Here is a 57,327-nt window from a genome sequence, read left to right as displayed (position 1 = left end):
CGCAGCCGGGCGGCGCGTACGTCCTTGCGCGGCCACGGGTCGCCGGTGATGTGCTCGTTGCTGGCCTCGCCGGTGCCCAGCGCCGCCCAGAACCGGCCTGGGTACATCGCGCCGAGCGTGCCGATCGCCTGCGCGATGATCGCCGGGTGGTACCGCTGGCCGGGCGCGTTGACAACACCGAACGGCATGCCGGTGGCCTGCAACGCGGAGCCCAGCCAGGACCAGGCGAAGCCGGACTCGCCCTGCCGCGCGCTCCACGGCGAGAAGTGGTCGGAGCACATGGCCGCGTCGAAGCCTGCCCGCTCGGCGTGCATCACCGCCTCCAACAGGGCGCGTGGACCGATCTGCTCATGCGAGGCGTGAAAACCGAACGACGTCATGGGCACACTTCCTACCCACGACGGCACCGGCTGACGCGTGCCGCGCCCCGAACTACTCGGCGTGCGCCCCGGCGCCGGCCGAGGCGGCGCCCTCACCCACCCAGACCGTCTTGGTGTTGCAGAACTCCCGCATGCCCAGCGCCGACAGCTCGCGCCCGTAGCCCGAGTTCTTCACACCACCGAACGGCAACTCCGGGTAGGACGTCGTCATGCCGTTGATGAAGACGTTGCCCGCGTCGAGGTCCGTGGCGAAGCGCTCCTGCTCGGCCGGGTCCCGCGTCCAGGCGTTCGAGCCGAGCCCGAAGCTGGTGCCGTTGGCGACCTCGATCGCTTCCTCGTACGACGAGACCCGGAACAGGCCGGCGACCGGGCCGAAGACCTCCTCGGACCACATCCGCATCTGCGGGGTGAGGTCGGTGACCACTGTGGGCGGGTAGAACCAGCCGTCGCCGCTTGGCAGCTCGCCACCGCAGAGCACCGTCGCGCCGTTGTCCACGGCGTCCTGGACCTGGGCGTGCACCTCGTCACGGCCCCGCTCGCTGGCCAGCGGCCCCACGTCGGTGTCCGGGTCCATCGGGTCGCCGACCCGCAGCGCGGCCATGTTCGCGGCGAACTTCTCCGCGAAGGCGTCGAACACGTCGGTGTGCACGATGAACCGCTTCGCGGCGATGCAGGACTGGCCGTTGTTCTGGCAGCGGGCCGTGGTGGCCACCTCGGCGGCCCGGTCCACGTCGGCCGAGGGCATCACGACGAAGGGGTCGCTGCCGCCGAGTTCGAGGACGGTCTTCTTCAGCTCCCGTCCGGCGATCTGGGCGATGGACCGGCCGGCCGGTTCGCTGCCGGTGAGCGTGGCGGCGCGCACCCGGGGGTCGCTGAGGATCCTCTCGACGGCCTCCGAGCCGACCAGCACGGTGGTGAAGGCCCCCTCGGGGAAGCCGGCCCGCCGAAACACGTCCTCCAGCAGCAGCGCGGTCTGCGGCACGTTCGAGGCGTGCTTGAGCAGGCCGGTGTTGCCGGCCATCAGCGCCGGCGCGGCGAAGCGCATCACCTGCCAGAGCGGGAAGTTCCACGGCATCACCGCGAGCACCGCACCGATCGGCTGGTAGCGGATGAACGCTCGGGTCGCCTTCACGGCGTCGGCGTCGGCCGGCTCGTCGGCGAGGAACGCCGGGGCCTTGTCGGCGTAGAAGCGGGCGGCCGTGGCGCACTTCGTCACCTCGGCCTGCGCCGACACGTAGGTCTTGCCCATCTCCGTGGTCATGATCCGGGCGATCTCGTCGCGCTCGGCGTCGAGCAGGTCGGCGGCGGCGTTCATCCACTGGGCGCGCTGGTCGACGGTCGTCTCCCGCAACTGCTGGTACGCGAGGTCGGCGCGCTCGATGGCACCGTCGAGTTGCTCGGTGGACATCGCCTCATAGGTCTTGAGCACCTGGCCGGTGGCGGGGTTGGTGGTGGCGATGTGGGGCATCTCGTCCTCCTGTCACTCGAACAACGAGTGTCGTACGCCCGGCTCCTCGCGGCGGCGGGCGGCGCGGCGGCGCTGGATCACGACCAGGTCGACCACGGCGACCACAGCGAAGATCGCACAGACGACGCCCAGCCAGGCGATGCCGGCCCAGAATGCCAGCACCGCGAAGAGCACCATGATCACCAGCCCGAAGCTGGCGAGGGTGAGACGGAGGTTCAGCGCGCTGTTCGCGTGGCCGACCGTGCCACGGGCGCGCCGGGGCTGCGATCTCGTCATGCTCAGGGACCTACCCCCGATCGCCAGCGTTAACCGGCCTCGGACACCTCGGTCGGTCGCGAACGACCACCGACAGGTTCCGGCCGGTGGCCTGCACGGGCGGGCGGCACCGGAGCGCGCCGGTGTGCTCGATTACATCCGTTCGCGTCGTGGCCCCTGCCGACCGCAGGATGGACGCATGTCATTGACCCTCGCCGTGCCGGTGACCGTCGCCATCGCCCGCCGTGTCGACCCGGCACGGTCCAGCGAGATGGTGGCGTGGATGCGGGCCGGCACCGCGTTGGCCGAGGCGTTCCCCGGGTTCCTCGGCGCCGGCTGGGTGCAGAGCGGCCCCGGTTCGCCGGAGTGGCACATGCTCTACCGCTTCGCCGACGCCGAGACGCTGCACCGGTGGGAGGAGTCGCCGCAGCGGCACTGGTGGCTCAGCTCGGCGCAGGGCATCGTCGAGCACACCCGGGTCGAGCGGCGTACCGGGATCGAGGGCTGGTTCGACCCTCCGCTTGAGCACTCGGTGGACCCGGTCGAGCCGGTCGGCCCGGTCGGGCCGACCACGCCTCCGAGGTGGAAGCAGGCGGTGACGATCTGGCTGGCGTTCTTTCCGCTGAGCCTCAGCGCCACCCTGCTGACCAGCCGTTTCCTCGACGCGGTGCCGCTGGCGGCACGGGTGCTGCTGATGACCCTCTGCCTGACCCCGCTGATGACCTATCTCGTGCTGCCCCGGATCACCCGGGCGCTGCACTGGTGGCTGCACGGTCAGCCCGCGCCCTGGCGGGCCTTATAGCACCCCGCTGGCACCAGCGTCGGCGCTCTGCCGCATACCCGACAGCACCTCCCCGGCACACCACGTCCTACGCATAGAGTTACCGCGCTGTCGCTCTGTGCTGTGGGAGGGGACGTCATGCCTCGACGGGGGGTCACCGCCCTGGCCTGTCTCGCGGCGCTGGTGGCGCTGGCCTGCGAGGGCGGCACCTCCGCGACACCACGCCCCACCAGGAGCGCACCGCCGTCGAGCGGCCCGGGCGGCATCGCCGCACTCGGAGACTCGATCACCACGGGCTTCGCCTCCTGCCTCGTGCTCACCTCATGCGAGCGCAACTCCTGGTCGACGGGGGACGGCCTGCGGGTGGAGAGCCACTACCGGCGACTGCTGGAACAGAATTCGGCGATCCGCGACCGGACGTACAACCACGCCCGTCCCGGCGCCCGCGCGGACGCGCTGGAGGGTCAGGCCCAGGCAGCGGTACGCGACCGCGCCGACTACGTCACAGTGCTGATCGGCGCCAACGACGTCTGCCGGGGCGGGGTGGACGCGATGACCCCGGTGGCGCAGTTCCGGGCCGACGTCGACCGGGGCCTACGGGTGCTGCGGACCGGCCGACCGAAGGCCCGGGTGCTGGTGGTGAGCATCCCCGACCTGTACCGGCTCTGGGAGGTCGGGCACGACGACGCCCGGGCCGTACGGGCGTGGAGGCGGGGCATCTGCCCGTCCCTGCTGGCCGAGGCGACCTCGACCGCGCCCGCCGACCGGGCGCGCCGGGCCGCCGTCCGGAACCGGATCAACGCGTACAACGCCGAGTTGGTGGCGGCCTGCCGGGCGTACGGCTCCCGCTGCCGGCACGACGGTGGAGCGGTGCACAAGGTCCGATTCACTCTGGACCTGCTCAACCCGCTGGACTGGTTCCACCCCAACGCCACCGGCCAGGGCCGGCTCGCCGAGGTCACCTGGCGCTCGTCCGGCCTGGCCAACTGACCAGGCTGGCCGGCTGACCAGGCTGGCCGGCTGACCAGGCTGGCCCGCGGTCAGTGGCGGCGGGGCTCCGGGACGGCGACGCCGCGGGAGCGGTACAGGGCCCGGGATCGCTGCGCCAGGTCCTTCGTGGCGGACGAGTTGGCCCAGGTGCCGAGGACGATGGCCGCACCTGGGATGATCTTGGCGACCATCCGCTTGGCGGCCCGAACGCCGGCCATCTGGGCCAGCCGGACGCCGAGTTGCAGCATGACCCGGCCGAGCGGGCGCCGGCCGCCGGAGCCGAAGAGCGCGTCGGCGCGTTCCCGACCGGCGGCCACACCGAGGGCCAGCCGGGCGCTCTCGGCGACCTTGTGCACGCGCTGGAGCACCAGCAGGTCGGTGGCCCGGTCGCCGTGCAGCGGGTCGACGTCGTACGCGGCGGCAATGTGCAGCACCATCCGCGCCTGGGTCCAGGCCAGGACGCCCACGTCGATCACGGCCCCGGGCAGCCCCGCCGCTCCGGAGACGGCGCCGGACAGCCGGGCCAGGTTGACGAACTTGCGGGCCGCCTGGTCGGCAAGGACGTCGGCCGACACGCCGGGCTGTTCTGCTCGGGCCCGGACGGCCCACTGCGCGGCCTCCGGCCCGAGCCGGCGCACCGCCTCAAGGGCCAGGTGCTCCGGGGCGTACTGCGGATCGTCGCGCATCCGGTCCCAGAGACGGGCCGGCGGACCCTCGGGGGCGTCCACCGGCCCGGTCGGCAGGCCGACGGACGGCTGGGGGGCAGGGGCGGCAGGTTGGCCGCCGACGGATGGGGTGTCGGTCACCGGGTCTCCCGAGGGGTGGGAAAGGCGGACAGGGCGGCCGATGGAGCGGTCAGCGGCGGCGGTTGGAGAACCGAGCCGCCAGCCCCTTGAGCTTCTGCTGGTTGCCCGGCTTGGCCATCTCCCGACGGCCTCGCTCCACCAGCTGCTGCCCCTTCGGCGATCTCAGGAACATGGTGATTCGCTGCATCAGTGACATGGCGTCCTCCTGTCGATGGTCCCGCTGTCATGTGTACCCCTAACCCGCAACACATGTACCCAGGATGCGACAGCCTCAACCCTCACCGTCCACAGTGGGCGGTAGGTTACCGCCCCGTCGGCACGATGGCGTCGACGACCCGGGTGGCCCGCCACTCGTGCTGCTGGTAGTGCTCGGGGTACGCGGAGACCTGCACCGCCTGAGCGGCGTCGGTGAGCCGCATCCGCTGCCAGCCGGGCACCTGTTCCAGCGCGGCGAGGAACTGCCGGGTGGCGAACTCGGGGTCCATCAGCCGACCCACCGGGCCCCAACCGCTGCTCGAACGCTGCTGGAACAACCCGACCGAGTCGTGGTCCCAGCCGACGCCCTGGTGCGGGTAGTCCTGCGACTCGGGCAGCACGCCGCTGGCCACGTTGTAGAGGTTGCTCTCCTGCATGGCGGTGGCCACCGCGATCACCAGCCCACGCCGGGGCACCCCCATCTTGCGGCCGGCACGGACGATCGCCTCCGCGTTCTCCATCTGGTCCTCGTCCAGCCCGGCGACGGGTGCCGGGTCGGTCGGGCGAGCCGGGGCGGCCTTCCGGGCCGGCGCGCTGGTGTCCGGGTCGGCGGGGGTCGCCGCGGTGGACGGAACAGCGGCGGAGGTGCTCGGGGCAGCCACCCGGTCGAGGCCACGGGACGCACTCTGCTGCTCGGCGCGCTGCGCCAACTCGGAGTTGGAGATCGCCCCCTCCCGCGTCGCCGCGTCGGCGGACTCGTCGCGGACCTGTGCGACGGCGGCCAGGCCGAGGCAGCACAACACGCCCGTCGCCAGCGCCACCTGCGCCCGGCGTCGACCGGTCAGGTCCCGGGCGTACGCCCGGAGCCGACTCGCGGTGGTTGTCCGTTCGGTTGAGGTGCCATCCTCCGTATCGGCAGTGGGGGTACTCGGGGCATACGGGTCGTCGAGGGTGCCGTCGTCACGCATCAACCGAGGCTAGGCAGGGGAAAACCCTGATCACGCACGGTGATCACGTGGCGCTTCCCACACATTCGGCCCGTCCTGGTGGACGACCTGGGCGGCTCGACCTGCCCGGGGAACGTACCTCGCGTACCGGACCAACCAGGCGGCGCACGCAGTCTGGCTCGGCCCGTCACAGGCCGGGACATCCGACCGCGCCACCCGACATGATCGACAAACTCGGCCTTTGGGCCGAACCGGGCTCGTCCGATCGGTCGACCGGACTCGCCTGGCGGCGTAAACAGGTGATTAGTCCGATCGCTCCCACCCCCCGGGCGGCGGATCGCCCGAAGCAGGAATGCGCCAGGATGGCGGGTACGTTGCCCGAACGGGTGCCCTCCGTCGCGTCGGCACTCCGCAGGCACATTTCAGGGAGGTCCGCACCGGTGCTCGACCCACATGAGCTCTATCAGCTCACCGACGATCTGCCCGACCTCGGGCAACCGGTCCTCATCCAGGCCCTCACCGGGTTCGTGGACGCCGGCAACGCCAGCCGGCTGGCGCGCGAGCAGCTGCTCACCTCGCTGGAGGGTCGGCCGATCGCCACCTTCGACGTCGACCAGCTCTTCGACTACCGGTCCCGACGACCGGTGATGACCTTCGTCGAGGACCACTGGGAGAGCATCGACGCTCCCAAGCTGGAGCTGCACCTGCTGCACGATGACGACGAAACGCCGTTCCTGCTGCTCACCGGCCCCGAGCCGGACCTGCAGTGGGAGCGGTTCGTGGCCGCCGTCGCGGGCCTCGCCGCCCGGTTGGACGTCCGGCTCACCGTCGGGCTCAACTCGATCCCGATGGCGGTGCCGCACACCCGGCCGACCGGCGTGACCGCGCACGCCACCCGCCCCGAGCTGATCGCCGGCTACGAGCCCTGGCTGCAACGCGTCCAGGTGCCCGGCAGCGTCGGCCACCTGCTGGAGTTCCGGCTCGGCCAGCAGGGCCGGGACGCGCTTGGCTTCGCCGCCCACGTGCCGCACTACGTGGCGCAGACCGAGTACCCGGCCGCCGCCGAGGTGTTGCTCACCTCGGTGTCCCGCAGCACCGGTCTGCTGCTGCCCGGTGACGGGCTGCGCTCGGCCGCCGAGGTGGTCCGGGTGGAGATCGACCGGCAGGTCGCCCAGACCGACGACGCCGCCGCCCTGGTCCAGGCCCTGGAGGAGCAGTACGACGCGTTCGCCCGGGGTCGGGGCGAGAAGAACCTGCTCGCCCAGGACGCCGGACCGCTGCCCACTGCCGACGAACTCGGCGCTGAACTGGAGCGGTTCCTGGCCGAACAGACCCGTCCCGGCGACACCCCGGGTAGCTGACCGGGCGTCGCGGGGGCGAATGCGGCAGGCTGGGGGCATGCGCCTGGCGACCTGGAACGTCAACTCGGTGAAGGCCCGCCTGCCCCGACTGCTGGAGTGGCTGGCCGACACCGGCCCCGACGTCGTCTGCCTACAGGAAACCAAGTGCCCGGACGGCGCCTTCCCCGCACCCGAGGTGGGCGAGCTCGGCTACACCGTGGCCAGCCACAGCGACGGCCGGTGGAACGGGGTCGCCATCCTGTCCCGGGTCGGGCTCGACGACGTCCGGGTCGGGTTCGCCGGTGAGCCCGGCTTTCCCGACCCGGAGGCCCGGGCCATCTCCGCCACGTGCGACGGAGTACGGGTCTGGTCGGTGTACGTGCCCAACGGCCGGACGCCGGACGACCCGCACTACGCGTACAAGTTGGCCTGGTTCGCGGCACTGCGCGACGCGCTGGCCGCGGAGCTGGCCGGCGGGCTCCCGCTGGCGGTCTGCGGAGACTTCAACGTCGCCCCGACCGACGCCGACGTCTGGGACCCGGCGGTCTTCACCCACTCCACGCACGTCACCCCGGCCGAGCGGGCGGCCCTCGCCGCGCTGCGTGACCTCGGCCTCAGCGATGTCGTGCCCACCCCGATGAAGGGGCCACACCCCTTCACCTACTGGGACTACCGGGCCGGGATGTTCCACCAGAACAAGGGCATGAGAATCGACCTGGTGTACGCGTCCGCACCGTTCGCACGAGCGGTCCGCTCGGCGTACGTGGACCGGGAGGCCCGCAAGGGCAAGGGCCCGTCGGACCACGCGCCGATCGTGGTCGACGCGGACCTGGTCCCGGTGGTCGAGGCGTTCTGAGTGGCTAGGGTGGGCAGATGGCAGTCGTGAAGATCAACGCAATCGAGGTCCCACCCGGCGGCGGCGCGGAGTTGGAGAAGCGGTTCGCCGCCCGAGCCGGCGCGGTGGAGAACTCCCCCGGTTTCCTCGGCTTCGAGCTGCTCCGGCCGGTCGCCGGCGAGACCCGCTACTTCGTCTACACCCGGTGGGAGACCGAGGAGGCCTATCAGGCCTGGGCCGCCGGCCCGTCCCGCGCCGCCCACGCCGCCGCGCCCGGCGAGAAGCCACGTCCCCCGGTCGCGACCGGCGCCAGCCTCCTGGAGTTCGAGGTGGCCCTGCACGTCCCGCAGCCCTAGGCGGCACGCCCTCAGCGTCGGGGATCACCCGCCGGAGCCAGTGGCAGGAATCCGTTCGAGTCGGACTTTACCGCTGATAACGTCGAAGCGGCCCAAGCGGTAGCCGGCCATCGGTCGCCCTGTCCTGACGAGCCGTAGGCACGGGTGGTCCCACGAGGTTGCGGGGGAATTCCGGCCATGTTCGAGGGATTCGACGAGTTCGACGTCGACACGACCGGCGCGACGATCCACGGACGTCGCGGCGGGAGTGGGCCTCCGGTCCTGCTGCTGCACGGCATCCCCGAGACGCATCTCATGTGGCATCGGATCGCGCCACGGCTCGCCGAGAACTTCACCGTCGTCGTCACCGACCTGCGCGGCTGGGGCGACAGCGGCACCCCGCCGAGCACCGCGGATTACGAGCCGTACGGCATGCGAGCCATCGCCCGCGACCAGATCGAGGTGATGCGGAGTCTCGGTTACGAGCAGTTCCGGCTCGTCGGCCACGATCGCGGGGCCCGCTGCGCGTACCGTCTCGCGCTGGACGAGCCGGACGCCGTCACGCGGCTGGCGGTCATGGACGTCGTTCCCATCGGAGATGTCTACAACCGCGCCGACAAGGCGTTCAGCCTCTCCTACTGGGTCTGGTCCTTCCTGGCGGCACCGGCGCCAGTGCCCGAGCAGTTCATCGACGCGGCGCCCGACGTGCTCGTCGACTTCATGCTCGACACCTGGCCCGAGGTGAAGGACTCCTTCCCGGCCGAGGTGCGGGCGGCGTACGTCAGGCAGTTCAGCGATCCCGCCCGGGTCCACGCGATCTGCGAGGAGTTCCGCGCGGCCGCGACGCTGGACTACCAGCAGGACGAGGCGGACCGCGGAAACCGCAAGATCGCCTGCCCGGTGCTGTTTCTCTGGAGCCAACGCGGTCAGGTCGCGAAACTCTACGACGATCCGCTCGCGATCTGGCGGGAGTGGGCCGACGACGTACGAGGCGAGCCCGTCCCGGTCGGGCACTTCATCCCGGAGGAGGCCCCCGAGGAGACCACGCGCCAACTCCTGGACTTCCTGCGCTGAGCCTCGGGCACGCCAGTCGGGCGAACCGCGGTCCGCGGCGGACGGGCGGGCGTCGGCGCGCGACAGAAGGGCGTCGTCGGATCAGGCCTTGCGGGAGGACTGCAGAGTGGCGAAGGCGATGACGTTGTCGGCGTAGCCGGTGCGTCCGCCGATGAACTGCCCGCCGCAGGTGATCAGCCGCAGGCCGGGGGGCCCGTCGTGACCGTAGATCCGTTCGGCGGGCAGTTGGTCCTTCGGGAAGTGCTCGACGGTGTCGACCCGGAACACGACCACCGACTCGTCCGCCCGGGCCACCTCGATCAGGTCGCCGGGGTGCAATTTGCCCAGGTCGTAGAAGACCGACGGGCCGGTCTTGGTGTCCACGTGCCCGACGATCACCGCCGGGCCGGACTCGCCGGGTGTGGGCCCGCGGTCGTACCAGCCGGTCTCGTTGTGGCGTTCCAGAGGCGGTACGGCGATCGAGCCGTCCCGTGCCTGCCCGACGGGTGCCACCGGCGCGGCCACCTTGATCGCCGGGACCGTCAGGCGCACCGGGCGGCTGGCCGCCAACCCGACCGACTCACTGCGGGCCGGCTGGTCGCCGCCGGCCGGGGCGAAGTCGAACGGGCCGACCGAGCGGCCCAGCCCTGCCCCGGTTGCGAAGACCCCGGCCAGCACCAGCACCACGGCCAGCGGCACGGACCAGGGGCTACGACCGGGAGGACGGCTGCGCCGAGGCGTGACGGCGGTCGGCGGGCGAGCGGCCACCGCCGGGCGGTCGACAACCAGCGGGCGGTCGTCCCGCGGTAGGCGGTCGTCCTCCGGCCACGGGTCGTCCAGCGGTAGGCGATCGTCTTCCGGCCAGCGATCGTCCCGCGAGCGGCGAGCACCGGGCGACGGACGCGCACCCGGGGACGGACCGGCACCGGGAGACGGGCGCGGACCGGGAGACGGGCGCGGACCGGACGGCGAGCCGGAAGCGCCGGGCTGGCGGGGACCGGCCGGCGGCGACGGGGGGCGGAAGATCGCCATGGCAGGCTCAGCGCCGCGTAGCGCCGTGGACCGGGCGCGGCCGGCGCAGCGCCGTCACGGCGAGGATCAGGCCCGTGATGGTCAGCGCCGCGCCGCCGGGCAGCAGCAGCTTGCCGGTCATCCCGCCGGCGCCCCCGCCGAAGCCGGTGGCCGGGCCGCGACTGGGCTGGGACGGCACCTTCTTGACCACCTGGAGCATGGTCGAGGCAGTTTCGCCGTCGCGGCACTCCAACTTGACCCGGTAGTTGCCGGGGCGAGTGCGATCGCGCACCATCGGCGCGGCGGTCAGCACCCCGCGCTGCGGCTGCACGCCGACCGCGCCGAAGGCGTCGGAGACGACTGTCGCGCCCACCGAGTTGTCCCGACAACTGGCGCGGATGCCGACCAGGTAGCCGGGCTGCACAGTGCTGGGGCTCACCTCGACGAAGATGTCCACCGGCGATGGCTGGGACGTGCCACCCGGCGGGCCTTCGGGCTGCGGCGCGGGAGCGGCGAGCACCCGAGCAACGGGCCCAGGAGCGGCGAGCATCGAGGCGACCGGTGCCGGAGCGGCGAGCGCGGGAGCGGCGGCCAGCAGGGGCCCGACGAGCACGGCCAGCACCGACAGGGTCACGCCGCCACGGGTCACTGTCACGATGCCCCCTCTCGACGCCGCGCGGCCGTGTCGGGCAGCGGAGCACCCGACCTGCCGTACCAGTTGGATCCTCTCATTTCCGGTCGCACATCACACCCGATCCGTCGACAGCGTCGCGTACGCTCGGGTCGCTGTGACCGCCACCGACCATGACCCCGCCGTCCCGCCCACGAGCCGGACGATCCGCACGTTCCACCCCCGTCGGGGTCGGATGAGCGACCGGCAGACCGATGCGCTGGGCCGGCTCTGGCCCGCGTACGGCCTGGATGTGCCGGACGGACCGGTCGTGCCCGTCGACCTGGCCGACCTGTTCGGTCGCCGGGCGCCGGTGGTGCTGGAGATCGGCTCGGGCATGGGCGACAGCACCGCCGCGATGGCTGCCGCCGACCCGGATCGAGATTATCTGGCGGTCGAGGTGCACACGCCGGGAATCGCCAACCTGCTCGACCTGGTGGAGCGCGGTGGCCTACGCAACGTACGGGTGGCGGAGGGCGACGCGTTGTCCCTGGTCAAGGGCTTGCCCGAGGGCGTGCTGGACGCCGTGCACATCTTCTTTCCCGACCCGTGGCCGAAGACCCGCCACCACAAGCGGCGGATCATCCAGCCGGCGCACGTGGCGCTGCTGCGGTCCCGGCTGCGGCCCGGCGGCACGCTGCACTGCGCGACCGACTGGGCCGAGTACGCCGAGTCGATGCGGGAGACCCTGGAGGCGGACCCGGGGCTGGTGGACACGTACGGCGGCTTCGCGCCGCGTCCGGCACACCGGCCGGTGACGAAGTTCGAGCGGCGGGCGATCACGGCCGGCCGGCCGGTCGCCGACCTGATCTACCGCCGACGGTGACGCGCCGGCCCGGACCGGCGGCCCGGACCCGCCGCCCCGGACGGGGGTCCGGCGGACACCGGGTTGGCGTAGCGGGGCATGATCCAGGCACCATGGACAGGCTATGACGCTCACCGCCGCGCTTCCGAGAAGCGCCGACCCCGACACCCTCTTCGACGCATTCGCCGGTTGGGCGAAGGAGCGCGGCCTCGACCTCTACCCCCATCAGGAGGAGGCGGTCATCGAGATCGTCTCCGGCGCCAACCTGATCATGAACACGCCGACCGGCTCAGGTAAGAGTCTGGTGGCCATCGCCGCGCACTTCGCGGCGCTCGCCGACAGCCGGACGACCTTCTACACCGCGCCGATCAAGGCGCTGGTGTCGGAGAAGTTCTTCGCGCTCTGCGAGGTCTTCGGCGCCGAGAACGTCGGCATGCTCACCGGCGACGCCAGCGTCAACGCCGATGCCCCGATCATCTGCTGCACGGCGGAGATCCTGGCGAACCTGGCGCTGCGCGAGGGTGTGAAGGCCGACGTCGGCCAGGTGGTCATGGACGAGTTCCACTTCTACGCCGAGCCCGACCGGGGTTGGGCGTGGCAGGTGCCGATCATCGAGTTGCCGCAGGCCCAGTTCATCCTGATGTCCGCCACTCTGGGGGACACCACCCGGTTCGTCGACGACCTGACGCGGCGCACCGGGCGGCCGACCGCCGTCGTGCGCTCGGCGGAGCGGCCGGTCCCGCTCATCTTCTCGTACGCGATGACGCCGCTGCACGAGACTCTTGAGGAACTGCTGGAGACCAAGCAGGCCCCGGTGTACGTGGTGCACTTCACCCAGGCCGCCGCGCTGGAACGCGCCCAGGCGCTGACCAGCGTCAACGTCTGCACCCGCGCCGAGAAGGACATGATCGCCGAGGCGATCGGCGGTTTCCGGTTCACCGCCGGCTTCGGCAAGACGCTCTCCCGGCTGGTCCGGCACGGCATCGGCGTCCACCACGCCGGCATGCTGCCGAAGTACCGCCGACTGGTGGAGACCCTCGCCCAGGCCGGCCTGCTCAAGGTCATCTGCGGCACCGACACCCTCGGCGTCGGCATCAACGTGCCGATCCGCACCGTGCTGTTCACCGGCCTGTCGAAGTACGACGGGGTCCGTACCCGGCTGCTCAAGAACCGGGAGTTCCACCAGATCGCCGGGCGTGCCGGCCGGGCCGGCTACGACACCATCGGCCGGGTCGTGGTGCAGGCCCCCGAGCACGTCATCGACAACGAGAAGGCCCTCGCCAAGGCCGGCGACGACCCGAAGAAGCGGCGCAAGGTGGTCCGCAAGAAGCCGCCCGAGGGCTCGATCGGCTGGGGCCAGCCCACCTTCGACCGGCTGGTCGACGCCGAGCCGGAGCCGCTGACCTCCAGCTTCCAGGTCAGCCACTCGATGCTGCTCAACGTCATCGGCCGGCCCGGGGACGCGTTCACCGCGATGCGGCACCTGCTCACCGACAATCACGAGGAGCCCGCCGCCCAGCGCCGGCACATCCGCCGGGCCATCGCGATCTACCGGGCGCTGCGCGCCGGTGGGGTGGTCGAGGAGCTGCCCGAGCCGGACGAGACCGGCCGGCGGATCCGGCTAACCGTCGACCTCCAGCTCGACTTCGCCCTCAACCAGCCGCTCTCGCCTCTGGCCCTGGCCACGATCGAGCTGCTCGACGCCGAGTCCCCGTCGTACGCGCTCGACGTGCTGAGCGTGGTCGAGTCCATCCTCGACGACCCCCGGCAGATCCTGTCCGCGCAGCAGTTCAAGGCCCGCGGCGAGGCGGTCGCCGCGATGAAGGCAGAGGGCATCGAGTACGAGGCCCGCCTCGAACTGCTCGACGAGGTGACCCACCCGAAGCCCCTCGCGGAGCTGCTGGAAGCCGCGTACGAGATGTACCGGCAGGGGCACCCCTGGGTCGCCGACCACCAGCTCTCCCCCAAGGCCGTCGTCCGCGACATGTACGAGCGGGCCATGACCTTCACCGAGTACGTGCAGTTCTACGGGCTGACCCGCTCGGAAGGCCTGGTCCTGCGCTACCTGGCCGACGCGTACAAGACGTTGCGGCAGACCGTGCCCGAGGACGCCAAGACCGAGGAGCTGATCGACCTCATCGAGTGGTTGGGCGAGCTGGTACGCCAGGTCGACTCCAGCCTCATCGACGAGTGGGAGCGGCTGCGCAACCCGTCGGACGTGGCCGAGGTGGCCCTGGCGCACGCCGCGCTGACCGACCGGCCTCCGGCGGTGACGCGCAACGCGCGGGCGTTCCGGGTGCTGGTGCGCAACGCGCTGTTCCGCCGCGTCGAGCTGGCCGCGCTGCGCCGCTGGGACCTGCTCGCCGAGTTGGACGCCGAGGACGGCTGGGACTATGACGCGTGGGCCGACGCGCTCGCGCCGTACTTCGAGGAGTACGACTCGATCGGCGTCGGGCCGGACGCCCGAGGGCCGGCACTGCTCATGATCGAGCAGGGCCGGGAGCGGTGGACCGTCCGGCAGAGCTTCGACGACCCCAACGGCGACCACGACTGGGGCATCAGCGCAGAGATCGACCTGGTGGCCTCCGACGAGGTCGGCGCCGCGGTCGTCCGGATCACGGACGTCGGCCAGCTCTGACGCCCGCCATCACCCGGCCTGGGCGGCAGCCTTGATCCGGCGCACCGCCTCGACGGCACCCTCGTTCCAGGGGGTGCCGTGGCCGGGGAGGATCCACGTCGCCCGCAGGTCCTCGATGCGGGCCAGCGAGGCGAGCGCCAGGGCCGGGTCGTCGGTGAACGGCGCCGGCTGCGGGCCCGACCGGCCGGTCAGCACGTGTCGGGTGGTGAGCGCGTCGCCGACGAACACGGCGTCGGCGATCGGCACGTGCACGGCGATGCTGCCCGGCGAGTGGCCGGGCATCCCGATGACGCGCGGAGCGCCGGGCAGGTCGAGCACCTGACCGTCCCGCACGGTGATCACCTCGCTGAGGTACGTCGTGCGCAGCCCACCCTTGCGGCCCGCGTACATCAGGAAGCTGGCCACGGCACCCACCTTGAAGGTCCCGAAGGGCGCCTTGGACTTGACCTCGCCGCGGGCTCGGGCGGCGTCCGCCTCGTGCACGTAGACCGGTACGCCGTGGTCGCGCCGGAGCCGCTCGGCGAAGCCGATGTGGTCGGTGTCGCCGTGGGTGAGGATCAGACCTCGGACGTCGGCGAGCGAGCGACCCATGGCGGACAACTCCGCCAGCAGCTCCGGCCAGTGACCGGAGAGGCCGGCGTCCACGACGGTCACGCCCTCGTCGGTCTCGACGAGGTACGCGGCGACGATGTCGTTGCCGATGCGGTGCAGGTGCGGCCCGAGCTTCATGACTTCCTCCGAGGTGATGTCGTTCCCTGATAGCTACGATACATAGCCATGATGCCTAAGGGCCATAGCTATGATGGGTGACGAACGTCGCCCACCCCCGGAAGGACACCGCATGCCGACTCCCGACCGGACGTCCCTCGCCGACATCGTCGCGGCCGCCCGCCAGATCCTGGAGTCCGAAGGGCTTCCGGGCCTGACCATGCAGGCGGTCGCCCAGCGGGTCGGCGTCCGCGCCCCCTCGCTGTACAAACGGGTCCGCAACCGTGACGACCTCATCCGGCTCGTCACCGAAGCAGCAGTGCACGACCTCGGCGAGCAGCTCAGCGCCGTAGCCGGCAGCGGCGATCCCGGCCGAGACCTCGCCGAGCTGGCCCACGCCTTCCGCGCGTTCGCCCACGCCCAACCCGCGGGCTACCACCTGATCTTCGCCACCGGCCCCGCAGACACCAGGCCCAGCCTCGACATCCTCACCCGGGCGAGCGCCCCCGCCCTGCGCCTCGCCGCGGAACTCGCCGGGCCCGAGCACGCCCTGTCGGCCGCGCGCATGTTCACCGCCTGGGCGAACGGCTTCATCAGCATGGAACTGGCGGGTGCCTTCAACCTTGGTGGCGACCTCGACGAGGCCTTCGCGTTCGGGATCGACCGCCTGACCGCCGCCCTGACGACCCTGGACACACCCCGCGCCGAGTGAGGGACGGCCGGCAGCGCAGGTCCTCCGGAAACCGCACATCTCCGGACCCCGGATTCGCTGGGCGATGTCAGACCCGTCGATTAGAATGTATGTACTAATCGAGTTCCTGACCTGGGAGGACGCTCGTGACAGTGCCCGCCTCCACGCCCCTCACCCCCTACGCCACACTGCTCGGTTTCACCCGCTACGTCGACCGCACCGGCCCCACCAAGGCGACCTTCGTGGGCGGGCTGCGCAAGCAGCGCGCCAGCAGGTCCGGCTTCAACCCGCACGGCCAGTTCGTCAAGGCGCTCAAGGCCGACATCGCCTTCCACACCGGGGGCACGCACCTGACCGGCGTGGTCGACGTGGTCAAGCCACGCTGGCGCCCGCTCTACCAGGCGCTCGTCCCCGGCGCCACGGCCTGGCTGCACTCCCTCGGCGATCCGGCAGCCGTCGACCTCGCCCAGACCCGTGATGCCCTGGCGATGCTGGGTGACCTACCGGTCAAGATCAACCCCCACTTCGGCGTACGCCACGCCGACGGCCGCGCCGAAGCGGTCCGGCTGCACTTCGACGAGGCCCCACCGAGTGAGGAATCGGTGCTCGCCACCCTGCACCTGATGGCCCGACACATGGACGCGGTTCTCCCCCACGCAGAGCCGATCCTGGTCGACATCCGTCGCGGCCAGGCCCACCGCATGCCCAGCGACGCCAAGCCCGACCAGATCGAGCGCTGGCTGTCCGGCGAAGCCGCCGCCTTCCGCGCCATCTGGTCCACCGCCGCCTAAACCCCGCCCCGCCCTCACCACACCCTTCAACCCCCCAACCCGCCCGCCGCGCTCTATCCGCCCAAGATCCGCGCAACTTCGGGGATGCTGCTGTCTCACGTCGTGAGGAGGCAGCAAGAACAGCGAAGTTGCGCGGATCTTGGTGTTCAGGACCTGGTCGGGGGTTATCCACAGGGGCTGCAGGCGCACACCTCTGCCGGTCAAGGTGTCGTCATGCCTGTTTCCCCACGACGGCCTGCGAGCCTCCAGGGGCGCGTCTTTCGCGGCTCCCGCGTCGTTGCCCAAGGCCTGCTCACCCGAACGGAGCTGCGCAGCAGGGCATGGCGCCCACTGTTCCGCGACGTCTATGCGGATGCCCAACTGGAGGTCACCCATCGCACTCGTTGCGCCGCCGCGGTGCGCTGGGTGCTGCCACCGGGTGTGGTGATCGCTGGTCGCAGTGCGGCGGCGCTCTACGGCGCGGCATCGGTTGCCGACCACGAGCCCCTCGACGTGCTCGTGCCCGCCGCTCAGCGGTTCGGTCCCGTCTCGGGGCTCGTCGTGCACGCCAGCGAGATCGCAGCGACCGACGTCGCGATACGTCAAGGCATTCCGCTGACCACACCGACTCGCACATGTTGGGACCTGGCCCAGTGGCTGCCGACCGAGGAGGCTGTCGCCATCGTGGACCGCCTCGCCAGCCACCGGCTGGTGGTGATCCCTGAGCTTCGCGCAGGCTCCCGGTCGAGAGCCGGCAACCGAGGCTGGAGACGGATGATGCGGGTAGCTGAGCTGGCCGACGCCGGCGCCGAATCAGCCCCGGAGTCACGGCTGCGGGTGCGGATCGTGCTCGCCGGGGTGCAGACACCCGTGACCCAGTTCGTCGTCGAGCGAGACGGCAGGTTCGTGGCCCGCCTCGATCTTGCGTGGCCACATCTCAAGGTTGCCGTCGAGTACGACGGCTTGTGGCACGACGATCCCGAGCAGTTCCACCGGGACCGCCGCCGCCTCAACCGCCTTCTCGGCGAGGACTGGATCGTCCTGCACATCACCGCGAAACGGTTCCGCGAGGACTTCGACGGCTTCCTCGCCGAACTCCGTCAAGCCCTCCGGTCCCGCTCCCGCTGACCCGCCCCAGAACCAGGCCCCTACCCACACCCCACGCCCACACCCACACCCACACCCACAGCCAAGATCCGCGCAGTTTCAGGGATCTTGCTGTCTCACCAGCTCGTGAGGCAGCACTTTCACCGAAGTTGCGCGGATCTTGGGGTGGGCGCGCGCGACGCGCGGGGCTTGCTGTGCGCGACGCGCGGGCTTGCGACGCGCGGAGCGCGGGGCTTGCGGTGCGCGGGCGCTGAGGGGTTGTCAGGCGGCCGGGAGGTACTTGGTCAGGTCGTCGAGGATCTTGTTGGCGGCACCGACGCCGATGCCCGTCATCCAGACCTCGTCGGAGACGGGGTACGCCTTGCCGGCCTTGACGGCGTTGAGGCCCTTCCAGAGGGTCCCGCCCGCCACCTTGGTCTGCTCGGCGGCGGCCTTGTCGCCGTACGCGGTCACGAAGATGACGTCACCGTCGACCTCGTTGACCCGCTCGGGGCTGACCAGGTCGAAGCGCTTGTCCTCCTTGTTGGCGAGCAACTGCCGCTCGGGGCGGCCCAGACCGGTGTCGCCGATGACGATGCCGGAGAACGAGTCCGGGCCGTACACCCGGATGTTGCCGGGCAGGAAGCGCACGATCGACACCTTGCGGTAGGCGGCGTCGCCGAGGGTCGCACCGAAGTCCTTGGCCCGCTTCTCGTACGCGCCGAGCAGGTCCTTCGCCTGCTGCTCGCGGCCGAGCGCCTTGCCGTCCAGGAGGAAGTTCTCCTTCCAGGTGATGCCCACCTTGTCGGTGAACACGGTCGGCGCGATGGCGGCCAGCTCGTCGTAGAACTTCTCCTGGCGGAACTTGCTGCCGAGGATGAGGTCCGGCTTCAGGGCGTTGATGGCCTCCAGGTCGGGTTCGGTGAGCACCCCGACCTCCTTGATGCCGGCGAGCTTGTCCGCGCCGAAGTAGGTCGGCCAGCTCTTGGCTTCGCCGGCCGTGGCGGCGCCGACGGGCGTGACGCCCAGCGAGAGCGCGGTGTCGATCTTGTCGGTGTCGAGCACGACGACGCGCTTGGGCTCGGCCGGGACCTTGGTGGTGCCCATGGCGTGGGTGATCTCCCGGGTCTCCCCGGTGGTGGAGCCGGCGACCGGGTCGCTCTCACCGCAGGCGGTGAGTCCGACGCCGAGGGCGACGGCCGCGGCGAGAGCGGCGACGAGACGACGCATCAGAGTCCTTTCGAAGGGTGCGAACCGGCGAGCGGGGTGGCCGCGTCGCCGGTGGTGGGTCGGGCGTCCGGTACGGACGCCGTCGACGAATCAGGGTCTCCCGCACCAGCGGACGCGGACCCGGCGGAACCGGCACCGCCAGCGGACGCGGACCCGACGGAGTTGCCGCCGGTGTACGCGGGCACCACCAGCGGCGCGCCGGTCACCGGGCAGGGCACGACCACGCAGGCCAGCCCGAAGACGTCGCGGACCAGGTCGGCGGTGAGGATCTCGCGGGGCGGCCCGGCGGCCACCACGGCGCCGGCGCGCATCGCGACCAGGTGGTCGGCGTAGCGGGCGGCCTGGTTCAGGTCGTGCAGCACGGCGACCACGGTGCGGCCCCGCTCGACGCGTAGCCGGTGCAGGAGGTCGAGCACCTCCACCTGGTGGGCCAGGTCGAGGAAGGTGGTCGGCTCGTCCAGCAGCAGGGCGTCGGTGTCCTGGGCGAGCGTCATGGCGATCCACACCCGCTGCCGCTGACCGCCGGAGAGGCTGTCCACCGGCCGGTCGGCCAGGTCGGTCACGTCGGCCAGGGTCATCGCCTGGTCGACGGCCGCGCCGTCCTCCGGCGACCACTGCCGCCACCAACGCTGGTAGGGCTGCCGGCCGCGCCCGACCAGGTCAGCCACTGTGACGCCCTCGGGCACCAGTGGGCTCTGCGGCAGGACGCCGAGGCGGCGGGCCACCTCCCGGGTCGGCAGCTCGCGGATCGCGGTGCCGTCCAGCAGCACCGTGCCCCGACGCGGGGTGAGCAGCCGGGCCATGGTGCGCAGCAGGGTGGACTTGCCGCACGCGTTCGGGCCAACGATCACGGTGAACGCGTCGGTGGGCAGGTCCAGGTCGAGCCCGTCGAGCACGGTCCGCTCGTCGTAGCCGGCGACCAGGTCGCGGGTGGAGAGCATCACACGACTCCTTGAGGCGTCACGACGACCGCCGCCGTCCGCGCAGCAGCAGGAAGATCAGGTACGGGCCGCCGATGGCGGCGGTCAGCACACCGGCGGGTAGTTGGGTGGGTGCGAGCAGACGTCGGCCGGCCAGGTCGGCCAGCACCAGCAGCAGCGCGCCGAGGAGCGCGGCGCAGACCAGCGGTGGCCGTTCGGCGCGTACCAGTCGACGGGCCACCTGGGGTGCGACCAGCGCGACGAAGTCGACGGCGCCGACCTGGGCGGTGACCATCGCGGCGACGAGGACGCCCGTGCCGGCAAGGCCGATCCGGCGGGCCACCGGGCGAAGCCCGACGCCGCGGGCGGTGTCGTCGTCCAGGGCGGTGCTGTTCAGCGCCCAGCCGGCCCAGGCCAGCACCGGCAGCAGCACCAGCAGGGTGCCGGCTATCCAGGCCGCCTCGGTCCAGCCCTTGCCGGCCAGGGTGCCGATCAGCCAGATCTGCGCGCGGAGGCCGTCGATCGGGTCGGCGGTGAGCATGACCACCTCGGTGAGCGCCCGGAAGCCGAAGGCGACCGCCACACCGGCGAGCACGAACCGCTGCGCGGCCAGCCCGTGCCGGGCACCGAGGGCGAACAGCAGCACCGCCGCGAGCAGCCCGCCCACCAGCGCGGTGGGTGCCACCAGCACCGCGGCCATGCCGCTGGTCAGGGCCACCGTCGCGGCGAGACCGGCGCCCTGGGTGATGCCGATGACGTCCGGGCTGGCGAGCGGGTTGCGGGCCACGCTCTGGATCAGGGTGCCGGCGATGCCGAAGGCCGCGCCGGCCGTCGCCGCCAGCACGACCCGCGGCAACCGAAGATCAAAGACCACGAGGTCGTACGGGGTGCCGGCGCCGGAGAGGGCGCGCAGCACGTCGGCCGGGGCGACGTACGGAGTGCCCAGCGAGAGGCTGAGCACGACGGCCAGCAGGAGCAGCACGGTCAGCACGGCGGCCACCAGCACCGCCCGGCGGCGGATGACCAGGCTGACCGGGCCGATCCGCAGCAGCGACCGACCGGGCAGTCGGGCAGAGCCACCCCCGGGTGACGCGGCGGGTGACAGGCCGGCCTGGGCGGGCGGACCCGCGGGGCGCTGGGTGGTGGTCACGCGGTCACCACCCGGGCGCGGCGGACCAGAACGGCCAGCAGCGGCGCTCCGATCAGCGCGGTGACGATCCCGGCCGGTATCTCGCCCGGTGGGGCGACGATCCGGCCGACGATGTCGGCACCGAGCAGCAGCGCGGGCCCGAGCAGGGCGGAGACGGCAAGGGTCCAGCGGTGGTCCGCGCCGACCAGGGCGCGGGCCAGGTGCGGCACGGCCAACCCGACGAAGGCGACCGGCCCGGCTGCGGCCACCGCCGCGCCGGTCAGCAGCACGGCGGCGAGCCCACCGCCGAGGCGGACCAGGCCGATGCGGTGGCCGAGGCCCCGGGCCACGTCGTCGCCGAGGGCCAGCGCGTCCAGACCTCGGGCGACCAGGGTGGCAAGCACCAGCCCGGCGAGGACGAAGGGCAGCACCTGCGCGGCGACCGAGAGGTCCCGGCCGGCCAGGCCGCCGACCACCCAGAACCGGTACTCCTCGAAGGTGCGGGCGTCGATGCTGAGCAGCGCGTACACCCCGGAGGCCAGGCTGGCGTCGAGGGCCGCGCCGACCAGCGCGAGGGTGACCGGGCTGGCGCCCTCGCGGGCCCGGGTGGCGATGGCGAAGACCAGCAGCCCGGCGATGAGTGCCCCGGCGATGCCGAACCAGACGTACCCGGCGAGCGTGCTGATGCCGAAGACGGAGATGGCGAGCACCACGCCGAACGACGCGCCGGCGCTGATGCCGAGGATGCGGGGCTCGGCGAGGGGGTTGCGGGTGAGCGCCTGGAACAACACGCCAGCCACCGCGAGGGCGAGCCCGACGGTGAGGCCGAGGGCGGTGCGGGGCATCCGCAGCTCGCGGACGATCGTGCTGGCGTCGCCGCCATCCGGTGCGACGAGAGCGTGCCAGACCTGGTCGATGCCGAGTTGCCGGCTGCCGAGCGCGAAGCTGGCCAGTACGGCGAGCAGCAGCACCAGCGCAGACCCGACGGTGACGGCCACCCGGCGGCCGGTGCGGGTGCCGGACCGGCTGGGGGCCTGGGTCGGCCGGGTGACGAGGGTGGTCACGAGTCTCCTGCACGTTCACGCTTAGGTTCGCCTTACCTTAGCCGCTCAGGTGGGGGCCGCCTAACTGGCGCTTATCGATCCGCGACCCGCTGAGCAGGGCAGACGCCCGCGCGACGGGGGCCGCGCACCTAGGGTGGGCTCATGCGATTCGACCAGCACACGGTCGTCCTCCTGGCCCGACCGTCACACCCGCCGGAGCTGCCGCAGGACGCGATCGACCGGTTGCAGGACGCGCACCTGGCCCACCAGGCGGGGCTCGTGGAGCAGGGGCTGGTGCTCGCGACCGGGCCCTTCCTGGAAACCGACGACGACCAGCTGCGGGGCTTCGTCGTGCTCTCCATCGCCCCGGAGGAGGCGCGTGACCTCTACGCCAACGACCCGGCCGTGCGGGCCGGACGGCTGGACGTGCGGGTGATGAGCTGGATGGTGCCGGAAGGCAACGTGCGGTTCGAGGGCGTGCCGATCCCCCGGTCGATGCTGGAGGCGGCGGCGGGCGACTGACTCAGCCGGGCAGCGAACCGATCTCGACCACCCGCAGGGCGTCCAGCTCTCCGGTGATCACGCGCAGCGCCGGAAAGTAGTCGGCCAGCACCTGCCGGCAGTCGCTGCACGGCTCGTTGACGTCGCGGCCCCGGTCGGCGACCGTGACGATCGTCTCCAGCTCGGTGACGCCCTGCGTGGCGGCCGTGCCGATCACCACGAGTTCGGCGCAGGACCCGCCGGTGGCGTGGTGGACGTTCACGCCCGTGAAGACCCGCCCGTCGGCGGTCCGGGCGGCCGACGCGACGGTGTGGTGCTGGCTGCGGCAGCGCAGCTTGGCGACCGCGGTGGCGGCCTGCACCAACGCACGGTCGGTGTCCCGCAGCTCCATCTCGGCCCCCCTGCGCTCGACGTCGAGCGCCCACTCTAGGTGCCGCACACGGACGTCCACGGACCGGCCGCGCGGTAACCCAGGGGCGGTACGCCGCCGGGCTGCCTATCCTTGGGCACGACATGCAGAATCCAACCGCCTCCGTCGCGACCGACCCGGTTCGCGAGCTGTACAGCCGCCTGACCCCTCTGATGTTCCGCGACCAGCGCCGGCTCCAGCGGCGGCTGGACGGTGCCCGAAAGCTGCGCGACCCGCAGCGCCGGGAGGCGGCGCTGGCCGAGATCACCGCCGACCTGGTCCGGGCCGAGCAACGGCTCGCCAACCGCCGAGCGGCGGTGCCCGTGATCACGTACCCGGCGGGGTTGCCGGTCAGCGAGCGCAAGGACGACATCGCCGCCGCCATCCGTGATCACCAGGTGGTGATCGTGGCGGGCGAGACCGGCTCCGGCAAGACCACCCAGATCCCCAAGATCTGCCTGGAGCTGGGGCGCGGGGTGCACGGCCTGATCGGGCACACCCAGCCCCGACGGTTGGCAGCCCGCACGGTGGCCGACCGGATCGCCGACGAGCTGGGCACCGAGCTGGGTGACGTGGTCGGCTACAAGGTGCGCTTCACCGACCAGGTCAGCGAGCGCAGCCTGGTCAAGCTGATGACCGACGGCATCCTGCTGGCCGAGTTGCAGACCGACCGGATGCTGCGCCAGTACGACACGTTGATCATCGACGAGGCGCACGAGCGCAGCCTCAACATCGACTTCATCCTCGGGTACCTGCGGGAGCTGCTGCCCCGCCGACCCGACCTCAAGGTGATCATCACCTCGGCGACCATCGAGACCGACCGGTTCGCCCGGCACTTCGCGGGGCCACCAACGGCCGACGAGCCGCAGGGCGTGCCCGCGCCGGTGGTCGAGGTCTCCGGGCGTACCTATCCGGTGGAGGTGCGCTACCGGCCACTCGTCGAACTCGCCGAGGGCGAGGAGGACGGCGACGGCGACGAGGAGAACGTCCGCGACCAGATCCAGGCGATCGGCGACGCAGTCGAGGAGCTGGCCGCCGAGGGCCCCGGTGACATCCTGGTCTTCCTCAGCGGTGAGCGGGAGATCCGGGACACCGCCGACGCGCTGGGCAAGCTTGTGCAGAAGAAGCGCCCGCTGCTCGGCACCGAGATCCTGCCGCTGTACGCCCGGCTCTCCTCCGCCGAGCAGCACCGCGTCTTCGCCGCGCACAGTTCACGCCGGGTGGTGCTCGCCACCAACGTCGCGGAGACCTCGCTGACCGTGCCCGGCATCAAGTACGTGGTGGACCCGGGCACCGCCCGCATCTCCCGCTACTCCAGTCGCCTGAAGGTGCAGCGACTGCCGATCGAGCCGGTCTCCCAGGCGTCGGCCAACCAGCGCAAGGGCCGCTGCGGCCGCACCTCGGACGGCATCTGCATCCGCCTCTACGACGAGCAGGACTTCGGATCCCGTCCCGAGTTCACCGACCCGGAGATCCTGCGCACCAACCTGGCGTCGGTCATCCTCCAGATGACGGCGATCGGGCTCGGCGACCTCGCCGCGTTCCCGTTCATCGACCCACCGGACAAGCGCAACATCACCGACGGCGTCAACCTGCTGCACGAGCTGGGCGCGTTGGACCCGACCGAGGCGGACCCGGCGAAGCGCCTCACCGCGCTGGGCCGGCGCCTGGCCCAGTTGCCGGTCGACCCGCGCCTGGCTCGGATGGTGGTCGAGGGCGAACGCAACGGTTGCGCCACCGAGGTGTTGGTGATCGCCGCCGCGCTCTCCATCCAGGACCCGCGCGAGCGGCCGGCGGAGAAGCAGGCCCAGGCCGACCAGGCGCACGCCCGGTTCGCCGACAAGGAGTCCGACTTCGTCGCCTACCTCAACCTGTGGCGCTACCTGCGCGAGCAGCAGCGGGAGCTGTCCTCCAGCGCGTTCCGCCGGATGTGCAAGGCGGAATACCTGAACTACCTGCGGATCCGCGAGTGGCAGGACATCGTCAGCCAACTGCGTCAGGTCCTGCGTACCCCGTCCGAGGGCGACCGGCGCGGCGGGCGGCCGGCCCGCGACACCGCCGACGGCGCGGACGCCGGCCGGGGTGAGAGCCGCCGGGGTGGCGCGGACCTGCCGGAGGAGATCGACACCCCGAAGGTGCACCAGTCGCTGCTGCCCGGCCTGCTGTCGCACATCGGGCTCAAGGACGCCCAGAAGCACGAGTACCTGGGTGCGCGGGGGGCGAAGTTCGCGCTCTTCCCCGGCTCGGCGCTGTTCAAGAAGCCGCCGCGCTGGGTGATGGCAGCCGAACTGGTGGAGACGTCCCGGCTGTGGGGCCGCATCGCCGGCCGGGTCGAGCCGGAGTGGGTCGAGCCGCTGGCGCAGCACCTGGTCAAGCGCAGCTACAGCGAGCCGCACTGGGAGAAGAAGCAGGCCGCGGTGATGGCCTACGAGAAGGTCACCCTGTACGGCGTCCCGCTGGTCAGCTCGCGCACTGTGAACTTCGGGCGGATCGACCCGACGCTGAGCCGGGAGCTGTTCATCCGACACGCCCTCGTCGAGGGCGACTGGCAGACCCACCACCAGTTCTGGGCGGACAACAAGCGGCTGCTCGCCGAGATCGAGGAGCTGGAGAGCCGGGCCCGTCGTCGGGACATCCTGGTCGACGACGAGACCATCTTCGGCTTCTACGACCAGCGGATCCCGGCCGACGTGTCCTCCGGGCGGCACTTCGACAGCTGGTGGAAGAAGACCCGCCGGGAGCAACCCGACCTGCTCACCTTCACCCGTGACCTGCTGATCAACGACGGCCGGCCGGGGGTGGACGAGGACGACTACCCGGACGAGTGGCAGACCCAGGGGGTGACGCTGCCGCTGACGTACCGCTTCGAGCCGGGCACGCCGACCGACGGCGTCACCGTCGACATCCCGCTGCCGCTGCTCAACCAGGTGCCGGCGGAGAGCTTCGACTGGCAGGTGCCGGGGCTGCGCGAGGAGACGGTGATCGCGCTGATCCGTACGCTGCCCAAGGCGGTGCGCCGCAACTTCGTCCCGGTCCCGGACTACGCCCGCGCCGCCCTCGCTGCCATCACCCCCGGCGAGGAGCCGTTGCTGGACGCGCTCACCCGCCAGCTGCGGCGGATGACCGGCGTCACCGTCCCCCGCGACGCCTGGGAGCCGGGCAAGCTTCCCGCCCACCTGCGGGTCACTTTCCGGGTGCTCGACGCCGACGAGAAGCCGGTCGCCGAGGGCAAGGACCTGCCGGCCCTGCAACGTCAACTGCGCCAGGAGGTACGCCAGGTGGTGGCGGCCGCCGCGCCGGAGGTGGCCCGGACCGGGCTGCGCGAGTGGAGCATCGGCACGCTGCCCCGCAGCATCGAGCAGGTCCGCGCCGGCTACGCGGTCACCGCGTACCCGGCGCTGGTCGACGAGGGCGCCACGGTCGGGGTGAAGGTGTTCGACTCCCCCGCCGAGGCGGAGGCGTCGCACTGGGCTGGCACCCGCCGGCTGCTGCGGCTCACCGTGCCGTCCCCGGCGCGGTTCCTGCAGGGGCGGCTGAACAACGAGGCGAAGCTGGCGCTGAGCCGCAACCCGCACGGCGGCGTGCAGGAGCTGATCGAGGACGCGGCGGGCGCGGCCATCGACCGGCTGATCGGCGCGGCGGGTGGGCCGGCATGGGACGCCGACGGGTTCGCGGCCCTGCGCGAGAAGGTCCGCGGCGACCTAGTCGACACCGTGGTCGAGGTGATGGACCGGGTACGCAAGGTCCTCGCCGCCGCGTACGCCGTGGAGCAGCGCCTCGGCGCCACCCGCAACCTCGCCGTGGTGGCCGCGTTGGCCGACATCCGCGGCCAGCTCGCCGGGCTGGTGCACGCCGGGTTCATCACCGAGACCGGGTACGCGCGCCTGCCCGACCTGCTGCGCTACCTCACCGCCATCGAACGTCGGCTGGACCGCCTCGGTGGCAACCCGCAGCGGGACCGCCAGCAGCAGGACCGGATCGCGGCGGTGCAGAAGGAGTACGCCGACCTGCTCGCTGCCCTTCCGCCGGCTCGCCGGCAGGAGACCGCCGTCCGGCAGATCCGCTGGATGATCGAGGAGTTGCGGGTGAACGTCTTCGCCCAGGCGCTGGGCACCCCGTACCCCGTCTCGGAGCAACGGATCTACCGGGCGATGGACGACGCCGAGGGCCGCTGACCTGACCGGGCCGCTCTTGGGCCGGCCGGGCCGCTCCGGCCCGGCCGGCCGGGTCAGGTCAGGGGCTCCACGCCGGGCGGCAGCTCACCCCGGTCGATCGCCGCCTGGATGTAGTCGAGCAGGATCCGCCGGAGTTCCCGACCCGCGTGGGTGGGCACGATGTCGCGGCGGCGGGCCACCGCGATGGTCCGCCGCACCCCGGGCGGAGCGAGCGGCGTGATCCGCACGCCCGGGCGACGGGCGAGCACGATGCCCGGCACCAGCGCGATGCCCAGCCCCGCCTCGACGAAGCTGAGGACGGCGTCCATCTCGCCGCCGTCCACCGCGAAGGTCGGTTCGAAGCCTGCCTCCCGACAGGCCTGGATGGTCGCGTCCCGCAGGTCGTAGCCCTCCCGGAACATGACCATCGGCTGGTCCCGCAGGTCGGTGATCCGCAGCTCCCCGGTCAGCGACGCGGTCGGCACCTCCCCCACCGAGGCCACCACCAGGCTCTCGCGCAGGATCGGATCGACCCGCAGCCCGGGGTCGGCGCCCTGGGCCGGCATGATGATGAGGGCCAGGTCGAGGTCGCCGCGGAGCAGGTCGCGCACCAGATCCTGGGAGCCACCCTCCTCGACCTTGAGGTCGACGGTGGGATGCGCGTCGCGAAACCGGCGCAGCACCGGTGGGGCGAGCGAGGTGGCCAGGCTCGGGGTGGCGCCGAGCCGGACCCTACCGCGGCGCAACCCCACCAGCTCCTGCACCTCGCGGGTGGCGGTGTCCACGTCGGCGAGGATCCGGGTGGCCAACGGCAGCAGCACCTCACCGGCGGCGGTGAGGGCGATGTTGCCCCGTACCCGCTCGAACAACGGCGCCCCGAGGTCGGTCTCCAGAGCGTGAATTTGCTTACTGAGAGAAGGCTGAGTGATGCCTACGAGATCGGCGGCTTGGGTGAAATGTCGTACTTCGGCCACCGCGACGAAGTACCGAAGCTGATGGAGCTGCATCTACATAGCCTACGGCTATCAACACTGCGAGTTTGATGCATTGGACGACTGATCGAAGTGCTCCTAGCGTCGGTTGCGTGGTAATGACGAAAACTCGGTCGCCCATCCGCTCGAACGTCGGCCTCAAGGCCGTCATGGCGGTGACGGGCATCCTGCTGGCGCTGTTCCTGATCGCCCACATGCTCGGGAACCTCAAGGTGTTCACGGGGGAAACCTCGTTCGACCACTACGCGCACTGGCTGCGCGACATCGGCAAGCCGCTGCTGCCCGGCGTCTGGTTCCTCTGGATCCTGCGCACCGTGCTGGTGGTCGCGGTCGTCGCCCACATCGTCGCCGCCACCGTGCTGGCCATGCGGGCCCGCGCCGCCCGCCCGGTCAAGTACGCCCACCGCAAGAAGGTCAACGGCAGCTACGCGGCCCGCACGATGCGCTGGGGTGGAGTGATCATCCTGCTCTTCGTGATCTACCACATCCTGGACCTGACCACCGGCACGCTGAACCCGGTCGGCGACGCCAGCAAGCCGTACGGCAACGTCGTCGCCGACTTCGCGCCCGAGCGCTGGTACGTCACGCTCTTCTACACGCTCGCCATCGTCGCGGTGGGCTTCCACCTGCGCCATGGCGCGTTCAGCGCGTTCCGCAGCCTCGGCCAGCAGACGCCGCGTGGCGAGCGTCGGGCGCGTACCGCAGCTCTGGTCTTCGCCGTGCTGCTCTGCGCCGGGTACCTGGTGGTCCCGTTCGCCGTACTCACCGGATTGGTGTCCTGACATGGAACTCTTCACCGAGGGCGACCCGATCGCCGACACCAAGGCTCCCGCCGGCCCGGTCGAGAAGCGCTGGGAGACCCGCCGCTTCGAGGCCAAGCTGGTCAACCCCGCCAACCGCCGCAAGATGACGGTGATCGTGGTCGGCACCGGCCTCGCCGGTGGCTCGGCCGCGGCGACCCTGGCCGAGCAGGGCTACCACGTCAAGTCCTACTGCTACCAGGACAGCCCGCGCCGGGCGCACTCCATCGCGGCACAGGGCGGCATCAACGCGGCGAAGAACTACCGCAACGACGGAGACTCCGTACACCGGCTGTTCTACGACACCGTCAAGGGCGGCGACTTCCGCTCCCGCGAGTCGAACGTGCACCGGCTCGCCGAGGTCTCCGTCAACATCATCGACCAGTGCGTCGCCCAGGGCGTGCCGTTCGCCCGCGAGTACGGCGGCCTGCTCGACACCCGCTCCTTCGGCGGCGCCCAGGTGCAGCGCACCTTCTACGCCCGGGGCCAGACGGGTCAGCAGCTGCTGCTCGGCGCGTACCAGGCGCTCGAACGGCAGATCGGCCTGGGCAACGTCGAGATGAACACCCGGCACGAGATGCTGGAGCTGGTCCTCGTCGACGACAAGGCCCGCGGCATCGTCGTCCGGGACATGGTCACCGGCGAGATCAGCACCGAGATGGCCGACGCCGTCGTGCTCGCCTCCGGTGGCTACGGCAACGTCTTCTACCTCTCCACCAACGCCAAGGGCTGCAACGTCACCGCCACCTGGCGGGCGCACCGCAAGGGCGCGTACTTCGCCAACCCCTGCTACACGCAGATCCACCCGACCTGCATCCCGGTCTCCGGGGACCACCAGTCGAAGCTGACCCTGATGAGCGAGTCGCTGCGCAACGACGGCCGGGTCTGGGTGCCGAAGACCAAGGGCGACGACCGCAGACCGAAGGACATTCCGGAGGACGAGCGGGACTACTACCTGGAGCGGATCTACCCCTCCTTCGGCAACCTGGTCCCCCGCGACATCGCCTCCCGCGCCGCGAAGAACGTCTGCGACGAGGGCCGGGGCGTCGGACCGACCAAGCTCGGCGTCTACCTCGACTTCGCCGACGCGATCAACCGGCTGGGCCGCAAGGCCATCGAGGCCAAGTACGGCAACCTCTTCGAGATGTACGAGCGGATCACCGGCGAGGACCCGTACGAGGTACCGATGCGGATCTACCCCGCCGTGCACTACACGATGGGCGGTCTGTGGGTCGACTACGACCTCCAGTCGAACATCCCCGGCCTGTTCGTGATCGGTGAGGCCAACTTCTCCGACCACGGCGCGAACCGCCTCGGCGCCTCCGCGCTGATGCAGGGCCTCGCCGACGGCTACTTCGTGCTGCCCACCACCATCGCCAACTACCTGGCCTCCGGCCCGCTGGAGAAGGTCGACGCCAGTCACCCGGCGGCGGTCGAGGCCCGCACCGACGTCGAGGACCGCGTCCAGCGGCTGCTCGCGGTCAACGGTGACCGGACCGTGGACTCGTTCCACCGGGAACTGGGCCAGATCATGTGGGAACACTGCGGCATGGAACGCAGCGAGGCCGGCCTGCGCAAGGCGATCGACGAGATCCGCGGCCTGCGCGAGCAGTTCTGGCAGCGGGTCAAGGTGTCCGGCACCGGCGAGGAACTCAACCAGTCGCTGGAGAAGGCCGGCCGGGTGGCCGACTTCTTCGAACTGGCCGAGCTGATGTGCATCGACGCCCTGCACCGTGAGGAGTCCTGCGGCGGCCACTTCCGGGCCGAGCACCAGACGCCCGACGGTGAGGCGCAGCGCGACGACGACCGGTTCGCGTACGTGGCGGCCTGGGAGTTCACCGCCGACGGCGAGCCCTCGGTGCTGCACAAGGAAGACCTGAAGTTCGAATACGTCCACCCCACGCAGCGGAGTTACAAGTGAACCTGACCCTGCGCATCTGGCGCCAGAAGGGCCCTGAGGACAAGGGTCGGATGGTGACCTACCCGGTCGACGACGTGTCCCCGGACATGTCGTTCCTGGAAATGCTCGACGTGCTCAACGAGCGGCTGATCCTCGCCGGTGAAGACCCGGTGGCGTTCGACCACGACTGCCGCGAGGGCATCTGCGGCATGTGCGGCCTGATGATCAACGGCGACGCGCACGGGCCGCAGCGCGGCACCACTGCGTGCCAGCTGCACATGCGCCAGTTCACCGACGGCGAGACGATCGACATCGAGCCGTGGCGGGCCAGCGCCTTCCCGGTCATCAAGGACCTGGTGGTCAACCGGAGCGCCTTCGACAAGATCATCGCCGCCGGTGGCTACGTCACCGCGCCAACCGGCAGCGCGCCCGAGGCGCACTCCACCCCGGTCGCCAAGGCCAACGCCGACGCCGCCTTCGAATCGGCGGCCTGCATCGGCTGCGGCGCGTGCGTGGCAGCCTGCCCGAACGGCTCGGGCATGCTCTTCACCGCCGCCAAGCTCACCCAGCTCTCGCTGCTGCCGCAGGGCCAGCCGGAGCGGTACACCCGGGTGATCGGCATGGTCGACGCGCACGACGAGGCCGGCTTCGGCGGCTGCACCAACGCTGGCGAATGCACCCCGGCCTGCCCGAAGGGCATCCCGCTGAACACCATCGGCCGACTCAACCGCGACTACCTCGCGGCCACCGCGAAGGGCGCCGGCAACACCCCCGGTTCCTGAGGCCACCGCACGACGCCGGACCGCCGTACCCCTGCGCTGTTTTCGGGGGTACGGCGGTCCGGCGTTTGTCCTTGGCTCGGCGTTCGGTCCTTGGGACTCGGCGTTCGGTCTTTGGTTCGGCGTTCGGTTTGTGGTTGCGGTGGGGCTGGGGCGACCGTCCCCGGCTCCGGGCGGTCAGGCTTGATCCCTCCGCCGGGGACGGTCGCCCCAGCCCTGCCCTTGGTCACGGGTGGTCCGCGAGTTGCGGTTTTCGCTGCGGTACGCCGGTCGCTCCGATCGCGGACCCTTCCTGAACCTTGCCGACACGCCGTCACGTGCCAGTCGCCCTACCCGCGCCGACCTGCCTGGCGACACCACACCTCGCTGCTGCCCGCCGCCTTGACCCGCCCCGCCCACGCCACGCTGGCCCGACCCGCTCGCGCCGCCGCACTGGCCACGACTGCGTGATCCACTCGGGTTTCATGAAGTCGGGCTGTCAAAGCGCCTCCGATACCGCGACTTCAAGGAACACGAGTCGATCAACCCACAGGCAGCGCCCCCACCGGTCGGGGTTCTCGAAGGCGGCGCACGGAGCGACGGACAGCGGCCACCCACGGGGCTGGGGGCGACCGTTCCCGGCGGAGGGATCAAGCCTGACCGCCCGGAGCCGGGGACGGTCGCCCCCAGCCCCCTACCGCAACCACCGACGAAGACGCCGCCCCCAGGTCCCCGAGCGCGACCACCCACCAACAGACAGACCCGAGAACAACCCGGACATCGGAAAGCGCAGCAGGTTCAAGTGCCCGAGCCCGGGTAGCAGTCTTTCGAGACGGCGTGAGAAGGGACGAGGGACATGAAGGCACTGACCTGGCAGGGCAAGCGGGACGTACGGGTCGAGGAGGTGCCGGACCCTCGGATCGAGGAACCCACCGACGCGATCGTGAAGATCACCTCAACTGCGATCTGCGGCTCCGACCTGCACCTGTACGAGGTTCTTGGGCCGTACCTGAAGCCGGGTGACGTCCTGGGCCACGAGCCGATGGGGATCGTCCAGGAGGTCGGGTCGGGCGTGACCGGGCTCAAGCCCGGCGACCGGGTGGTGATCCCGTTCAACATCTCCTGCGGGAGTTGCTGGATGTGCCAGCGGCAGCTCTACGCGCAGTGCGAGACCACCCAGGTCACCAGCGAGGGCAAGGGCGCGGCGTTGTTCGGTTACACCTCGCTCTACGGTTCGGTGCCGGGCGGGCAGGCCGAGTACCTGCGCGTCCCGCAGGCCCACTTCGGGCCGATCAAGATCCCGCAGACCGGCGCTGACGAGCGTTACCTCTACCTGTCCGACATTCTGCCGACCGCCTGGCAGGCGGTGAAGTACGCGGACACCCCGCCGGGCGGCACGCTGGCCGTCTTCGGGTTGGGCCCGGTCGGGCAGTTCTGCGCACGGATCGGCCGCCACCTCGGCGCGGGCCGGGTGATCGGGCTGGACCTGGTGCCGGAGCGGCTGGAGCTGGCCCGCCGGCACGGCATCGAGGTGCTCGACGTGAGTGAGCTGTCCGACGTGCCGGGCGCGTTGATCGACCTGGTCGACGGTCGCGGTCCGGACGCGGTGATCGACGCGGTCGGGATGGAGGCGCACGGTTCGCCGGCGGGGAAGTTGGCTCAGACCGCCGCCGGGCTGTTGCCGGACAAGCTGGCCCAGACGATGACCGACCGGGCTGGCGTTGACCGGCTGTCCGTCCTGCACGCCGCGCTCAAGGCGGTTCGCCGTGGCGGCACCGTGTCGCTGTCCGGCGTGTACGGCGGCGAGGCGGACCCGATGCCGCTGATGGAGATGTTCGACCGGGGCATCCAGCTGCGGATGGGGCAGTGCCACGTGCGCCGGTGGACCGACGACATCCTGCCGCTGCTCTCCGGCGACGACGACCCGCTGGGTGTGGAGGACCTGCGCACCCACCGGATGCCGCTGAGCCAGGCGCCGCAGGCGTACGAGATGTTCCAGAAGAAGGAGGACGGCTGCATCAAGGTCGTGCTCGAACCGTGAGCCGAGTGGTCGTGATCGTGGGCGCGAGCAGCGGGATCGGCCGGGCGACGGCCCGGGAGTTCGCCGAGCGCGGCGACCGTCTGGTCCTCGCCGCTCGCGCCACCACGACCCTGGCCGAGGTACGCGCGGAGTGCGCCGACGTCGACGTGTTGACCGTGCCGACCGACGTCACCGAGCCGGGCGCGCTGGACGCGCTCGCCGACGCGGCGATCGAGCGGTTCGGTCGCATCGACGTCTGGGTGCACACGGCGGCGGTGATGGCCTACGGTCGCTTCGACGAGCTGCCCGGGCGGGTCTTCGACCAGGTGGTACGGACCGACCTGCTCGGCGCTGCCGGCTCGGTGCGGGTGGCGCTGCGGCACTTCCGGGCCGCCGGGGCCGGCACTGTCGTCCTCACCGGCTCGGTGCTCGGCCACATCACCGCCCCGAACATGAGCGCGTACGTGGCGAGCAAGTGGGGTTTGCAGGGTCTGGTCCGCACGGTGCAGCAGGAGTTGCGCGACAGCCCGGAGATCCGGCTGTGTCTGGTCAACCCGGGCAGCGTGGACACACCGGTGTACCAGCAGGCGGCCAACTACCTGGGCCGGGTCGGGCGACCTCCGCCGCCGGTCGCCAGCCCTCATCGGGTGGCCCGGGCCATCGTGAACTGTGTGGACCGTCCCCGTCGGGAGGTGTCCGTGGGCCGGCTCAACGTGGTGATGCGGGTCGGGTTCACCGTGCTGCCGGGCGTCTACGACATCCTCGTCGGGCCGTTGATGCGGCTGGCCGGCCTGAGTGGACGGCCGGTCGTCGCGAACGACGGCTCGGTCTTCGCCCCGAACCCGGCCGGTGAGGCGGTACGCGGCGGTCATCTGCCCGACCTGCGGCAACTTGTCTCCGGGCCGGCGAGCGCAGTCGGCGCCGCAGTGCGCCGACGATTCGGCTGACCTGTTCGGAGTTGTTCGGGACTGTTCGGGGGACATTGTGGATCGATCAACTCGCCTAGGGTGGTGGGCCAGCAAGCGCTCTGGCGCACCACGATGGGGGAGACGATCGACCATGCGACTGAACCGCAGAACGGCACTCGGGTTGGGCACGGTGGCCACCGCCGGCACGGTGCTGGGCGCCGGCTCCTCGGCGAGCGCCGCCGAGAGCACCGAGGTCACCCCGACCACCCCGGCCCGGGCAGCCCGCCGGGTGGCCGCCGTCTTCGCCAAGCACAGCGTTGAGGCCGGCGGCAACTGGCAGGCGTACGTCAGCGTCGCCGACCCGGCCGGCACGCCGGTGGTGGCGGTGGAGGCCGACGCGGACCGGCGGATCGAGGCGTACAGCGTCAACAAGATCGCGGTCGCCACGGCGGTGCTCGACAAGGTCGACCGGGGGCTGCTCACCCTGGACCAGCAGGTCGAGGTGAGCGCGGCGATCGTCGTGCCGGGCGGTGACGGCATCTTCAGCCTGGACGGCGCGTACCCGAGCATGGTGACCCTCGGTCACGTGCTGGCCAATCTGCTGACCGTCTCGGACGACACGGCGGTGCGGCTGTGCGGGCTGGTCGCCCCGGCTGCCGAGATCAACTCCATCCTGGTCGCCAAGGGTTTCCCGAACACCCAGGTTCAGCCGGTGGCCAACCCGAACCGGTTCTTCCTCGGCACCAGCACCCCGCGCGAGACGCACGACCTGCTGCGCGCCCTGGTCGGCGGCACGCTGCTCTCCCCCGCCTCGACCACGTACCTGTTGGGCCTCCTGCGTTCCCCGGTGGCCTTCACCGACGGCATCCGGCGCACCATGTCCTCGGACGAGCGGGCCCGGATCGCCACCAAGGCCGGCTGGTACGCCGACGCCCGGCACGAGGCCGGCGTGATCTTCGACCGCTCCGGTGCGGCCGTGCTCACGTACGCGCTCTTCGCCGACGGGCAGGCCAACCCGGAGGACTTCGGCGCCACCCACCCGGCGGTCCAGGCCCGGGCAGCCATGGGCCCGAAGTTCCTGGCCGCGGTGGACCGGATCGCGGGCGTGGGCCGGACGTTCCGGATCACCGCCCGGCGCCCCAGCAACGGCGGCTAGGTCACCCGCTGAGCCCGTCCCGGGTCGGTCGCCGCTGCCGGCGATCGACCCGGCGTGGCGACCGCCGAGGCACGGACCGGTCCGGGTGACTACCGTGTAGGGCGGACACGTCGGAGGGACGGCAATGGCACGAGCGCAGAGCACGGACGTCGAACGGTCGCTCGGGCGGCGGATGCGGGGCGCGGCCGGGCTGGCGGCGCTGGCCGGGCTGGCCTGGGTCGCCCGGGATGTGCCAGCGGCGCTCGGCGGCCGGCTCAGCGGGGCCCGGGCCGAACGGGCGGCCCGCTCGCCCCAGTTCCGCGAGGGCACCTTCCACAACCAGGCCGGCACCCGCACGATGGTCGCCGAGCCGGGCCGCAACCTGGTCCGCGAGCTGATCTTCGGCAAGCAGAAGCGACGCCCGACCGCACCCGTGCCACTGCTGCGCTCCAGCGCACCCCACACCGTCGACACCGTCGACGAGCTGAACATCGTCTGGTACGGCCACGCCTCGACGTTGATCGAGATCGAGGGCCGGCGGGTGCTGCTCGACCCGGTGTGGAGCGAGCGGTGTTCCCCCTCCGGGCTGGTCGGTCCTCGCCGGCTGCACGAACCACCGGTACGCCTCGACGAGCTGCCGCCGCTGGACGCCATCCTGATCTCGCACGACCACTACGACCACCTCGACATGCCGACCGTCCGGGCGCTGCTGGCCGGGCAGTCCGCGCCGTTCCTGGTGCCGCTCGGCGTGGGCGCGCACCTGGACCGCTGGGGCGTACCCGCCGAGCGGATCATCGAGCTGGACTGGTCCGAGTCCCACCGGGTCGCCGGGCTGGAGATCACCGCCACCGCCGCCCAGCACTTCTCCGGGCGAGGGCTGCGCCGCGACGGCACGCTCTGGAGTTCGTGGGTGGTCGCCGGGGCGCGCCGCAAGGTCTTCTACACCGGCGACTCCGGTTACTTCGACGGGTACGCGGCGATCGGCGCCGAGCACGGGCCGTTCGACGTGACGCTGATGCAGATCGGCGCGTACGACCGGGCCTGGCCGACGATCCACATGTTCCCCGAGGAGGCGGTCGACGCCCACCTCGACCTGCGTGGCGGGCTGTTCGTCCCGGTGCACTGGGCGACGTTCAACCTGGCCCTGCACGACTGGTCCGAGCCGGTGGACCGGCTGTGGGCCGAGGCGAAGGCCCGCGACGTGCGCCTCGCCGTGCCCCGCCCAGGCGAGCGGGTGGTGGTCGACGAGCCGCCCGCCGTCGACGGCTGGTGGCAGTCCGTCGCCTGAGCCGGGTCAGAGCACGAAGGCGTCGGTCCAGAGCGCGCCGGAGCGGCCGGAGAGCGCATCCAGCATGGCCACCGCCTGACCGTCGGTGAGCTGCGCGACGAAGTCCACGATGGCCCGCCCCCGGGCGCGGCCGATCCGGTCCGGGATCCGCGGGTGCAGTTCCGCCTCGGCCAGCTCGACCAGGTCGTGCAGCCGGCGGGGCAGTCGCGACTCCTCCTCCGGGTCGAGCAGCCACTCCCAGAGCGCCTCGACCAGGGTGCCCAGCAGCCGGGCCTGGCCGCGCTGGTGCAGGGCGAGATCCGGTCGGGCCAGCACGAACCGGTGGTGGACGAACTTGAGCACCTGCACCTCGTGCCACTGCGCGCAGCCCAGCAGCACGTGACCGGAGCGCACCGACGGCTGGTCGGTCACCGTGATCGCCTCGACGAAACGGGTGGACCAGCGGGCGGAGAACCGCGCCACGTACTGCTCGGCCTCGATCGAGCCGTCGAACGGCATCGCCAGCAGCCCGTCGACCAACTCCTCGCGGACGTGCTCGACAGCGGCGGCGAACGCGTCGTCGTCGGCGATCCAGGCGTCCTTGCGGTGCAGCTGCCGACGCAACCGCTCGATCGCCGCCCCCGGACGCCGGGCCGCGGTGGCCAGCGCCGCGTCGGTGATCGCCCGGAAGTGCCCGCTCTCGCGCTGCCACGCCATCAACTCGGCGGACACCGACCCCTGTTGGAGCACACCGACCCGGTAGAAGTCCTCCACGTCGTGGATGGCGTACGCGATGTCGTCGGCGGTGTCCATCACCGACGCCTCCACGGTCTGCTGCCAGTCCGGGATGCGGCCGGCGAACGGCTCCCGGGCCTGCCGCAGGTCGTCGAGTTCGGTCCGGTACGCGCCGAACTTCGACGAGCCGCTCTCCGGGTCGTCCGGCGGAGGGGTGGCCCCGCGCGGCGGCGGGTCCATCGTGCGCGGGTGCGGGTCGGGGTGGTCCAGCCGGGTCCACGGGTACTTCAGCATCGCCGCGCGGACCGCGGCGGTGAGGTCCAGCCCGGTGGTGGCCGCGCCGCGGATCTCGGTGCTGGTGACGATCCGGTACGACTGGGCGTTGCCCTCGAACCCGTCGGCGAGGCCGAGGCGCTGGCGAGCCAGCCGGTCCAGCACCCGCTCCCCCAGGTGCCCGAACGGCGGGTGGCCGAGGTCGTGTGCGAGCGCAGCGGCCTCCACCACGTCGGGGTCGCAGCCGCCGAGCTTGTCCAGCAGGTCACGCCACCGCTCGTCGGCGTTCAACCGCTCGGCGACCGCCCGGGCCACCTGGGCGACCTTGAGGCTGTGGGTGAGCCGGTTGTGCACCAGCAGCCCGGAGCCGACCGGGCTGATCACCTGGGTGACACCGCCGAGGCGGGCGAAGAACGGCGAGCCGACGATCCGGTCCCGGTCGGCGCGGAACGGGTTGGCCGTCAGGTCGCCGAGGGCCCGGGCGCTGCCGCCGAAGAGCCGCCGGGCGCGCGGCTCCGCAGGTGTTTCCATGATCGCCACGCTAGCGCAGGGCCGCTGACACCGCCGCCGGTCACCCCGGCCGGGCGCGGCGACAGCGTCGGGGGCCGCCCGGCAGAATGCAGGCGGTACCCGCTCTTTGAAGGCGGATCGAGTCGAAGGCGGATCGAGATCGTGACCCAGTCTGTTCATCAGCGGATCGCCGACGAGCTTGGCGTGGCCGAGCGTCAGGTGCGGGCGGCCGTGGAGCTGCTCGACGGCGGCGCCACCGTGCCGTTCATCGCCCGTTACCGCAAGGAGGCCACCGGCCTGCTCGACGACACCCAGCTGCGCACTCTGGAGGAGCGGCTGCGCTACCTGCGCGAGCTGGACGAGCGGCGGGCCGCCGTGCTGGAGTCGATCCGCGGTCAGGGCAAGCTCGACGAGGCCCTGGAAGCGCAGATCATGGCCGCCGACTCGAAGTCCCGGCTGGAGGACATCTACCTGCCGTACAAGCCGAAGCGGCGGACCCGGGCGCAGATCGCCCGCGAGGCCGGGTTGGCGCCGTTGGCCGAGACGCTGCTGGCCGACCCGACCCAGGACCCACGGGCCACCGCCGCCGGGTTCGTCGATGCGGAGAAGGGCATCGCCGACGCCGCCGCCGCGCTGGAGGGCGCGCGGGCGATCCTCATCGAGACCTTCGCGGAGGACGCCGACCTGATCGGCACGCTGCGCGAGCAGATGTGGTCGCGAGGGCGCCTGGCTTCCCGGGTACGCGAGGGGCAGGAGACCACGGGCGCCAAGTTCTCCGACTACTTCGACTTCTCCGAGCCGTACCCGAAGCTGCCCTCGCACCGGATCCTGGCCATGTTCCGGGGCGAGAAGGAGGGCGTGCTCGACCTGACCATGGAACCGGAGGAGGCCGGCGAGTCCGACGCCGCACCGACCGGCCCGACCCGGTACGAGGCGGCCATCGCCGGCCGGTTCGGGGTCTCCGACGCCGGTCGCCCCGCCGACCGCTGGTTGACCGACACGGTCCGCTGGGCCTGGCGTACCCGGATCCTCATCCACCTCGGCGCGGACCTGCGGATGCGGCTGTGGCAGGCGGCCGAGGAGGAGGCGGTGCGGGTCTTCGCGACCAACCTGCGCGACCTGCTGCTGGCCGCGCCGGCCGGCACCCGCCCCACGATGGGCCTGGACCCGGGCCTGCGGACCGGCGTGAAGGTGGCCGTGGTGGACGCCACCGGCAAGGTGCTCGCCACCGACACGATCTATCCGCACGAGCCACGCCGGCAGTGGGACGCGTCGGTCGAGACCCTCGCCCGGCTCGCCGGGGCACACGGGGTGGAGTTGATCGCGATCGGCAACGGCACCGCCTCCCGGGAGACCGACAAGCTGGCCGCCGACCTGATCAAGCGGCACCCGCAGCTCAACCTGACCAAGGTGATGGTCTCCGAGGCCGGCGCGTCGGTCTACTCCGCCTCCGCGTACGCCTCGCAGGAGCTGCCCGGGATGGACGTGTCGCTGCGCGGCGCGGTCTCCATCGCCCGACGACTCCAGGACCCGCTCGCCGAGCTGGTCAAGATCGACCCCCGGTCGATCGGGGTCGGCCAGTACCAGCACGACCTGTCCGAGGTGAAGTTGTCCCGGTCGCTGGACGCGGTGGTGGAGGACTGCGTCAACGCGGTCGGGGTGGACGTCAACACCGCCTCGGCGCCGCTGCTGACCCGGGTCTCCGGGATCGGCGCCGGGCTGGCCGAGAACATCGTGCTGCACCGGGATGCCAACGGGCCGTTCCGGTCGCGTACCGAACTGAAGAAGGTGGCGCGACTCGGTCCGAAGGCGTTCGAGCAGTGCGCGGGCTTCCTGCGCATCCCCGACGGCGACGACCCACTGGATTCCTCCAGCGTGCACCCCGAGGCGTACCCGGTGGTGCGCCGGATCCTCTCCACCACCGGTCAGGACCTGCGCTCGGTGATCGGTAAGAGCACCATCCTGCGGGGGCTGCGGGCCACCGACTTCGTCGACGACCGGTTCGGTCTGCCCACCGTCACCGACATCCTCGCCGAGCTGGAGAAGCCGGGCCGGGATCCTCGGCCGGAGTTCCGCACCGCCACCTTCGTCGAAGGAGTGGAGAAGATTGGCGACCTGACGCCGGGCATGGTGCTCGAAGGCGTGGTCACCAACGTGGCCGCGTTCGGCGCGTTCGTCGACGTCGGGGTGCACCAGGACGGTCTCGTGCACGTCTCGGCGCTGTCCCGGACCTTCGTGAAGGACCCCCGCGACGTGGTGAAGTCCGGTGACGTGGTCAAGGTCAGGGTGCTCGACGTGGACGTACCCCGTAAGCGCATCTCGCTGACCCTGCGCCTGGAGGACGAGCCGGGAGCCGCCGGTGGCGGTGGTCGGACGAGCCAGGAGGGGCGTGGCGGCCCGGCGCAGCGCGGGCCGCAGGGTGGTCCTGCCGGTCAGGGTGGTCGCGGCGCGCAGGGTTCCCGGGGCGGGCAGGGTGGCGGTCAGGGTGGTCGTGGCGCGCAGGGTGGCCGCGGCGGGCAGGGTGGCGGGCAGGGTGGCCGCGGCGGGCAGCAGCGGCAGGGTGCGCCGGCGCCGGCCAATGACGCGATGGCGGAGGCCCTGCGCCGCGCCGGCCTGGCCTGATCAACCAGCAGGGCGCGCAGCCCTTGCTCGACAAGCTCGGGATGTCGCCCACGCGGGCGGCATCCCGAGCACCCAAGATTCTGTCGACCTCGATCGCCGGCCTGCCCGGTGTGCCCCACGGCGCCGTGGTGGAGGTCGAGGAGGACAGGCTGGGCCGTCCCTGCCTTGTCGTCAGCGAGCTACCCTGCCCCGCCCGGGTCCTCACGGAGACCTGTCGAGCTGCCCCACTCGTGGGGCGAGTCCGTGTGGCGGCGGTCCAGATCTGGGGCAGCTCGACAGGGGCCGCATGCATCGGGCTCCCCAGAATCTGCATGTGCCGTCGGAGTGAGGGAGCCACGGAGGAGGATGCGGACCCGGGGGAAATCGGCTCGCCTGGCAGCGCAGCGATGCGTGATGCTCTCGCGGTGAAGATGCACGCCGATCAGCTCGACGTCAGCGCCGAGGTGGTGGCCGCCCTGGTCGCCGAGCAGTTTCCCGAGTGGCGGGCGCTCCCCGTTCGTCCGCTCCCCTCGACCGGCACGGTGAACGCCCTCTTCCGGCTCGGTGCGGAGATCGTCCTGCGGTTTCCTCTGCAACCGACGGCCGACGCCGAGCTGCGGGCCGAGCTGCTGCGGGAGCAGGAGCACGCTCGGCTACTCGGCCGGCACCTGCCGATCGCGGTGCCCGAACCGCTCGGCCTCGGTGAGCCGGGCGAGGGGTACCCGGGGCCGTGGACGGCGTACCGCTGGATCCCCGGAGAGCCGATCCACCCCGGCCGCTTCGGCGACCTGGACGCCTTCGCCCGGGACCTGGCCGGCGTCGTCACCGCCCTGCACGCCATCGACACCGGTGGCCGGACCTGGTCCGGATCCGGCCGGGGCGGCCCGCTGGCCGACCAGGACGGCGGAGTGCGGTCGGCCCTGGCCAGCAGCATCCAGCTCACCGACACCGCTCGGCTCGCCAAGGTGTGGGACCGCTGCCGGGTTGTCCCGCGGTATCAGGTGGCCGACGTGTGGATCCACGCCGACCTGATGCCGGGCAACCTGCTGGTGCGCGACGGCCGGCTGGCCGCGGTCATCGACCTCGGCGCCGTCGACGTGGGCGACCCGGCGGTGGACCTGATGCCGGCGTGGAACCTGTTCGACGCCGGGTCGCGGGAGACGTACCGGCGGGCGCTCGGCGTGGACGATGCGACGTGGGAGCGCGGGCGCGGATGGGCGCTGGAGCAGGCGATCAACGCGCTGCCGTACTACGTCGAGACCAACCTGGTGATGGCCGCGATCGCCCGGCGCACCCTGCGGGCCGTCCTCGACTGAGCCGCGTCGCGTACCGTCGGCGTCGTGAGTGAGCCGGACGGCCGGACGTGGCGGGATCAGCGGCAGCAGGCGGTGCGGGCGCACGCCGACGCGGACGCGCGGCGGCGGGCCGCCGAGCAGGCCGAGGCGGCGAAGCTGGTGGCCTGGTTCGTGGCCGAGGCGACCCGGCGGGGGCTGCGCACCACCCGGCTGGTCGCCCGGGGTTACGACGGGCGCGGGCGCTACCGGACCAGGCTGACCGGCTGGTACGTCGACCGGGCCGAGACCCGGGCCGTGGACGTGGACGGCCGGTTCCACCTGCTGACCATTCCGGGCGGCCTGCGGGCCCGGCTGTTCGGCGTCGACCCGGAGCCCAGCCCGGCGCCGTTGGTGGTCGGGGCCGGCGGCCGCGACGGTGAGTCGATCCCGTTGCGGACGCTGCTCACCCGGTTGCTGAACGAGGGGACCGGCGAGCCAGGCCCCTCCACCAGACCTGCTGCACCACGAGGGTGAGCAGCCCGGCGAGGACGATCGCAGCCAGGTTGATCACCAGTTGGAGGGCCGAGCCGCCCGCTTCATCCCACGCTCCGTAGGCGGCAGCCACCGCCACGTTCGCTGCGGCCGGGACCGTGGTCACCGAGATCAGCACCCCGACCAGGCTGCCGGACTTCTTCGACGTCAACGAGAGCATCCCGGCCACACCGGCGAGTAGACCGACCACCCAGGACAGCGCGTCCGGCCGCCAGATGAAGTCGGTGAGCGGGCGTTCGGCGAGCAGCATCTCCCGACTGACCAGGCCAACTGCTGTCAGCGCCCAGGTGCTCAGCACTGTCGCCACCATGGCCGCCAGGAACCCGACCACGAGAGCCTGCACCGAGCGGCCGATCACCCCGAGCTGGCGGCGCAGCAACGCCACGCACAGCGCGGCGAGGGGACCGAACTCCGGACCGACCACCATCGCCCCGACGATGAGAATCGGCTGGTCCAGCAGCACCCCGATGCCGGCGATCATGGTGGCCACCACGATCAGCACGAGGTAGGTGCCGGACAGTTCCGTCTGCTCGCCGGTCTTCGCGGCGATCTCGTCCCAGACCACCGCGTCCGCGCCACTGCCTGGTGCGTCCTCCGCCGCCCGGTCGGCCGCATCGGAGATGGTCAGCTCGACGTCGTCCGCGGCGATGCCGCCGCTGGTGTCCACGCCGATCCGCCGCAACTCCCGCAGCACGCGGTCGGCGCTCTCCCGCACCACGTCGCAGAGGATGAGATCACCCGGTGGTTGCCGGGCGGCACCAGGCAGCACGGCGAGGTGAGTCACCCCCGCCTCCGCGGAGAGCAGGTCGACGACATCCGTCGACAGGTCCACCGGGGCGATCACCCTCAGATGCAGCACGCCATCCCCCTCGCCCGACCGGCCAGTTCTTCCCTCGCCTGACTGGCCGACGCGACTCTACCGCCCGGCCTGTCGACGCCAGGAGCTGCACAAGGCCGCTGATCTGGCCGTGTCCGACCACGGGGTTTCGGGGTTGATCGGGGGAATGCGGACTGACTGTCGCTATTCGGTGACACCGCGTCATGTGTACCTGATGTGACAAATGCGTACGTTTTGTGTAAATCATGTGGGAGGTCACACCGTGCCGGTGCCTGATGGTCTCGTGGACGCCGATCTGTCACTGCCCCGGAGCAGCCCGAAACGGGGCAAGCGAGTCGCCGACGTCGTCGTGGCGGCGGTCCTTCTCATCCTGGTCACGCCGTTGCTGATCGTGGTGGCGGCTCTGGTCGCGATGGGTCTCGGTCGCCCAGTGCTCTTCCGCCAGTGCCGCGCCGGACTGCACGGACAACCTTTCGTGCTGGTCAAGTTCCGCACCATGCGGCCACCCAACCTGAACCTCGGCCTGGTCGGAGACCGCGATCGACTCACCCCACTCGGGCGTTGGCTGCGCGCCACCAGTCTGGACGAGCTGCCCACGCTCTGGAACGTGCTGCGCGGCGACATGAGCCTGGTCGGCCCGCGCCCGCTGCTGCCCGAATACCTCAGCCGCTACTCCCCCCGGCAGGCCCTGCGGCACGAGGTCCGGCCCGGCGTCACGGGGTTGGCCCAGGTGCGGGGGCGCAACAGCTTGAGCTGGGAGGAGAAGCTGGAATTCGACGTGCGGTACGTGGAGAGCCACAACCTCCGGGTGGATTTGTCGATTCTCGCCGCGACCGTGCGGACCGTGCTGCGCCGCGAGGGAATCAACGCGGCCGGGTCCGCGACCGCGCCGGAGTTCCTCGGTACGCCGCCTCGCCGTCCGGCACCTCCGCAGCGCGACCGGACACCGGCGTGACGACCCGCTGGGGAGCCGGCCGATGAGCCAGACGATCCACCTGTCCCCGCCCGACGTCGGCCCTCTCGAAGAGTCGTACCTGGTCGCTGCCCTGCGTTCCGGCTGGGTGGCGCCGGCCGGCCCGGACCTGCAGGCCTTCGAGCACGACATCGCCGAGCGGGTCGGCACCGGCGGAGCCGTGGCGGTCAGCTCCGGCACCGCCGCCCTGCACCTGGCTCTGCTCGGCGTCGGCGTGACACCTGGTGACGTGGTCATCGTGCCCACGCTCACCTTCGTCGCCACCGCCAACGCGGTCCACTACATCGGCGCGCGTCCAGTCTTCGTGGACTGCGACCCCAGGACCGGCAACCTCGACGTCGACCTCACCGCCGACCTGCTGCGTCGGCTGCGATCGCGCGGCGAGCGGGTTGGCGCGATCGTCCCGGTGGACATGTTCGGCAGCTGCGTCGACTACCTCTCGCTGGTCCCGGTCTGCGACGAGGCCGAGGTCCCCCTTGTGGAGGACGCCGCGGAGGCGCTCGGGGCGAGTCACCGTGGGCAGCCCGCCGGCTCCTTCGGGCACGCCGGCGTGCTGTCGTTCAATGGCAACAAGATCATGACCACCTCCGGCGGCGGGATGCTGGTGAGCGACGACGTCGCACTTCTCGACCGGGCCCGCCACCTCTCCACCCAGGCCCGCGAACCGGCGCGACACTACGAGCACCGGGAGACCGGCTACAACTACCGGCTCAGCAACCTCCTCGCGGCGCTCGGCCGGGCCCAGTTGCTCCGGCTGGACGAGATGATCGCGCGACGCCGCCAACTACGCGACCACTACGCCAAGCTCTTCGCCCCGGTGCCGGGCGTCCAACTCCTCGGCGCCGAGGACACCGAGTCGAACTGCTGGCTCACCGTCATCACCGTCGAGCGGGAGCGGTGTGGTTGGCAGGCCGACGACCTGGCGGCCCACCTGGCCGAGCGGGACATCGAGACCCGGCCAGTGTGGAAGCCGATGCACCTTCAGCCCATGCACGCCGGCGCGGAGAGCCTGCTCAGCGGTGCGGCGGAGCGGCTCTTCGCCGACGGGCTCACCCTGCCCAGCGGGAGTGCCCTGACCGAGCCGCAGATCGCACGGGTGCTGGCCGCGATCGACGAGTTCCTGGCCGCTCGAACGGGAGGGCCCGCCGCGTGACAACGGGACTGGTGGTGGTCGGCTGCGGCGGCCACGGCCGGGAGGTGCTGACCATCGCCCGGGCAGTCAACGAGGCCGCCGGCCGGCCGATCTGGCAACTGCTGGGCGTCGTCGACGACCGACCCAGCGAAGAGAACCTGAAACGGTTGCAGCGACTCGACGTGCCGTACCTCGGGGACGTGGCCTGGCTGCGCGACGCGCCCCCGGCCACCCGACACCTCATCGGGATCGGCGATCCCCGGATCCGCCGCGCCATCGGCGGCCGCATCGACGGGTACGACACCGAGGCCGCGAGTCTCGTCCACCCGGACGCCACCATCGGGCCGGACACCGAGTACGGGCCGGGTTTCGTGGCCTTCGCGGGAGCCAGGGTCACCACGAACGTCACCCTCGGCCGGCACGTCCATCTCAATCAGAACGCCACCGTCGGCCACGACAGCCGCCTCGCGGACTACGTCTCGGTCAACCCGCTCGCCGCCGTGTCCGGTGACGTCCACCTGGGCGAGGGCGTGCTGATCGGAACCACCGCCGCAGTGCTCCAGGGCCTGCGGATCGGACGGGACAGCACGGTCGGGGCAGGTGCCTGCGTCGTTCGGGACGTACCCGATCAGGTGACGGTCAAGGGCGTTCCAGCCCGCTGAAGGCACCGGACCTACAGCCTATTCAGCTCACAAACTCCGAAAGCGCCCAATAGCGCCGCTTTGGCATGTAACAAGAACAAAGAGCCTAGAGGCTCCTTCCGTCGTGTGGGCGGAAGGGGCGTGCGACGGGACAGGGAGCCAGCACATGCCGCAGGACACCGAGAACACGCAGCACGCGGACCGGCAGGCGCGGCGGGCCAGGGCCCGTCAGCGCACGGCCGGGTTCCTCGCCACCGACACCACCGCCTGGGTCGGTGGATTCGTCACGGCCGCGTGGACCCGGTTCGAGTTCCAGCCGCCCCCGGGACAGCTGGGGCGGGCAGCAGCGGTCGGCGTCGTGGCGGCGGTCGTACACGTGGCGGTGGCGGCGCTACGCCGGCTCTACTCCGGACGACACCCGCTGGGCAGTCTGCAGGAGGTTCAGGGCGTCGCCGGGACCGCCCTCACGACGGGGGGCATCGTGCTGCTCGCCCTGCTGCCGTCCGGCGAGCGACCGGTTCCGGCGAGCACCCCGCTGGTCGGCGGCGCGCTGGCCCTGCTCTTCATGCTCGGCGCCCGGTTCGCGTACCGGCACCGCCGCGACCTCGCCATGCGGCCGGACGTCCGGTCGTCAACGCCCGTGCTGCTGTTCGGGATGGGTGACGCCGGCCAGGGCCTGCTGCGCGCGATGCTCAGCGACCCGCGCGGCCGGTATCTGCCGGTCGGCGCGCTCGACGACGACCCCGACAAGAGCGACCTGCGCATCGGCGGGGTGCGCGTGCTGGGTGGACGGCAGGACGTCGGCACCTCGGTCCGGCGTACCGGCGCCACCACCGTGATCTTCTCGGTGGCCAACGCGGACGCCGCGTTGATCCGCCAGATCCGCGAGGCCACCCTGGAGGCCGGCGCGGTCTTCAAGGTGCTGCCACCGGTGCGGGACCTGGTCGACCACCGGATCACCGTCACCGACGTCCGGGACGTGCAGGTCAGTGACCTGCTCGGCCGACGGCAGGTGGTCGGCGACCTGCCGTTGAGCACCAACAGCCTGACCGGCCGGCGGATCCTGGTCACCGGCGCCGGCGGGTCGATCGGCTCGGAGCTGTGCCGTCAGGTGATGAAGGCCAACCCGGGCGAACTGATGATGCTCGACCGGGACGAGTCGGCCCTGCACAGTCTTCAGATGTCGCTCGCCGGGCGGGCCATGCTGGACGGGCCCGAGCTGATCCTCGCCGACCTTCGCGACGACGAGGGAATTCGGCGGATCATCCGGGAGCGCCGGCCGGAGATCATCTTCCACGCGGCGGCGCTCAAGCACCTGACGCTGCTGCAGCGGCACCCGGGCGAGGCGATCAAGACCAACGTCTGGGGCACCCTGTCGGTGCTGGACGCCTGCCAGGACGTGGCGAAGTTCGTCAACATCTCCACGGACAAGGCCGCAGATCCGATCAGCGTCCTCGGCTACTCGAAGCGGATCACCGAGCGGTTGACGGCACACGCCGCGTCCCGGTTCCCCGGCACGTTCCTCAGCGTCCGGTTCGGCAACGTGCTGAGCAGTCGCGGCTCGGTGGTGACGGCCTTCCAACGGCAGATCGAGACCGGCAAGCCGCTGACCGTCACCCACCCGGACGTCACCCGCTACCTGATGACCCTGCAGGAGGCCGTCCACCTGGTGCTTCAGGCCGCCGAGATCGGCCGGGACGGGGAGGCGCTGGTGCTCGACATGGGCGACCCGGTGCGGATCGTCGACCTGGCGCGCCAGATGGCCGACCAGGCGTCCAGTTCCGTACCCATCGTCTACACCGGTCTGCGGCCCGGCGAGAAGCTGCACGAGGATCTGCTCGGGACCGGCGAGGTCGACACCCGACCGCTGCACCCCCTGGTGTCCCACGTGGCCGTGCCGGCGCTCGACCCGATGGAGGTCAGCGGGCTCGACCCGTACGAGGACGCGGCGAAGGTCGTCGAGCATCTCGCACTGCTCTGCACCCAGCCGACCGACCCGGTGGTGGAGGGTCCTCTGGGCGTACCACTGCAGTCGCGCTGATCGCGCGACCGGGGTGACGCATCAGGGCCGGTGACCGCGGGGTGCGGTCGCCGGCCCTGACGCTGCCTGGCTCAGCGGCGGATGCCCGCCCAGTCGTGGTGCCGGCGGACCGTGGAGAGGATGAAGTCGACCACCCGCCGGGAGGTGTCCGGCACCTGGTAGTCGACCGGGCAGGGCACCCCCTGGGCAGCGACCTGGGCCACGGTCACCTCGACCGCCTCGACCACGCCCTGCGGGTCGAGGCCGGTCATGATGATGCCGCCGGCGTCGAGCGCCTCCGGACGTTCGATGGACTCGCGCAGCGTCACAGCGGGGAAGCCGAGAATGGCGGCCTCCTCGCTGATCGTTCCACTGTCCGACAGAGTGCAGTAAGCCTTGGTCTGCAGGTGCACGTAGTCGAGCAGGCCGAACGGCTCATGGAAGGCGATGCCGTCCAGAGCGGTCGCGTCCGGGGCCAGCGCCTCCAGCCGTTTACGGGTGCGCGGATGGGTGGAGACCAGCACCGGGAGGCCCCACCTGTCGCGCACTGCGACAAGACAGTCCAGGAGCCGACGAAGCCGGTCGGGACGGTCCACGTTCTCCTCGCGGTGGGCACTGACCAGGAAGTACCCGCCTCGATCGAGCTCCAGCCGCCGCAGAATGGTCGAGCTGGCGATCGGTGCACGATAGTGCTCCAGCACCTCCCGCATCGGCGAGCCGGTGTGCAGGATCCGCCGCGGGTGCAGGCCCTCGGCGAGCAGGTTACGCCGGGCGTGTTCGGTGTAGACGAGGTTGAAGTCGGCCACGTGGTCGACCAGCCGCCGGTTGGTCTCCTCCGGCACGTTCAGATCGAAGCACCGGTTGCCGGCCTCCATGTGGTAGACCGGCACCCGCATCCGTCGCGCCATCAGGGCGGCGATGCAGCTGTTCGTGTCGCCCAGCACCAGCAGCGCATCCGGCCGCAGCTCGGCGATCGCCTGTTCCATACCGACCAGAACGCCACCGAGTACGCGGCCGAGCGAGGAGGTGTCGACCTCCAGGAACCGGTCCGGCTGGCGCAGTCGCAGCTCGGTGAAGAACACGTCGGACAGGGTGGGGTCCCAGTTCTGCCCCGTGTGAATCAGTGTGTGGTCGACCGTGCTGTCCAGTCTGGTAAGCACCCGGGACAGTCGAATGATCTCCGGCCGGGTGCCGACCACTGTCATGATGCGGGTCATGCCCGTCCTCTCTGCGCTGCCACCTTGGTCAGGATGTCTTCGAACTGATCGACGCCTACGCGCAGGGACATCCGATCGCGGTACACCTGGCGGGCCCGGTCCGCCATGGCCTGCCGCGTGGCGGCCGGCTGGTCGGACGCTTCCACGAACCTTTCGGCGAGCGCCCGCCAGTCCTCTGGCGGGCAGACGAGACCGACCCCGGCCGACCGGACAAGGGCCCCAGTGTCGCCGCCCGCGGCAGCGATCACCGGAACACCGCAGGCCAACGCGGCCTGCAGCTTCGACGGGACGGCGGCGCGCAGGGCGGGTACGTCGCGCAGGCACAAAAGTTGCCATTGCGCTGCCGCGTACAGCTCCGCCATCTGTTCGGGCGGACGCCGACCGATGAACCGCACGTTGTCGGCACCCAGGTCGGCGGCCAATCGACGGGCGCCGTCCTCACCCGCGCCGGAGCCGACCAGCACCAGGTCCATCCGGTCACTCGCGGCGGCCGCCGCCCGGATGGCCGTCTCGATGCCCTGCAGGAGCCCGAGGTTGCCCGCGAACATCACGGTGCAGCGCTGGCGGTGACCGAGCACCGCACGGGCCTCGTCGGTGACCGGCACCGGCCGGAACAGCGCGTCGTCAGTCCAGTTCCAGACCACCCGCACCCGGTCCGGGTCGGCGCCGCCGGCCACGACCCGCTCAGCCATCGTCGGCGAAATCACCACGATGGCATCGGCCAGCCGGTACGTCCCGCGCATCAGCGCCCCGATGGACCGCTCCAGCCATCGCCCGACCCGGCCGGTCGGTGCCATCCCGGACTGCGTCACCGACTCGGGCCACAGATCCTGTACGTGAAGCACGATCGGTGTTCGGCGGGCCGCACGCTGGAGGGCCGCAGCGGCGACGGCCGTGGGCGGCGGGTGGTAGACGTACGTGACGTCGACGTCAGCGAGCCACCGCGCCCCGGCCACCGCGCTGGTGGCTCCGAAGGAGAGGTGGCTCAGGGCGCGCCGGACGGTGGAGGTGTCGTGGCTGGGATAGGCGGGCACCCGCCGGACCATCACCGGCCCCTCAGTTTCCCGATGCCGCCAGCGCTGTTGCCAGCCAGGAAAGACTCGGCCGTACGGATAGCTCGGGAATGTGGTGAGGACCTTGACCTCGTGGCCACGGCCGGCCAGTTGGCGCGCCAGGTTACCCGGTATGAAGACGCCCTCCGGCGGATACCACTGGCTGATCAGGCCAATCCTCACGCCCCGACCGCCACCGGCGCCGGTCGGGCCGCCACCACCGTCTCAGGCCAGGTATCCGGTCGGTCCGGGTCGAAGATCTCGTTGGTCCAGAACATCGTCACCAGCTCGTCCGGCCCGGTGTTCACCAACTTGTGTGCCCACATCGTCGGCATGTCCACGAGCACCGGCTCGTCGCCGCTGACTGGGAAGCGCAGGACTTCGGTGTCGCCCACTCGCCGCAGGCTGATCTCAGCAGAGCCGCGCAGCACCACGAACCGCTCCACCTTGGCCAGGTGGAAGTGTTCGCCGCGGGTGATCCCGGGCAGCGTGGTGGAGCAGAAGGTCTGGCCGGCACCGCCGTGCGCCTTGACCGTCTCGACCAGCTCACCCCGGGCATCCGCGCGGCGGGGCAGCGCCAGGGGATAGTGCGCCGGAAAACAGTGCGACCGGTATGTGTTGAAGAGCCGCACATCATGCCGCGTCAGCAGGTGCGGGATGTCCCCTGTCCGGTACGTCGCGGCGATCCCGGTGAGCCGGTGGGCCAACTCTCGGACTCCGACGCGCAGTGGCGGCATGGATGGATCCCATGAACCGCCGGCCGGAACACCGATGAGCCGGGCAGCCGCGTCGGTGACGTGCACGAGGCTCAACTCACGGTCGGCGTGCACCTCCGGCCGGCCGCCCTCCGCGAGCACCCGACAGAACGTCGCCACCGCGGAGTTGTAATACGGGCGTCCGTGCTCGCCGTAGAGGTTCGGCAGCGACACGTCATCGAGGTCGACGCCGGTATCCGCCAGCACCTGCGCCGCGGTGGCCTTGGCGTCGCCGTACGCAGTGCCGTTGCCGGCCTGCACCGAATTGGCGTAGACAACCCGCGTCGGCAGGTTCGCGCAGTGCTTGAGTCCCTCCGCGAGCTGCGCGGCGAGCAGGACGTTCCCGGCAGCGACATCGGCCGGCTCACCCCGGTTCACGCCGGCCAGGTGCAGCACCCGGTCGACTCCGTCCACCTTCGCCGCGACCAGGTCGGGATCGGCGAGTTCACCCCGGGTCACCACGACCGGTTCCGGCCAACCCAGAGCGCGCAGCAGCACCCGGACGTGCCAGCCGAGGAAGCCGCCGGCACCGGTGACGGCGAGCCTCAGCACGCCAGCACCGGATCCCGCAGCGCCAGCTCCGCGCGCACCTCGGGCAGCGTCTTCAGCAGTTCGATGATCTCGGGTACGCCGAGCTGTGGCGCGTTCGACGAGTTGAAGTCCTCGGTCCGCCCGTCGCCGAGACCGCCTTCGGAGACGTAGAGCGCGTAGTTGAGGTCACGGCCGTCGAGCGGCACCCGAAGGAAGTCGCCGAAGTCCTCGGCGTGAGCGAGTTCCTCCCGGCTGGCCAGCGTCTCAGCCTGTTTCTCGCCGTGCCGTACGCCGATCACGTCGAGCTTGGAGGGCACGTCGAACATTTGACAGAGCGCCTCAGCCAGGTCGCCGACGGTGCACGCGGCGGCCTTGCGGATGAAGATGTCGCCGGGCCGGGCGTGCTGGAACGCGTGCTCCACCAGCTCCACCGAGTCGGCCAGCGACATCAGGAAGCGGGTCATCTCCGGGGCGGTCACGGTAGGTGCCCGGCCCGCCTTGATCTGCTCGATGAAGAGCGGAATCACCGAACCACGGGAGTACATGACGTTGCCGTACCGGACGCAGGAGACCGTGGTGGCGCTGTTCGGGTTGTTCCGAGCGTGTGCCTGGGCGACCTTCTCCATCATCGCCTTGCTCATCCCCATCGCGTTGACAGGGTATACAGCCTTGTCGGTGCTGAGCACCACGACCGAGCCGACGCCATTGCGCTCGGCAGCCTCGACGACATTGCTGCTGCCCAACACGTTCGTCCGGACCGCCTCAAGCGGGAAGAACTCGCACGAGGGCACCTGTTTGAGGGCGGCGGCGTGAAAGATGTAGTCGATGCCCCGGCTGGCCTTGAGCACCGAGTCGTAGTCCCGCACGTCTCCGACGTAGTAACGGGCCCGCTCGTCGCCGAGCAGCCGACGCATGGCGTCCTGCTTGGCCTCGTCCCGGCTGAGCACCCGGACCTCGCCAACTCCACGGTCGAGGAGGCGGCGCACCATCGTCTGCCCAAAGGAACCCGTGCCGCCGGTGATGAGCACGCGGCGTCCGGCTACTGGGTGGGTCACAGAAGCTCCTCTTCGCCCCTCGGTTCGGGCGCGGCCGGGGATGGTGGTCGGACGGTTACACATCAAGCAACGAGCGAAGGATTGGACAGACACGCCAGAAAGTGGCAAAAGGGATCGCCTACCGAGGCACACTCTCGCGGTCGGCTCGGGCGATCCGCGCGTCAGCGTTTACCGACAGTTCCGCTCATCAGGTCCAGGATGTTCACCCCGGCCAGCCCGGCGCGCCAGCGCCGGTAGGCGTCAGCCGCCGCCAACCTGGCGACTCGGCGCTGTTCGGGGGTGCGGCCGGCCCACCGCTCGATCTCAGCCGCCCAGGCACCGGCCGTGAGCTCCGGCACCACCGCACCACCGCCGTCCCGCAGGACGGAGTTCCACGGTGTCCGGTCGGAGCAGAGCACCGGACAGGAGCCAGCGAGACTCTCCGCGATGACGTGACCAAAGTTCTCGCCCAGGGTCGGCGTCACCAACGCATCGTGATCCGCCAACACGTCCACTACGGATGAGGGTGCGACGCTCCCGTGGTATTCCGCCCGGATGTTAGGCGGGAGCGCGGCCAGCAGCGACTCGCAACGGCGCCAGTAGGCGGTGTCCTCCATCGGGCCGTACACGTTCAGGACCACCGGTCGCCGCACGAGTGCCACGGCCTCCAACGCAAGGGCCAGGTTCTTCATCGGGGCAATCCGTCCCACAAAGACCAACCGCAGCGGCCCCGGTGCAACAGGAAGGTCAGGGACCGGCGCGGGTTCGGGCGGCAGCGCCGTCTGATTCGCGTTGATGTGAACAGTCGCCCAGGGGAACATTCGGTGGACGTCAGCCGCCTCCCTCTCCGTCGAGGCGTGAAACTCGACGCGAAGACTATGGAGCACCCGTCGCCAGACTCGGACGAACAGGCGTTTACGACCGGACTTCAGCGACAGCGCGCCGGGCGAGCACTCGCCGCGCGGCGCGACCATCACCCGTTCCGCCCCTAGCAGGCCGAGCCGGACAGCGATGATCGGCACAAGGGACATCGACGCCCACAGGCTGTTGACGTAGAGCAGATGAAAGCGCATCGTACGCAATTCCCGCCACAGGCGGTACCACTGCCGTGGTTGTCGTCGAGACAGGTAGAACACTCTGGCCCGACCGCGACCCACCCAACGACCGGACATCCCCGGATACGCCTCGGTCGCGCCCAGATCACGATCCCGGGTAATCAGAACCGGGGCCACATCTGGCGATGCGGCGTCCAGGATGTGCGCCACGGACCGGACCGGGCCACCACCGCGGAAACCGGGCTCGAAGAAGGTGGAGGTCACCAACACCCGGAACGGTGCCGTTTGCGTGTAATTCCGCGGGCCGTCAGGAGCCGACCGCGGAATCAGGCGGTTCTCCGGCACTAGGGGGCCTCCGCATCCGGCGCTTCGATGAACGATTCTGCCAACGAACGTCCGCGCGTACGGTTACCGATTCCGCGACTATTGCCGGCTGAGAGATTCGTCTCTCGCCGCCACCCGTCGCGCAAAACGTGAAAGGCGGTGTCGCGATATCCTGCCACCGGTATAACGGTGCCATGACCACCGCCGAGGTCGCTCGCATCCCCGCCCCCGATCGACCCTCGTCCGCTTCTCCACTGGTCGTGTTGGGCACGTCGGGGCACGCCCGGGAGATCGCCTGGATCGGGGAGCAGGCCGGGCATCGGCTCCTCGGCTGCATCGGTCCACGTCGGACCGAAGAGGTGACCCGGTTCCCGTTTCCCTGGCTGGGCGAGGACGACTGGCTGGACAGCGCCGACCCGTCGGTGCGCTACCTCATCGGCGTCGGCGACGGTCGCGTACGAGCTCGGATCGATCGGTTGGCCAGCCGCAACGGTCGCCGTGCCGGGTCGTTGGTCTCTCCGGCAGCGACCGTCGGTGCTCGATGCACGCTGGGCGACGGCAGCATCTTGTGGCCCGGCGCGATCCTCACCACCGACGTTCAGATCGGGCGGCACGTACACATCGGCACAGGTGCGTCGGTGAGTCACGACGCCGAGATCGGTGACTTCGCCACGCTGCTGCCCGGGTGTCGGGTAGCGGGCGACAGCCGGGTCGGCCGAGGCGCGACCATCGCCGCAGGCGCCACCGTCGTTGACAACATTTCCGTTGGACAAAACGCGGTGGTGGGCGCCGGCGCAGTGGTTGTCCGTGACGTCCCGGAGAACGTCGTGGTAGTGGGCGTTCCCGCACGGATTATGCGATTGAACCACCCAGCAGTGCACTGATCGAAGGTTATTTCATCTTTGGAAGGGCGCGGCATGAGTCGAGTCGCACTGATCACTGGCATCACCGGGCAGGACGGCAGTTATCTGTCGGAGATCCTCCTCAACAAGGGCTACACGGTGCATGGGCTGAAGCGTCGGTCGTCGAGCTTCAACACCGAGCGGATCGACCGGATCGACGTGCACCCGCGCAACCCAGAAGCACGCCTGTTCCTTCACTACAGCGACTTGTCGGACGCGGGCTCGTTGGTCGGCCTGCTCCGTGAGATTCAGCCTGACGAGATCTACAATCTTGGCGCGCAGAGCCACGTGCGAGTCTCCTTCGACATCCCGAGTTACACCGCCGACGTCACCGGAATGGGCGCGCTGCGGCTGCTCGAGGCGGCACGGTTGGCTGGCGTAAGCAGCCGCTTCTATCAGGCTTCCTCCTCAGAGATGTTCGGATCGACTCCGCCGCCGCAGCGCGAGGAGACTCCCTTCCACCCGCGCAGCCCGTATGCCTGCGCGAAGGTCTTCGCGTACTGGGCCGCCGTGAACTATCGGGAGTCGTACGGGATGCACTGCTCTAACGGAATCCTGTTCAATCACGAGAGCCCTCGGCGGGGTGAGAACTTCGTGACCCGGAAGATCAGTCGGGCGGTCGCCCGGATCGAGGCCGGCATCCAGGACAAGCTCTACCTGGGCAATCTCGACGCGGTCCGGGACTGGGGGTACGCACCGGAATACATGGAGGCGGTCTGGCTGACGCTCCAGCAGGACGAGCCGGACGACTTCGTGGTGGCGACAGGCGAGGGACACACCGTCCGCGAGTTTGTCGAGGCGTCGTTCGGGCACGTCGGGCTCGACTGGGAGAAGTACGTCGTCACAGATCCGGCCTACTTCCGGCCCGCCGAGGTGGACGCGCTCATCGGCGACTACGGCAAGGCCCGCCGTCAGCTGGGATGGGCACCCAAGACACACTTCGCCGACTTGGTGCGGGTGATGGTGGACGCCGACCGGCAACTGCTTGAGGACGAGCGAATGGGCCGGCTCGTCCGGGTGGACCGGTGAGGATCGGCGTCGACGCCACCTCGGTTCGGCCAGGACACTCAGCCGGAATCGAGGCATTCACCTATGGCCTGCTCAACGGCATGGCTGATAGCCCGCACGAACTGACCGTCCACGTACTCAACGGTACCGGCGACGAGTGGCGCCAGAGGGTCTCCTCGGAGCGCATCGTCTGGTCCGAGGTCCGCGCGTTGCTGCGGACGGACAACCGGCTCGGCCGTCTGCTGCGTCGGCACACCCCCCGCGCGGCGGCGACGTCGGTGGCACTGCGTCGTACCATCAACCTCGTCCGGCAATTGAACCGCTCGCCGGCATCGGGGATAGACGTCACGGTCTACCCGTTCTCGGGCGTACCAGTGCACGCCGAGCCGTCGGTCATCGTGTTGCACGACCTACGTGCCCTCCAGCCGGGCCTCGGCTCGGCAGGCTTCGCGGAGGTCATCCGACGGAACGTGGCCCGGGCGGGGGCCGTGGTGATGTCCTGGCCACACCCCTACGAGCAGGCGGTGCGGGCGTTTCCCGAAGCACGCGACAAGATCGCCATGATTCCGTTGCCTGCCTTCCATGCCGCACGGCCGCAACTGTCGACCGAACCCGAACCGGGTCTGCTGCTGTTCCCGTCGTCGACCGCGCCGCTGAAGAACCACGCCACGTTGCTGGAGGCGATGGCGCTGCTCCCGGAGTGCCGCCTTGTGTGCCCCGGGCCTCTGGTGGAGCCGGAGGCTAGCCGACTGCTCGCCCGCGCCGCACGGCCCGACCTGCGGGGACGGGTCTCCTTTCCAGGATTCGTCAGCACCGAGGATCTGGCGTCGCTGTATGCCCGCGCCTCGGCGGTGGTCGTGCCGTCCCTGTGGGAGGCGGCCAGCGGGGCCATGTTAGAGGCCTTCAGTTGGGGGGTCCCGGTAGCCTGCGCCGACTCGGAACCTCTGCTGGCCCAGCTCGACTTCACCGG

52 protein-coding genes (1 of these 52 only partly in view) are annotated in these 57,327 nt (G+C 71.1%); 30 read left to right on the top strand and 22 right to left on the bottom strand.

The features are described from left to right. The 3 genes in view from KBX34_RS02525 to KBX34_RS02515 are tightly spaced (at most 52 nt apart) and all read right to left on the bottom strand, a layout consistent with a single transcriptional unit that may run on beyond the window. On the bottom strand, positions 1-380 hold the start of the coding sequence (locus tag KBX34_RS02525; protein ID WP_099852050.1) for a TIGR03885 family FMN-dependent LLM class oxidoreductase. It extends 586 nt beyond the left edge of the window; the window shows 380 of its 966 coding nt (coding positions 1-380); it begins with the start codon at positions 378-380; its stop codon lies beyond the left edge, outside the window. Positions 381-432: 52 nt separating this feature from the next. Next, positions 433-1,848, bottom strand: a complete 1,416-nt coding sequence (locus tag KBX34_RS02520) for an NADP-dependent succinic semialdehyde dehydrogenase (protein ID WP_210923041.1) — start codon at positions 1,846-1,848, stop codon at positions 433-435. Between the two features lie 12 nt (positions 1,849-1,860). After that, positions 1,861-2,124, bottom strand: coding sequence for a DUF6343 family protein (locus KBX34_RS02515; protein WP_088947285.1), 264 nt, complete (start codon positions 2,122-2,124; stop codon positions 1,861-1,863). 178 nt (positions 2,125-2,302) lie between these two features. Between KBX34_RS02515 and KBX34_RS02510 the strand changes: the two genes are divergently transcribed. Next, positions 2,303-2,905, top strand: a complete 603-nt coding sequence (locus KBX34_RS02510) for an antibiotic biosynthesis monooxygenase (RefSeq protein WP_088947284.1) — start codon at positions 2,303-2,305, stop codon at positions 2,903-2,905. Between the two features lie 117 nt (positions 2,906-3,022). Continuing rightward, entirely contained in the window at positions 3,023-3,874 is an 852-nt protein-coding gene (locus tag KBX34_RS02505; protein WP_210923040.1) for a GDSL-type esterase/lipase family protein, read from the top strand. A 50-nt stretch (positions 3,875-3,924) separates the two neighbouring features. Here KBX34_RS02505 and KBX34_RS02500 read toward each other — a convergent pair whose 3' ends face one another. The 3 genes from KBX34_RS02500 to KBX34_RS02490 form a co-directional block, all read right to left on the bottom strand. Beyond that, positions 3,925-4,680 (bottom strand): EcsC family protein, encoded by a 756-nt coding sequence (locus tag KBX34_RS02500; RefSeq protein ID WP_210793135.1) that lies wholly within the window; start codon positions 4,678-4,680, stop codon positions 3,925-3,927. A 49-nt stretch (positions 4,681-4,729) separates the two neighbouring features. Beyond that, on the bottom strand, positions 4,730-4,876 hold the full coding sequence (locus KBX34_RS02495) for a hypothetical protein (RefSeq protein WP_172861992.1): 147 nt from the start codon (positions 4,874-4,876) through the stop codon (positions 4,730-4,732). A gap of 106 nt (positions 4,877-4,982) precedes the next feature. Beyond that, positions 4,983-5,843, bottom strand: coding sequence for a peptidase M23 (locus KBX34_RS02490; protein WP_210923038.1), 861 nt, complete (start codon positions 5,841-5,843; stop codon positions 4,983-4,985). A 419-nt stretch (positions 5,844-6,262) separates the two neighbouring features. Here KBX34_RS02490 and KBX34_RS02485 point away from each other — a divergent pair, with 419 nt between their 5' ends. From KBX34_RS02485 to KBX34_RS02470, 4 genes are all read left to right on the top strand, one after another. Then, positions 6,263-7,183 (top strand): proteasome assembly chaperone family protein, encoded by a 921-nt coding sequence (locus tag KBX34_RS02485; protein WP_088947280.1) that lies wholly within the window; start codon positions 6,263-6,265, stop codon positions 7,181-7,183. Between the two features lie 37 nt (positions 7,184-7,220). Further along, entirely contained in the window at positions 7,221-8,018 is a 798-nt protein-coding gene (locus tag KBX34_RS02480) for an exodeoxyribonuclease III (RefSeq protein WP_088951605.1), read from the top strand. A 17-nt stretch (positions 8,019-8,035) separates the two neighbouring features. Then, positions 8,036-8,353, top strand: a complete 318-nt coding sequence (locus tag KBX34_RS02475) for an antibiotic biosynthesis monooxygenase (RefSeq protein ID WP_088947279.1) — start codon at positions 8,036-8,038, stop codon at positions 8,351-8,353. Between the two features lie 177 nt (positions 8,354-8,530). Beyond that, a complete protein-coding gene (locus KBX34_RS02470; protein ID WP_210923036.1) occupies positions 8,531-9,406 on the top strand; it encodes an alpha/beta fold hydrolase in 876 nt (291 codons plus the stop codon). Positions 9,407-9,487: 81 nt separating this feature from the next. Here the strand turns inward: KBX34_RS02470 and KBX34_RS02465 are convergent, their stop codons facing one another. Both KBX34_RS02465 and KBX34_RS02460 read right to left on the bottom strand, forming a co-directional pair. After that, positions 9,488-10,153 carry a class F sortase gene (locus KBX34_RS02465; RefSeq protein ID WP_307871312.1) on the bottom strand — a complete coding sequence of 222 codons (666 nt, stop codon included), beginning with the start codon at positions 10,151-10,153 and terminating at the stop codon, positions 9,488-9,490. A gap of 271 nt (positions 10,154-10,424) precedes the next feature. Further along, positions 10,425-11,054, bottom strand: coding sequence for a hypothetical protein (locus KBX34_RS02460; protein WP_210923163.1), 630 nt, complete (start codon positions 11,052-11,054; stop codon positions 10,425-10,427). A 130-nt stretch (positions 11,055-11,184) separates the two neighbouring features. Here KBX34_RS02460 and trmB point away from each other — a divergent pair, with 130 nt between their 5' ends. Both trmB and KBX34_RS02450 read left to right on the top strand, forming a co-directional pair. Beyond that, on the top strand, positions 11,185-11,892 hold the full coding sequence (trmB, locus tag KBX34_RS02455; protein WP_099852034.1) for a tRNA (guanosine(46)-N7)-methyltransferase TrmB: 708 nt from the start codon (positions 11,185-11,187) through the stop codon (positions 11,890-11,892). A 103-nt stretch (positions 11,893-11,995) separates the two neighbouring features. After that, on the top strand, positions 11,996-14,509 hold the full coding sequence (locus KBX34_RS02450) for an RNA helicase (protein ID WP_099852032.1): 2,514 nt from the start codon (positions 11,996-11,998) through the stop codon (positions 14,507-14,509). Between the two features lie 9 nt (positions 14,510-14,518). Here the strand turns inward: KBX34_RS02450 and KBX34_RS02445 are convergent, their stop codons facing one another. Further along, positions 14,519-15,238: an MBL fold metallo-hydrolase gene (locus KBX34_RS02445; RefSeq protein ID WP_088947273.1), complete on the bottom strand. Its 720-nt coding sequence runs from the start codon at positions 15,236-15,238 to the stop codon at positions 14,519-14,521. A 112-nt stretch (positions 15,239-15,350) separates the two neighbouring features. Between KBX34_RS02445 and KBX34_RS02440 the strand changes: the two genes are divergently transcribed. The 3 genes from KBX34_RS02440 (at position 15,351) to KBX34_RS02430 (ending at position 17,806) form a co-directional block, all read left to right on the top strand. Then, complete coding sequence (locus KBX34_RS02440) at positions 15,351-15,929, top strand: TetR/AcrR family transcriptional regulator (protein ID WP_210923030.1); 579 nt, start codon at positions 15,351-15,353, stop codon at positions 15,927-15,929. A 125-nt stretch (positions 15,930-16,054) separates the two neighbouring features. After that, positions 16,055-16,699 (top strand): hypothetical protein, encoded by a 645-nt coding sequence (locus KBX34_RS02435; protein WP_088947271.1) that lies wholly within the window; start codon positions 16,055-16,057, stop codon positions 16,697-16,699. An 84-nt stretch (positions 16,700-16,783) separates the two neighbouring features. Further along, on the top strand, positions 16,784-17,806 hold the full coding sequence (locus KBX34_RS02430; RefSeq protein WP_210923021.1) for a hypothetical protein: 1,023 nt from the start codon (positions 16,784-16,786) through the stop codon (positions 17,804-17,806). 240 nt (positions 17,807-18,046) lie between these two features. Here KBX34_RS02430 and KBX34_RS02425 read toward each other — a convergent pair whose 3' ends face one another. Genes KBX34_RS02425 through KBX34_RS02410 form a run of 4 tightly spaced genes read right to left on the bottom strand, consistent with a single transcriptional unit; the run spans position 18,047 to position 22,107 of the window. Next, the gene (locus KBX34_RS02425) at positions 18,047-18,994 is read right to left on the bottom strand and encodes an ABC transporter substrate-binding protein (protein ID WP_210923019.1); all 948 of its coding nucleotides are present in this window, start codon (positions 18,992-18,994) and stop codon (positions 18,047-18,049) included. Beyond that, on the bottom strand, positions 18,994-19,935 hold the full coding sequence (locus tag KBX34_RS02420; protein WP_210923017.1) for an ABC transporter ATP-binding protein: 942 nt from the start codon (positions 19,933-19,935) through the stop codon (positions 18,994-18,996). Before KBX34_RS02420 ends, KBX34_RS02425 begins: the two co-directional genes overlap by 1 nt. Before the next feature lie 19 nt (positions 19,936-19,954). Further along, positions 19,955-21,064: an iron ABC transporter permease gene (locus KBX34_RS02415; RefSeq protein ID WP_307871311.1), complete on the bottom strand. Its 1,110-nt coding sequence runs from the start codon at positions 21,062-21,064 to the stop codon at positions 19,955-19,957. After that, the gene (locus KBX34_RS02410; protein WP_210923015.1) at positions 21,061-22,107 is read right to left on the bottom strand and encodes an iron ABC transporter permease; all 1,047 of its coding nucleotides are present in this window, start codon (positions 22,105-22,107) and stop codon (positions 21,061-21,063) included. The genes KBX34_RS02415 and KBX34_RS02410 overlap by 4 nt, the downstream gene beginning before the upstream one ends. A 141-nt stretch (positions 22,108-22,248) precedes the next feature. Between KBX34_RS02410 and KBX34_RS02405 the strand changes: the two genes are divergently transcribed. Then, complete coding sequence (locus tag KBX34_RS02405) at positions 22,249-22,608, top strand: YciI family protein (RefSeq protein ID WP_210793698.1); 360 nt, start codon at positions 22,249-22,251, stop codon at positions 22,606-22,608. A 1-nt stretch (position 22,609) separates the two neighbouring features. Here the strand turns inward: KBX34_RS02405 and KBX34_RS02400 are convergent, their stop codons facing one another. Then, positions 22,610-22,978: a cytidine deaminase gene (locus KBX34_RS02400; RefSeq protein WP_210923014.1), complete on the bottom strand. Its 369-nt coding sequence runs from the start codon at positions 22,976-22,978 to the stop codon at positions 22,610-22,612. A gap of 122 nt (positions 22,979-23,100) precedes the next feature. Between KBX34_RS02400 and hrpA the strand changes: the two genes are divergently transcribed. Beyond that, positions 23,101-27,171, top strand: coding sequence for an ATP-dependent RNA helicase HrpA (gene hrpA / locus KBX34_RS02395; RefSeq protein WP_210923013.1), 4,071 nt, complete (start codon positions 23,101-23,103; stop codon positions 27,169-27,171). 53 nt (positions 27,172-27,224) lie between these two features. Here the strand turns inward: hrpA and KBX34_RS02390 are convergent, their stop codons facing one another. After that, positions 27,225-28,157: a LysR family transcriptional regulator gene (locus tag KBX34_RS02390; protein ID WP_088947263.1), complete on the bottom strand. Its 933-nt coding sequence runs from the start codon at positions 28,155-28,157 to the stop codon at positions 27,225-27,227. A gap of 83 nt (positions 28,158-28,240) precedes the next feature. Here KBX34_RS02390 and KBX34_RS02385 point away from each other — a divergent pair, with 83 nt between their 5' ends. The 7 genes from KBX34_RS02385 to KBX34_RS02355 all read left to right on the top strand — a co-directional run bounded on the left by KBX34_RS02385 (position 28,241) and on the right by KBX34_RS02355 (position 36,951). Continuing rightward, complete coding sequence (locus tag KBX34_RS02385) at positions 28,241-28,924, top strand: succinate dehydrogenase cytochrome b subunit (protein WP_088947262.1); 684 nt, start codon at positions 28,241-28,243, stop codon at positions 28,922-28,924. 1 nt (position 28,925) lies between these two features. Beyond that, complete coding sequence (locus KBX34_RS02380; RefSeq protein WP_210923012.1) at positions 28,926-30,863, top strand: fumarate reductase/succinate dehydrogenase flavoprotein subunit; 1,938 nt, start codon at positions 28,926-28,928, stop codon at positions 30,861-30,863. Then, positions 30,860-31,624 (top strand): succinate dehydrogenase/fumarate reductase iron-sulfur subunit, encoded by a 765-nt coding sequence (locus tag KBX34_RS02375; protein WP_088947260.1) that lies wholly within the window; start codon positions 30,860-30,862, stop codon positions 31,622-31,624. The genes KBX34_RS02380 and KBX34_RS02375 overlap by 4 nt, the downstream gene beginning before the upstream one ends. A gap of 832 nt (positions 31,625-32,456) precedes the next feature. Next, positions 32,457-33,641 (top strand): zinc-dependent alcohol dehydrogenase, encoded by a 1,185-nt coding sequence (locus KBX34_RS02370; RefSeq protein ID WP_210923011.1) that lies wholly within the window; start codon positions 32,457-32,459, stop codon positions 33,639-33,641. Next, on the top strand, positions 33,638-34,567 hold the full coding sequence (locus KBX34_RS02365) for an SDR family NAD(P)-dependent oxidoreductase (protein ID WP_210923010.1): 930 nt from the start codon (positions 33,638-33,640) through the stop codon (positions 34,565-34,567). The genes KBX34_RS02370 and KBX34_RS02365 overlap by 4 nt, the downstream gene beginning before the upstream one ends. Before the next feature lie 112 nt (positions 34,568-34,679). Then, positions 34,680-35,684 (top strand): serine hydrolase, encoded by a 1,005-nt coding sequence (locus tag KBX34_RS02360; RefSeq protein ID WP_210923008.1) that lies wholly within the window; start codon positions 34,680-34,682, stop codon positions 35,682-35,684. A 124-nt stretch (positions 35,685-35,808) separates the two neighbouring features. Beyond that, on the top strand, positions 35,809-36,951 hold the full coding sequence (locus tag KBX34_RS02355; RefSeq protein WP_210923006.1) for an MBL fold metallo-hydrolase: 1,143 nt from the start codon (positions 35,809-35,811) through the stop codon (positions 36,949-36,951). Between the two features lie 6 nt (positions 36,952-36,957). Here KBX34_RS02355 and KBX34_RS02350 read toward each other — a convergent pair whose 3' ends face one another. After that, positions 36,958-38,469: a deoxyguanosinetriphosphate triphosphohydrolase family protein gene (locus KBX34_RS02350; protein ID WP_088951603.1), complete on the bottom strand. Its 1,512-nt coding sequence runs from the start codon at positions 38,467-38,469 to the stop codon at positions 36,958-36,960. 141 nt (positions 38,470-38,610) lie between these two features. Here KBX34_RS02350 and KBX34_RS02345 point away from each other — a divergent pair, with 141 nt between their 5' ends. The 3 genes from KBX34_RS02345 to KBX34_RS02335 all read left to right on the top strand — a co-directional run bounded on the left by KBX34_RS02345 (position 38,611) and on the right by KBX34_RS02335 (position 42,857). Further along, positions 38,611-41,070 carry a Tex family protein gene (locus tag KBX34_RS02345; RefSeq protein ID WP_210923003.1) on the top strand — a complete coding sequence of 820 codons (2,460 nt, stop codon included), beginning with the start codon at positions 38,611-38,613 and terminating at the stop codon, positions 41,068-41,070. Between the two features lie 386 nt (positions 41,071-41,456). Then, the gene (locus KBX34_RS02340; RefSeq protein WP_247671372.1) at positions 41,457-42,365 is read left to right on the top strand and encodes an aminoglycoside phosphotransferase family protein; all 909 of its coding nucleotides are present in this window, start codon (positions 41,457-41,459) and stop codon (positions 42,363-42,365) included. A gap of 24 nt (positions 42,366-42,389) precedes the next feature. Further along, positions 42,390-42,857, top strand: a complete 468-nt coding sequence (locus KBX34_RS02335) for a hypothetical protein (RefSeq protein ID WP_210923001.1) — start codon at positions 42,390-42,392, stop codon at positions 42,855-42,857. Here the strand turns inward: KBX34_RS02335 and KBX34_RS02330 are convergent. Then, complete coding sequence (locus tag KBX34_RS02330; RefSeq protein WP_210922999.1) at positions 42,787-43,734, bottom strand: DUF389 domain-containing protein; 948 nt, start codon at positions 43,732-43,734, stop codon at positions 42,787-42,789. The genes KBX34_RS02335 and KBX34_RS02330 overlap by 71 nt on opposite strands. Before the next feature lie 247 nt (positions 43,735-43,981). Between KBX34_RS02330 and KBX34_RS02325 the strand changes: the two genes are divergently transcribed. From KBX34_RS02325 to KBX34_RS02310, 4 genes are all read left to right on the top strand, one after another. Next, positions 43,982-44,668 (top strand): sugar transferase, encoded by a 687-nt coding sequence (locus tag KBX34_RS02325; RefSeq protein WP_307871310.1) that lies wholly within the window; start codon positions 43,982-43,984, stop codon positions 44,666-44,668. Between the two features lie 22 nt (positions 44,669-44,690). Continuing rightward, a complete protein-coding gene (locus KBX34_RS02320) occupies positions 44,691-45,839 on the top strand; it encodes a DegT/DnrJ/EryC1/StrS aminotransferase family protein (protein ID WP_088947251.1) in 1,149 nt (382 codons plus the stop codon). Further along, a complete protein-coding gene (locus KBX34_RS02315) occupies positions 45,836-46,480 on the top strand; it encodes an acetyltransferase (RefSeq protein ID WP_210922996.1) in 645 nt (214 codons plus the stop codon). Before KBX34_RS02320 ends, KBX34_RS02315 begins: the two co-directional genes overlap by 4 nt. A 145-nt stretch (positions 46,481-46,625) precedes the next feature. After that, on the top strand, positions 46,626-48,500 hold the full coding sequence (locus tag KBX34_RS02310; protein ID WP_210793686.1) for a nucleoside-diphosphate sugar epimerase/dehydratase: 1,875 nt from the start codon (positions 46,626-46,628) through the stop codon (positions 48,498-48,500). 71 nt (positions 48,501-48,571) lie between these two features. Here KBX34_RS02310 and wecB read toward each other — a convergent pair whose 3' ends face one another. The 5 genes from wecB to KBX34_RS34175 all read right to left on the bottom strand — a co-directional run bounded on the left by wecB (position 48,572) and on the right by KBX34_RS34175 (position 54,387). Further along, a complete protein-coding gene (wecB, locus tag KBX34_RS02305) occupies positions 48,572-49,696 on the bottom strand; it encodes a non-hydrolyzing UDP-N-acetylglucosamine 2-epimerase (RefSeq protein WP_210793685.1) in 1,125 nt (374 codons plus the stop codon). Continuing rightward, on the bottom strand, positions 49,693-50,931 hold the full coding sequence (locus tag KBX34_RS02300) for a glycosyltransferase family 4 protein (protein WP_210922994.1): 1,239 nt from the start codon (positions 50,929-50,931) through the stop codon (positions 49,693-49,695). The genes wecB and KBX34_RS02300 overlap by 4 nt, the downstream gene beginning before the upstream one ends. Beyond that, positions 50,928-52,055 carry an NAD-dependent epimerase/dehydratase family protein gene (locus KBX34_RS02295; RefSeq protein ID WP_210922992.1) on the bottom strand — a complete coding sequence of 376 codons (1,128 nt, stop codon included), beginning with the start codon at positions 52,053-52,055 and terminating at the stop codon, positions 50,928-50,930. Before KBX34_RS02295 ends, KBX34_RS02300 begins: the two co-directional genes overlap by 4 nt. Then, positions 52,049-53,089 carry an SDR family NAD(P)-dependent oxidoreductase gene (locus KBX34_RS02290; RefSeq protein ID WP_307871309.1) on the bottom strand — a complete coding sequence of 347 codons (1,041 nt, stop codon included), beginning with the start codon at positions 53,087-53,089 and terminating at the stop codon, positions 52,049-52,051. The genes KBX34_RS02295 and KBX34_RS02290 overlap by 7 nt, the downstream gene beginning before the upstream one ends. Before the next feature lie 161 nt (positions 53,090-53,250). After that, positions 53,251-54,387, bottom strand: a complete 1,137-nt coding sequence (locus KBX34_RS34175) for a glycosyltransferase family 4 protein (protein ID WP_210922988.1) — start codon at positions 54,385-54,387, stop codon at positions 53,251-53,253. Between the two features lie 254 nt (positions 54,388-54,641). Between KBX34_RS34175 and KBX34_RS02280 the strand changes: the two genes are divergently transcribed. The 3 genes from KBX34_RS02280 to KBX34_RS34170 form a co-directional block, all read left to right on the top strand. Beyond that, a complete protein-coding gene (locus tag KBX34_RS02280; RefSeq protein ID WP_210922987.1) occupies positions 54,642-55,331 on the top strand; it encodes a NeuD/PglB/VioB family sugar acetyltransferase in 690 nt (229 codons plus the stop codon). Positions 55,332-55,364: 33 nt separating this feature from the next. Next, positions 55,365-56,378: a GDP-mannose 4,6-dehydratase gene (gmd, locus tag KBX34_RS02275; protein ID WP_210922982.1), complete on the top strand. Its 1,014-nt coding sequence runs from the start codon at positions 55,365-55,367 to the stop codon at positions 56,376-56,378. After that, positions 56,375-57,327 (top strand): glycosyltransferase (locus KBX34_RS34170; protein WP_210922980.1); only part of this gene is annotated, 953 nt, incomplete at its 3' end. The genes gmd and KBX34_RS34170, both read left to right, overlap by 4 nt.

Origin of the sequence: Micromonospora sp. M61, assembly GCF_018070245.1 — a bacterium.
Taxonomy (GTDB): domain Bacteria; phylum Actinomycetota; class Actinomycetes; order Mycobacteriales; family Micromonosporaceae; genus Micromonospora; species Micromonospora zamorensis.
The sequence above is the reverse complement of the archived record's forward strand: the minus strand, read 5'-3'. Positions and strand labels throughout refer to the sequence as shown.

Coding starts and splice junctions, on each gene's coding strand:
- KBX34_RS02520 (WP_210923041.1), bottom strand. CDS start 1,848: ATGCCCCACATCGCCACCACCAACCCCGCCACCGGCCAGGTGCTCAAG.
- KBX34_RS02515 (WP_088947285.1), bottom strand. CDS start 2,124: ATGACGAGATCGCAGCCCCGGCGCGCCCGTGGCACGGTCGGCCACGCG.
- KBX34_RS02510 (WP_088947284.1), top strand. CDS start 2,303: ATGTCATTGACCCTCGCCGTGCCGGTGACCGTCGCCATCGCCCGCCGT.
- KBX34_RS02505 (WP_210923040.1), top strand. CDS start 3,023: ATGCCTCGACGGGGGGTCACCGCCCTGGCCTGTCTCGCGGCGCTGGTG.
- KBX34_RS02495 (WP_172861992.1), bottom strand. CDS start 4,876: ATGTCACTGATGCAGCGAATCACCATGTTCCTGAGATCGCCGAAGGGG.
- KBX34_RS02490 (WP_210923038.1), bottom strand. CDS start 5,843: ATGCGTGACGACGGCACCCTCGACGACCCGTATGCCCCGAGTACCCCC.
- KBX34_RS02480 (WP_088951605.1), top strand. CDS start 7,221: ATGCGCCTGGCGACCTGGAACGTCAACTCGGTGAAGGCCCGCCTGCCC.
- KBX34_RS02475 (WP_088947279.1), top strand. CDS start 8,036: ATGGCAGTCGTGAAGATCAACGCAATCGAGGTCCCACCCGGCGGCGGC.
- KBX34_RS02470 (WP_210923036.1), top strand. CDS start 8,531: ATGTTCGAGGGATTCGACGAGTTCGACGTCGACACGACCGGCGCGACG.
- KBX34_RS02450 (WP_099852032.1), top strand. CDS start 11,996: ATGACGCTCACCGCCGCGCTTCCGAGAAGCGCCGACCCCGACACCCTC.
- KBX34_RS02445 (WP_088947273.1), bottom strand. CDS start 15,238: ATGAAGCTCGGGCCGCACCTGCACCGCATCGGCAACGACATCGTCGCC.
- KBX34_RS02440 (WP_210923030.1), top strand. CDS start 15,351: ATGCCGACTCCCGACCGGACGTCCCTCGCCGACATCGTCGCGGCCGCC.
- KBX34_RS02430 (WP_210923021.1), top strand. CDS start 16,784: ATGCTGCTGTCTCACGTCGTGAGGAGGCAGCAAGAACAGCGAAGTTGC.
- KBX34_RS02425 (WP_210923019.1), bottom strand. CDS start 18,994: ATGCGTCGTCTCGTCGCCGCTCTCGCCGCGGCCGTCGCCCTCGGCGTC.
- KBX34_RS02420 (WP_210923017.1), bottom strand. CDS start 19,935: ATGCTCTCCACCCGCGACCTGGTCGCCGGCTACGACGAGCGGACCGTG.
- KBX34_RS02405 (WP_210793698.1), top strand. CDS start 22,249: ATGCGATTCGACCAGCACACGGTCGTCCTCCTGGCCCGACCGTCACAC.
- KBX34_RS02400 (WP_210923014.1), bottom strand. CDS start 22,978: ATGGAGCTGCGGGACACCGACCGTGCGTTGGTGCAGGCCGCCACCGCG.
- hrpA (WP_210923013.1), top strand. CDS start 23,101: ATGCAGAATCCAACCGCCTCCGTCGCGACCGACCCGGTTCGCGAGCTG.
- KBX34_RS02390 (WP_088947263.1), bottom strand. CDS start 28,157: ATGCAGCTCCATCAGCTTCGGTACTTCGTCGCGGTGGCCGAAGTACGA.
- KBX34_RS02385 (WP_088947262.1), top strand. CDS start 28,241: ATGACGAAAACTCGGTCGCCCATCCGCTCGAACGTCGGCCTCAAGGCC.
- KBX34_RS02380 (WP_210923012.1), top strand. CDS start 28,926: ATGGAACTCTTCACCGAGGGCGACCCGATCGCCGACACCAAGGCTCCC.
- KBX34_RS02370 (WP_210923011.1), top strand. CDS start 32,457: ATGAAGGCACTGACCTGGCAGGGCAAGCGGGACGTACGGGTCGAGGAG.
- KBX34_RS02360 (WP_210923008.1), top strand. CDS start 34,680: ATGCGACTGAACCGCAGAACGGCACTCGGGTTGGGCACGGTGGCCACC.
- KBX34_RS02355 (WP_210923006.1), top strand. CDS start 35,809: ATGGCACGAGCGCAGAGCACGGACGTCGAACGGTCGCTCGGGCGGCGG.
- KBX34_RS02350 (WP_088951603.1), bottom strand. CDS start 38,469: ATGGAAACACCTGCGGAGCCGCGCGCCCGGCGGCTCTTCGGCGGCAGC.
- KBX34_RS02340 (WP_247671372.1), top strand. CDS start 41,457: ATGCGTGATGCTCTCGCGGTGAAGATGCACGCCGATCAGCTCGACGTC.
- KBX34_RS02320 (WP_088947251.1), top strand. CDS start 44,691: ATGAGCCAGACGATCCACCTGTCCCCGCCCGACGTCGGCCCTCTCGAA.
- KBX34_RS02310 (WP_210793686.1), top strand. CDS start 46,626: ATGCCGCAGGACACCGAGAACACGCAGCACGCGGACCGGCAGGCGCGG.
- wecB (WP_210793685.1), bottom strand. CDS start 49,696: ATGACCCGCATCATGACAGTGGTCGGCACCCGGCCGGAGATCATTCGA.
- KBX34_RS02280 (WP_210922987.1), top strand. CDS start 54,642: ATGACCACCGCCGAGGTCGCTCGCATCCCCGCCCCCGATCGACCCTCG.
- gmd (WP_210922982.1), top strand. CDS start 55,365: ATGAGTCGAGTCGCACTGATCACTGGCATCACCGGGCAGGACGGCAGT.